This is a genomic window from Streptomyces sp. NPDC054786 (assembly GCF_053611685.1).
Map to the genome: position 1 here is coordinate 38,603 of NZ_JBSHAW010000034.1, position 55,534 is coordinate 94,136.

51 protein-coding genes, 1 other RNA gene and 2 pseudogenes are annotated in these 55,534 nt (G+C 70.7%); 27 read left to right on the plus strand and 27 right to left on the minus strand.

The annotated features are described in order from the left end of the window. Positions 1–155: 155 nt before the first annotated feature. Positions 156–323 carry a hypothetical protein gene (locus ACWGI6_RS26725; RefSeq protein ID WP_393908092.1) on the minus strand — a complete coding sequence of 56 codons (168 nt, stop codon included), beginning with the start codon at positions 321–323 and terminating at the stop codon, positions 156–158. Positions 324–484: 161 nt separating this feature from the next. After that, the gene (locus ACWGI6_RS26730) at positions 485–1,909 is read right to left on the minus strand and encodes a hypothetical protein (protein WP_453269861.1); all 1,425 of its coding nucleotides are present in this window, start codon (positions 1,907–1,909) and stop codon (positions 485–487) included. A gap of 229 nt (positions 1,910–2,138) precedes the next feature. Here ACWGI6_RS26730 and ACWGI6_RS26735 point away from each other — a divergent pair, with 229 nt between their 5' ends. Genes ACWGI6_RS26735 through ACWGI6_RS26745 form a run of 3 tightly spaced genes read left to right on the plus strand, consistent with a single transcriptional unit; the run spans position 2,139 to position 4,939 of the window. Continuing rightward, a complete protein-coding gene (locus ACWGI6_RS26735) occupies positions 2,139–3,005 on the plus strand; it encodes a Nif3-like dinuclear metal center hexameric protein (RefSeq protein WP_453269862.1) in 867 nt (288 codons plus the stop codon). Continuing rightward, complete coding sequence (locus tag ACWGI6_RS26740; protein ID WP_453269905.1) at positions 3,002–3,745, plus strand: zinc ribbon domain-containing protein; 744 nt, start codon at positions 3,002–3,004, stop codon at positions 3,743–3,745. The genes ACWGI6_RS26735 and ACWGI6_RS26740 overlap by 4 nt, the downstream gene beginning before the upstream one ends. A gap of 3 nt (positions 3,746–3,748) precedes the next feature. Continuing rightward, positions 3,749–4,939, plus strand: a complete 1,191-nt coding sequence (locus tag ACWGI6_RS26745; protein ID WP_453269863.1) for a bifunctional RNase H/acid phosphatase — start codon at positions 3,749–3,751, stop codon at positions 4,937–4,939. 129 nt (positions 4,940–5,068) lie between these two features. Here the strand turns inward: ACWGI6_RS26745 and eda are convergent, their stop codons facing one another. Next, on the minus strand, positions 5,069–5,767 hold the full coding sequence (gene eda / locus ACWGI6_RS26750; protein WP_453269906.1) for a bifunctional 4-hydroxy-2-oxoglutarate aldolase/2-dehydro-3-deoxy-phosphogluconate aldolase: 699 nt from the start codon (positions 5,765–5,767) through the stop codon (positions 5,069–5,071). 70 nt (positions 5,768–5,837) lie between these two features. Next, positions 5,838–6,635, minus strand: coding sequence for a peroxide stress protein YaaA (gene yaaA, locus ACWGI6_RS26755; protein ID WP_453269864.1), 798 nt, complete (start codon positions 6,633–6,635; stop codon positions 5,838–5,840). Positions 6,636–6,790: 155 nt separating this feature from the next. On the opposite strand from yaaA, the gene ACWGI6_RS26760 reads away from it, so the two are divergent. Then, positions 6,791–8,275: an RNB domain-containing ribonuclease gene (locus ACWGI6_RS26760; protein ID WP_453269865.1), complete on the plus strand. Its 1,485-nt coding sequence runs from the start codon at positions 6,791–6,793 to the stop codon at positions 8,273–8,275. On the opposite strand, the gene ACWGI6_RS26765 is transcribed toward ACWGI6_RS26760, so the two are convergent. Beyond that, a complete protein-coding gene (locus ACWGI6_RS26765) occupies positions 8,262–8,909 on the minus strand; it encodes a hypothetical protein (RefSeq protein ID WP_453269866.1) in 648 nt (215 codons plus the stop codon). The two genes, ACWGI6_RS26760 and ACWGI6_RS26765, sit on opposite strands and share 14 nt — an antisense overlap. Beyond that, positions 8,906–9,712: a MerR family transcriptional regulator gene (locus tag ACWGI6_RS26770; RefSeq protein ID WP_453269867.1), complete on the minus strand. Its 807-nt coding sequence runs from the start codon at positions 9,710–9,712 to the stop codon at positions 8,906–8,908. Before ACWGI6_RS26770 ends, ACWGI6_RS26765 begins: the two co-directional genes overlap by 4 nt. Positions 9,713–9,829: 117 nt before the next feature. Here ACWGI6_RS26770 and rnpB point away from each other — a divergent pair. From rnpB to ACWGI6_RS26785, 3 genes and pseudogenes are all read left to right on the plus strand, one after another. Then, positions 9,830–10,230, plus strand: an RNA gene (rnpB, locus tag ACWGI6_RS26775) — RNase P RNA component class A. Between the two features lie 598 nt (positions 10,231–10,828). Continuing rightward, positions 10,829–11,984, plus strand: a pseudogene (locus ACWGI6_RS26780) (RHS repeat-associated core domain-containing protein); the annotation flags it as partial. A gap of 387 nt (positions 11,985–12,371) precedes the next feature. Beyond that, on the plus strand, positions 12,372–12,896 hold the full coding sequence (locus ACWGI6_RS26785; RefSeq protein WP_453269868.1) for a S1 RNA-binding domain-containing protein: 525 nt from the start codon (positions 12,372–12,374) through the stop codon (positions 12,894–12,896). Between the two features lie 109 nt (positions 12,897–13,005). On the opposite strand, the gene ACWGI6_RS26790 is transcribed toward ACWGI6_RS26785, so the two are convergent. Beyond that, complete coding sequence (locus tag ACWGI6_RS26790; protein ID WP_453269869.1) at positions 13,006–13,464, minus strand: VOC family protein; 459 nt, start codon at positions 13,462–13,464, stop codon at positions 13,006–13,008. Between the two features lie 123 nt (positions 13,465–13,587). Here ACWGI6_RS26790 and ACWGI6_RS26795 point away from each other — a divergent pair, with 123 nt between their 5' ends. Continuing rightward, positions 13,588–15,240, plus strand: a complete 1,653-nt coding sequence (locus ACWGI6_RS26795) for a glycine/sarcosine N-methyltransferase (protein ID WP_453269870.1) — start codon at positions 13,588–13,590, stop codon at positions 15,238–15,240. 384 nt (positions 15,241–15,624) lie between these two features. Here the strand turns inward: ACWGI6_RS26795 and ACWGI6_RS26800 are convergent. Further along, positions 15,625–15,876: pseudogene (locus ACWGI6_RS26800) on the minus strand (IS701 family transposase); the annotation flags it as partial. 350 nt (positions 15,877–16,226) lie between these two features. On the opposite strand from ACWGI6_RS26800, the gene ACWGI6_RS26805 reads away from it, so the two are divergent. Then, entirely contained in the window at positions 16,227–16,445 is a 219-nt protein-coding gene (locus ACWGI6_RS26805) for a DivIVA domain-containing protein (RefSeq protein ID WP_453269871.1), read from the plus strand. A 308-nt stretch (positions 16,446–16,753) separates the two neighbouring features. On the opposite strand, the gene ACWGI6_RS26810 is transcribed toward ACWGI6_RS26805, so the two are convergent. Beyond that, positions 16,754–16,927, minus strand: a complete 174-nt coding sequence (locus ACWGI6_RS26810) for a hypothetical protein (RefSeq protein WP_453269872.1) — start codon at positions 16,925–16,927, stop codon at positions 16,754–16,756. Positions 16,928–16,990: 63 nt separating this feature from the next. On the opposite strand from ACWGI6_RS26810, the gene ACWGI6_RS26815 reads away from it, so the two are divergent. After that, entirely contained in the window at positions 16,991–17,653 is a 663-nt protein-coding gene (locus ACWGI6_RS26815; protein WP_453269873.1) for a TetR/AcrR family transcriptional regulator, read from the plus strand. Positions 17,654–17,657: 4 nt separating this feature from the next. On the opposite strand, the gene ACWGI6_RS26820 is transcribed toward ACWGI6_RS26815, so the two are convergent. Further along, on the minus strand, positions 17,658–18,575 hold the full coding sequence (locus tag ACWGI6_RS26820) for a PE-PPE domain-containing protein (RefSeq protein ID WP_453269874.1): 918 nt from the start codon (positions 18,573–18,575) through the stop codon (positions 17,658–17,660). Between the two features lie 463 nt (positions 18,576–19,038). Between ACWGI6_RS26820 and ACWGI6_RS26825 the strand changes: the two genes are divergently transcribed. Beyond that, the gene (locus ACWGI6_RS26825) at positions 19,039–19,770 is read left to right on the plus strand and encodes a DUF7873 family protein (RefSeq protein ID WP_453269875.1); all 732 of its coding nucleotides are present in this window, start codon (positions 19,039–19,041) and stop codon (positions 19,768–19,770) included. 877 nt (positions 19,771–20,647) lie between these two features. Beyond that, a complete protein-coding gene (locus ACWGI6_RS26830) occupies positions 20,648–21,379 on the plus strand; it encodes a helix-turn-helix domain-containing protein (RefSeq protein WP_453269876.1) in 732 nt (243 codons plus the stop codon). A 150-nt stretch (positions 21,380–21,529) separates the two neighbouring features. Here the strand turns inward: ACWGI6_RS26830 and ACWGI6_RS26835 are convergent, their stop codons facing one another. The 4 genes from ACWGI6_RS26835 to ACWGI6_RS26850 all read right to left on the minus strand — a co-directional run bounded on the left by ACWGI6_RS26835 (position 21,530) and on the right by ACWGI6_RS26850 (position 26,121). After that, entirely contained in the window at positions 21,530–22,510 is a 981-nt protein-coding gene (locus tag ACWGI6_RS26835; protein WP_453269877.1) for a phytoene/squalene synthase family protein, read from the minus strand. Between the two features lie 229 nt (positions 22,511–22,739). Beyond that, the gene (locus ACWGI6_RS26840) at positions 22,740–24,068 is read right to left on the minus strand and encodes an FAD-dependent oxidoreductase (RefSeq protein WP_453269878.1); all 1,329 of its coding nucleotides are present in this window, start codon (positions 24,066–24,068) and stop codon (positions 22,740–22,742) included. Positions 24,069–24,221: 153 nt separating this feature from the next. After that, entirely contained in the window at positions 24,222–25,511 is a 1,290-nt protein-coding gene (locus ACWGI6_RS26845) for an MAB_1171c family putative transporter (RefSeq protein WP_453269879.1), read from the minus strand. After that, on the minus strand, positions 25,504–26,121 hold the full coding sequence (locus ACWGI6_RS26850; RefSeq protein WP_453269880.1) for an ImmA/IrrE family metallo-endopeptidase: 618 nt from the start codon (positions 26,119–26,121) through the stop codon (positions 25,504–25,506). The genes ACWGI6_RS26845 and ACWGI6_RS26850 overlap by 8 nt, the downstream gene beginning before the upstream one ends. A 655-nt stretch (positions 26,122–26,776) precedes the next feature. Here ACWGI6_RS26850 and ACWGI6_RS26855 point away from each other — a divergent pair. Further along, on the plus strand, positions 26,777–28,507 hold the full coding sequence (locus ACWGI6_RS26855; protein WP_453269881.1) for a CocE/NonD family hydrolase: 1,731 nt from the start codon (positions 26,777–26,779) through the stop codon (positions 28,505–28,507). Positions 28,508–28,559: 52 nt separating this feature from the next. Here ACWGI6_RS26855 and ACWGI6_RS26860 read toward each other — a convergent pair whose 3' ends face one another. The 3 genes from ACWGI6_RS26860 to ACWGI6_RS26870 all read right to left on the minus strand — a co-directional run bounded on the left by ACWGI6_RS26860 (position 28,560) and on the right by ACWGI6_RS26870 (position 31,764). Continuing rightward, on the minus strand, positions 28,560–29,600 hold the full coding sequence (locus tag ACWGI6_RS26860) for a trypsin-like serine peptidase (RefSeq protein ID WP_453269882.1): 1,041 nt from the start codon (positions 29,598–29,600) through the stop codon (positions 28,560–28,562). Positions 29,601–29,843: 243 nt separating this feature from the next. Further along, positions 29,844–30,734 carry an SDR family oxidoreductase gene (locus ACWGI6_RS26865; RefSeq protein ID WP_453269907.1) on the minus strand — a complete coding sequence of 297 codons (891 nt, stop codon included), beginning with the start codon at positions 30,732–30,734 and terminating at the stop codon, positions 29,844–29,846. Positions 30,735–30,834: 100 nt separating this feature from the next. Further along, positions 30,835–31,764, minus strand: coding sequence for a DUF4429 domain-containing protein (locus ACWGI6_RS26870; protein ID WP_453269883.1), 930 nt, complete (start codon positions 31,762–31,764; stop codon positions 30,835–30,837). A gap of 165 nt (positions 31,765–31,929) precedes the next feature. Here ACWGI6_RS26870 and ACWGI6_RS26875 point away from each other — a divergent pair, with 165 nt between their 5' ends. From ACWGI6_RS26875 to ACWGI6_RS26890, 4 genes are all read left to right on the plus strand, one after another. Further along, positions 31,930–33,564, plus strand: a complete 1,635-nt coding sequence (locus tag ACWGI6_RS26875) for an alkaline phosphatase D family protein (RefSeq protein WP_453269884.1) — start codon at positions 31,930–31,932, stop codon at positions 33,562–33,564. A 125-nt stretch (positions 33,565–33,689) separates the two neighbouring features. Further along, a complete protein-coding gene (locus ACWGI6_RS26880) occupies positions 33,690–35,024 on the plus strand; it encodes a multidrug effflux MFS transporter (protein ID WP_453269908.1) in 1,335 nt (444 codons plus the stop codon). Between the two features lie 56 nt (positions 35,025–35,080). Further along, complete coding sequence (locus tag ACWGI6_RS26885; RefSeq protein WP_453269885.1) at positions 35,081–36,157, plus strand: serine hydrolase domain-containing protein; 1,077 nt, start codon at positions 35,081–35,083, stop codon at positions 36,155–36,157. Between the two features lie 40 nt (positions 36,158–36,197). Next, entirely contained in the window at positions 36,198–37,187 is a 990-nt protein-coding gene (locus tag ACWGI6_RS26890) for a small ribosomal subunit Rsm22 family protein (RefSeq protein ID WP_453269886.1), read from the plus strand. A 65-nt stretch (positions 37,188–37,252) separates the two neighbouring features. Here the strand turns inward: ACWGI6_RS26890 and ACWGI6_RS26895 are convergent, their stop codons facing one another. Next, positions 37,253–37,426 (minus strand): DUF6243 family protein, encoded by a 174-nt coding sequence (locus tag ACWGI6_RS26895; RefSeq protein WP_453269887.1) that lies wholly within the window; start codon positions 37,424–37,426, stop codon positions 37,253–37,255. A gap of 119 nt (positions 37,427–37,545) precedes the next feature. Here ACWGI6_RS26895 and ACWGI6_RS26900 point away from each other — a divergent pair, with 119 nt between their 5' ends. After that, the gene (locus tag ACWGI6_RS26900; protein ID WP_453269888.1) at positions 37,546–38,145 is read left to right on the plus strand and encodes a TetR/AcrR family transcriptional regulator; all 600 of its coding nucleotides are present in this window, start codon (positions 37,546–37,548) and stop codon (positions 38,143–38,145) included. A 163-nt stretch (positions 38,146–38,308) separates the two neighbouring features. After that, entirely contained in the window at positions 38,309–39,052 is a 744-nt protein-coding gene (locus ACWGI6_RS26905; RefSeq protein ID WP_393908141.1) for a bifunctional DNA primase/polymerase, read from the plus strand. Positions 39,053–39,161: 109 nt separating this feature from the next. Here ACWGI6_RS26905 and ACWGI6_RS26910 read toward each other — a convergent pair whose 3' ends face one another. From ACWGI6_RS26910 to efeO, 4 genes are read right to left on the minus strand one after another with little or no spacing between them, the layout of a single operon-like run. Further along, a complete protein-coding gene (locus tag ACWGI6_RS26910) occupies positions 39,162–40,070 on the minus strand; it encodes a hypothetical protein (protein WP_453269889.1) in 909 nt (302 codons plus the stop codon). Then, a complete protein-coding gene (gene efeU / locus ACWGI6_RS26915) occupies positions 40,021–41,013 on the minus strand; it encodes an iron uptake transporter permease EfeU (RefSeq protein WP_453269890.1) in 993 nt (330 codons plus the stop codon). The genes ACWGI6_RS26910 and efeU overlap by 50 nt, the downstream gene beginning before the upstream one ends. A 57-nt stretch (positions 41,014–41,070) precedes the next feature. Beyond that, positions 41,071–42,384 (minus strand): iron uptake transporter deferrochelatase/peroxidase subunit, encoded by a 1,314-nt coding sequence (gene efeB / locus ACWGI6_RS26920; RefSeq protein ID WP_453269891.1) that lies wholly within the window; start codon positions 42,382–42,384, stop codon positions 41,071–41,073. A 24-nt stretch (positions 42,385–42,408) separates the two neighbouring features. Further along, a complete protein-coding gene (efeO, locus tag ACWGI6_RS26925) occupies positions 42,409–43,563 on the minus strand; it encodes an iron uptake system protein EfeO (protein WP_453269892.1) in 1,155 nt (384 codons plus the stop codon). A gap of 363 nt (positions 43,564–43,926) precedes the next feature. Between efeO and ACWGI6_RS26930 the strand changes: the two genes are divergently transcribed. Continuing rightward, on the plus strand, positions 43,927–44,589 hold the full coding sequence (locus ACWGI6_RS26930) for a PhzF family phenazine biosynthesis protein (RefSeq protein ID WP_453269893.1): 663 nt from the start codon (positions 43,927–43,929) through the stop codon (positions 44,587–44,589). A gap of 93 nt (positions 44,590–44,682) precedes the next feature. Here the strand turns inward: ACWGI6_RS26930 and ACWGI6_RS26935 are convergent, their stop codons facing one another. Beyond that, on the minus strand, positions 44,683–45,363 hold the full coding sequence (locus ACWGI6_RS26935) for a biliverdin-producing heme oxygenase (protein WP_453269894.1): 681 nt from the start codon (positions 45,361–45,363) through the stop codon (positions 44,683–44,685). Between the two features lie 176 nt (positions 45,364–45,539). Next, positions 45,540–46,397: a type I methionyl aminopeptidase gene (gene map, locus ACWGI6_RS26940; RefSeq protein WP_453269895.1), complete on the minus strand. Its 858-nt coding sequence runs from the start codon at positions 46,395–46,397 to the stop codon at positions 45,540–45,542. A 65-nt stretch (positions 46,398–46,462) separates the two neighbouring features. Between map and ACWGI6_RS26945 the strand changes: the two genes are divergently transcribed. Next, complete coding sequence (locus ACWGI6_RS26945; RefSeq protein ID WP_453269896.1) at positions 46,463–46,699, plus strand: hypothetical protein; 237 nt, start codon at positions 46,463–46,465, stop codon at positions 46,697–46,699. 82 nt (positions 46,700–46,781) lie between these two features. Here the strand turns inward: ACWGI6_RS26945 and ACWGI6_RS26950 are convergent, their stop codons facing one another. The 3 genes from ACWGI6_RS26950 to ACWGI6_RS26960 form a co-directional block, all read right to left on the minus strand. Next, on the minus strand, positions 46,782–48,071 hold the full coding sequence (locus ACWGI6_RS26950) for an MFS transporter (protein WP_453269909.1): 1,290 nt from the start codon (positions 48,069–48,071) through the stop codon (positions 46,782–46,784). Positions 48,072–48,291: 220 nt separating this feature from the next. Continuing rightward, positions 48,292–48,921, minus strand: a complete 630-nt coding sequence (locus tag ACWGI6_RS26955; RefSeq protein ID WP_453269897.1) for a hypothetical protein — start codon at positions 48,919–48,921, stop codon at positions 48,292–48,294. A 143-nt stretch (positions 48,922–49,064) separates the two neighbouring features. Further along, a complete protein-coding gene (locus ACWGI6_RS26960) occupies positions 49,065–50,024 on the minus strand; it encodes a dihydrodipicolinate synthase family protein (RefSeq protein WP_453269910.1) in 960 nt (319 codons plus the stop codon). Between the two features lie 162 nt (positions 50,025–50,186). Here ACWGI6_RS26960 and ACWGI6_RS26965 point away from each other — a divergent pair, with 162 nt between their 5' ends. The 6 genes from ACWGI6_RS26965 to npdG all read left to right on the plus strand — a co-directional run bounded on the left by ACWGI6_RS26965 (position 50,187) and on the right by npdG (position 55,434). Continuing rightward, positions 50,187–50,870, plus strand: a complete 684-nt coding sequence (locus tag ACWGI6_RS26965; protein WP_393908151.1) for a FadR/GntR family transcriptional regulator — start codon at positions 50,187–50,189, stop codon at positions 50,868–50,870. A gap of 292 nt (positions 50,871–51,162) precedes the next feature. Beyond that, positions 51,163–51,441, plus strand: a complete 279-nt coding sequence (locus ACWGI6_RS26970) for a hypothetical protein (RefSeq protein WP_453269898.1) — start codon at positions 51,163–51,165, stop codon at positions 51,439–51,441. Next, positions 51,438–52,772, plus strand: coding sequence for an ABC transporter substrate-binding protein (locus ACWGI6_RS26975; RefSeq protein ID WP_453269899.1), 1,335 nt, complete (start codon positions 51,438–51,440; stop codon positions 52,770–52,772). The genes ACWGI6_RS26970 and ACWGI6_RS26975 overlap by 4 nt, the downstream gene beginning before the upstream one ends. Positions 52,773–52,783: 11 nt before the next feature. Continuing rightward, positions 52,784–53,755 carry a carbohydrate ABC transporter permease gene (locus tag ACWGI6_RS26980; RefSeq protein WP_453269911.1) on the plus strand — a complete coding sequence of 324 codons (972 nt, stop codon included), beginning with the start codon at positions 52,784–52,786 and terminating at the stop codon, positions 53,753–53,755. After that, complete coding sequence (locus ACWGI6_RS26985) at positions 53,752–54,597, plus strand: carbohydrate ABC transporter permease (protein ID WP_393908155.1); 846 nt, start codon at positions 53,752–53,754, stop codon at positions 54,595–54,597. Before ACWGI6_RS26980 ends, ACWGI6_RS26985 begins: the two co-directional genes overlap by 4 nt. A gap of 102 nt (positions 54,598–54,699) precedes the next feature. Next, complete coding sequence (gene npdG / locus ACWGI6_RS26990) at positions 54,700–55,434, plus strand: NADPH-dependent F420 reductase (protein WP_453269900.1); 735 nt, start codon at positions 54,700–54,702, stop codon at positions 55,432–55,434. The last annotated feature ends 100 nt before the right edge of the window (positions 55,435–55,534 follow it).

The following is a 55,534-nucleotide window of genomic DNA, read 5'->3' on the forward strand; positions in this document are numbered from 1 at the left end:
ACGCCCCCGGGGGGGCGCCGGTGGTGCGGGCCCACACGCCGGGGTCCCGGTCTCGGGCCCCCCCACCCACCCCGGGCGTGGCCGCCCCCCGCTAACGCGGGGGGGGGGCCCCACGGCCGTTCGTACGGTCGGCGGTCAGGACTTCCCGACCGGCCCTACGCGTCCTGCGTCTGCTTGTCCCGGCGGTGCCGGCCATGGGCGGCGGAGTCGGACTCCTCGGCGGCGGCCGGGCCACGGTGCTTGCCGGAGCTTGCGGCCTCGGCGGCCTGGGCGGATGCCTCCTGGGGGCGCGCCTGGGTCGTGTCGGTTCGGGCTTCGGACATGAAAAGAGTCACTCCGTCAGATCGCTTACAGCTGTGCGCGTCGGGACCTCGCCCGACGACCGCCAAGGCTGACCCCGAGCGGCACTGCCGGTGGCCGGTCAACCGGCCGCGTAGCCCCCGCCCGAAATTCTAACGGGGCCGGAAATCGCGTTCCACCGGGTCTACCGGGCCGCCAGAGGCGCCTGCTGCAAGGGCACTGGCCTGCACATTCCAGGATGAGCGGGAACGCGCCGCGGTTCCCTGTCCACGGCCAGCGGTTGTGCAGATGCTGTGGAGCGGTTGTCGGTATCTCCTGCATCCAGGACAATCTCCCCGCCGCTCCCGGCGTCCACCCCGGAAGGCGGGCCCTGCACCGGCCGTACCGACGGATCCACCGGCATCATCCGGCCCACCGGCTTCACCTGCTCCGCCGGCATCAGCGGCTGCTCCGGTTCCACCGGTCGAGGCGCCTCCGCAGCCCCCAGCGGCTCCACAGCCCCCGGCACCTCCGCAGTCCCCGACGCCCCCGCAGCCCCCGGCGTCCCCGCAGACCGCACCCGCCGCACCGACCGCACCGCCTCCCCCTCCTCCGCCGGCCCCAGCGGCACGGCCATCCGCGCCACCCCGCAAGGCTCCGCCCCCGTCGCGTACGGCAGCAGCAGTTCGCCGCCCGCCGTCCACAGCCCGGTCCCCGCCAGCCACCCCTCCGGCGCCGGGAAGTGCCGCAACTGCCGGTCCGAGGGCCGCCAGACACCCAGCCACGTACCGTTCGCCGCAGCCATCCGGAACGCCACCGCACAGCTCTCCGGCGCCAGCATCTGTCCCGGCTGCATCGCGAACGGGGTGGGAGTCCCTTCCGCGGGCCGCAGGCACTCCGGGAAGCGCACCGGCCGGCTGCCGCCCAGTACGCCCCAGCCCAGCCGGTCGTGCCCCGGGGCGTCGGACCGTACGAGCAGCAGCCCGCTGTCCGGATCGGCGAGCAGCAGCCGGTCGTTGCTCTCCTCGGTGATCTGCAGCAGCAGGCCGGTCTCGCCGTCCCGCTCCAGATCGACCACCACGGTCTTCGTCCGGCCGTCCAGCTCCCGGTCCAGCGCCAGCAGCCGGCCGCCGCGGTCCAGCCAGACGCCCCCCGTACAGCGCCCCGGGATCCGGGCGATCCGCTCGGGGCCGTCCGCGCCGCCGTGCAGCAGCCACAGCGTGGTCGCGTGCTCCTCGGGCGCCAGGGCGTAGCCGAGCCGTCCGCCGGGGGCGGGCGGCAGCAGGGCCAGTTCGGGGGCCGGCACGGCGCCCAGCAGGAGTTCGCCGGTGCCGGGGCCCGCCGGGTAGAGCAGGGAGACGGCGAAGCGGCCGGCGACCCGGCGCAGGATCAGCACCCGTCCGTCCGTGAGCGGCAGCAGTGTGCTGTCCGGCTCCTCGGGCTGGGTGCCCTGCAGCGGCACGGCGTACGGTTCGGGGCCGCTCAGCGTCCAGCGCTCCGGAAACCAGCTCCCGGCGGCGTCGTCGTGACGGGCGAGCCGGGCGGCGTACGAGCCGTCGGCGGCGATCGTCAGCGCCGCGCGGTGCGGGCCGGCCGGCGCCGTGGTGTCCTCAGTGGCACAGATCGTCATCGAGTGGTCACCTCCAGTCGGCAACCGAAGGTAGTTTTCGCACGTCCGGCCGATCGCCGGGAGTTGCCACACTTCACGCATAAGGGTGGCGGTTGTCCGGTTCGCCGGTGCCCGACGGGGTGGTTGTGCTTCAGATTTCAAGCATGGGCCGGGCGGCGGAGGGGGAGGGGGCGAGGGAGACCACCCGAGGGCCCGCGCCATGTCACAGCTGGGAGGTAACCTTCCACCCGTGCCCGTACTGTCTGAAGTCCTCACCGCGCTCGACGCCCTCTGGCCTCCCGAGCGGGCCGAAGGGTGGGACGCCGTCGGCACGGTCTGCGGGGATCCCGGCGCCGAGGTCCGTCGTGTGCTGTTCGCCGTCGACCCGGTCCAGGAGATCGTCGACGAGGCGGTGAAGCTCGGTGCCGACCTCCTCGTCACCCACCATCCGCTCTATCTGCGCGGTACGACGACGGTCGCGGCCTCGACCTTCAAGGGCAAGGTCGTGCACACCCTCATCAAGCACGACATCGCCCTGCATGTCGCGCACACCAATGCCGACACCGCGGACCCCGGTGTCTCCGACGCCCTGGCCGGCGCCCTGGACCTGCGCATCGTCGGCCCGCTGGTCCCGGATCCGGGCGACCCGGCCGGCCGCCGGGGCCTGGGCCGGATCTGCGAGCTGCCGCATCCGATGACGCTGGCCGACCTCGCGGCGTACGCCGCGGGCCGGCTGCCCGCCACCGCGCAGGGCATCCGGGCGGCCGGCGACCCGGACCGCGAGATCCGGACCCTCGCCGTCTCCGGCGGCTCCGGCGACAGCCTCTTCGACGACGTACGGGCGGCCGGTGTGGATGCGTTCCTCACCGCCGACCTGCGTCACCACCCGGCCTCCGAGGCCACCCAGAAGAGCCCGGTGGCGCTGCTCGACGCCGCCCACTGGGCCACCGAATGGCCGTGGTGCGAGCAGGCCGCGGCACAGCTCGACGCGGTCTCCGACCGGCACGACTGGGGACTGCGTACGCATGTCTCCCGTACGGTCACCGACCCCTGGACCGCCCACGCGGCGTCCACCCCCTTCTTCGCCCCGACCCACACCACAGGAGCCCCACGCTGAACGCCGCGCCCGCCGACCAGATCCGCCTCCTCGACGTCCAGGCACTGGACGTGAGGCTCACCCAGCTCAACCACCGGCGCAACAACCTGCCCGAGCTGGCCGAGCTGCAGACCCTGGAGGCCGACCTCATCCAGCAGCGCGACCTGCTCGTCGCCGCGCAGACCGAGGAGAGCGACACCAGCCGCGAGCAGACCAAGGCCGAGCAGGACGTGGACCAGGTGCGCCAGCGCGCCGCCCGCGACCAGAAGCGCCTGGACTCCGGCGCCGTCACCTCCCCCAAGGACCTGGAGAACCTCCAGCGCGAACTGACCTCGCTGGCCAAGCGCCAGGGCGACCTGGAGGACATCGTCCTGGAGGTCATGGAGCGCCGCGAGACCGCCCAGGAGCGGGTCACCGAGCTCACCGGCCGGGTCGAGGCCATCCAGGCCAAGGTCGACGACGCCGCCGCCCGCCGGGACGCCGCCTACACCGAGATCGACGCCGAGCACGCCACGGTCACCAAGGAGCGCGAGCTGACCGTCGCCGACATCCCTGCCGACCTGCTGAAGCTCTACGACAAGATCCGCACGAAGGAGGGTGGCGTCGGCGCGGCCCGCCTCTTCCAGCGCCGCTGCGAGGGCTGCCGGCTGGAGCTGAACATCACCGAGGTCAACGATGTGCGCGCGGCCGCCGCCGACGCGGTCCTGCGCTGTGAGAACTGCACCCGCATCCTGGTCCGTACGCCCGACTCGGGTCTGTAGGCCATGGCGCGCACGCTGATCGTCGAGGCGGACGGCGGCTCCCGGGGCAACCCGGGGCCGGCCGGCTACGGCGCGGTCGTCCTCGACCCGGAGACGGGCGAGGCGCTGGCCGAGGCCGCCGAGTTCATCGGCACCGCGACCAACAATGTCGCCGAGTACAAGGGCCTGGTGGCCGGTCTGCGGGCGGCGCGGGCGATCGACCCGCAGGCCCGCGTCCGGGTGCGGATGGACTCCAAGCTCGTCGTCGAGCAGATGTCGGGACGCTGGAAGATCAAGCACCCGGACATGAAGCCGCTGGCCGCCGAGGCCGCGTCGGTCTTCCCGTCCGACCAGGTCACCTACGAGTGGATCCCACGCGCGCAGAACAAGCACGCGGACCGGCTCGCCAACGAGGCGATGGACGCCGGCAAGATCGGCAGGCAGTGGGAGCCGGGCAACTCCACGGCGGCGCCGGCCACCGCGGCCGTGCCCGCCCGCAGCGCCGCCGCCCGGGCTGCCGACGAGGCGGTGGCGACGGCGGAGGCCGCCTCGTCGAGTGCCCCGTCGGTCGGCTGGGGCTCTCCCGACCTCGGCCCGCCCGCGACCTTCGTCCTGCTGCGGCACGGCGAGACCCCGCTGACGCCCGAGAAGCGGTTCTCCGGCAGCGGCGGCACCGACCCCGAACTCTCCGCCGCCGGGCGCCGCCAGGCCGAGGCGACCGCCGCCGCGCTCGCCGCCCGCGGCACGATCCAGGCCGTCGTCAGCTCACCGCTGCGGCGCTGCCGGGAGACCGCCGGGGCGGTCGCCGACCGGCTCGGTCTGGAGGTCCGGATCGAGGAGGGCCTGCGCGAGACCGACTTCGGGGCGTGGGAGGGGCTGACGTTCGCCGAGGTGCGCGAGCGCTACCCCGAGGACCTCGACGCCTGGCTCGGCTCCGCCAAGGTGGCGCCCACCGGCGGCGGAGAGTCCTTCGCGACGGTCTCCCGCCGGGTCGCCGTCGCCCGCGACAAGCTCCTCGCCCGGTACGCGGGCCGGACCGTCCTGCTGGTCACCCATGTCACCCCCGTCAAGACGCTGGTCCGGCTGGCGCTGGGCGCCCCGCCGGAGTCGCTGTTCCGGATGGAGCTGTCCGCGGCCTCGATCTCGGTCGTCGCGTACTACACCGACGGCAACGCCTCACTGCGGCTGCTGAACGACACCTCGCATCTGCGCTGACGCGACCTCGCCGCTCCAGGGGCGGGCGCCCCGGGGCGCGCTGTGCGCCCGGTCCGGCGTCCCCGTCGTACGCGCAAGGGCCCGGCACCTCGGACCTCCGAGGTGCCGGGCCCTTCGTGCGAGAAGCCCTCAGACCGCCAACGCCGCCGCCTCCTGGGCGAGTCGGCGCACCCGGTCCCAGTCCTTCGCGGCCAGCGCCTCGGCCGGAAGCATCCAAGTGCCGCCGACGCAGCCGACGTTCGGCAGCGCCAGGTAGGACGGCGCCGACGCCAGGCCGATGCCCCCGGTCGGGCAGAAGCGGGCCTGCGGCAGCGGTGCGGCCAGCGAGCGGAGATAGGCGGTGCCGCCCGCCGCCTCGGCCGGGAAGAACTTCATCTCGGTGATGCCCTCGTCCAGCAGGGTCACCACCTCCGAGGCCGTCGAGACCCCCGGCAGGAAGGGCACCCCGGAGTCCTTCATCGCGCCCAGCAGCCGCGGCGACCAGCCGGGGCTCACCAGGAAACGGGAGCCGGCCGTGAGAGCCGCCTCGACCTGGCCGGGGGTGAGCAGGGTGCCCGCGCCGATCACCGCCTCCGGGACCTCGGCGGCGACCGCCCGGATCGCGTCCAGTGCGGCGGGCGTCCGCAGGGTCACCTCGATCGCGGGCAGCCCGCCCGCGACGAGCGCACGGGCGAGCGGCACGGCGTCGGCCGCGTCGTCCAGCACGACGACCGGGACGACGGGGGCGAGACCGAGGACCGAGGAAGAGGGGCGCCCCTGCTCGAACGAAGCGGAGAACTCGGGGGCGGCGGGCACGGGGGAGGAGGCGGCGCGAGTCACGCCGCCCATACTGCGCCCGCCCACCCACTCTCCGCAACGAACGTTGCGCATGCTGCAACGGCAGCCCGCTGGGTCCGCGCTACAGCTCCGTCACGATCACATCGACGGCCCATGCCTTGCCGCCCTTCGCCGGAGGCTCCGCCTCCACCGCGTAACCCAGCCCCCGCAGCGCCTCGACCAACTCCGCCGGACCCGCAGGCTCCAGCCCCGCCGACAACAGGTCCCGCACCAGCCGTCCCTTGGTCGCCTTGTTGAAGTGACTGACCACCGTCCGCTTCTCCACCCCGGCCACGACCTTCGACTGCAGCACTCGCACCGTCGCGGTACGACCGGCCACCTCGCCCTTGGGCTTCCAGGCCGTCGCATACGCCGCCGAGCGCAGATCGAGCACCAGCCCCTTCCCGGCGACCGCGGGCATCACCTCGGCCATCGGCGCCCGCCAGTACGCGCCCAGCGCGCCGAGCCCCGGCAGCTTCACGCCCATCGAGCAGCGGTAGGACGGAATCCGGTCACCGATCCGTACGGCGCCCCACAGCCCCGAGAACACCAGCAGTGACCGCGCGGCCCGCTTCCGCGCCGCCGCGTCCAGGGACGCCAGGCCGAGCGCGTCATAGAGCACACCGGTATAGATCTCCCCGGCCGGCCGGGTCCCTGCCGTACGCAGCCCCGCGTTCTTGGCGATCTCGCCCTTGAGGCCCTCGCTGAGCCCGAGCACCTCCTGGGCCTTGGTCTCGTCCGCCGCGCACAGCTCGACCAGCTCCTCCAGCACCGCCTCGCGCGCGGCGGTCAGCCCCGGCAGCGACAGCGCACCGGCGTCCAGCGGCGCCCCGGCCGCTCCCGCGGCCTTCCCTTCGGACGGCGGCAACAGCACGAGCACGGTGTTTCTCCTTCACGGCGGTACGGGCGGGGTGCGGCCCCGGGAAAGCGTATGGCCTGCGGCGGGCGGGCGGAGAACCCGTGAGGTGCCGGGCGCCCCGGGGCCGGCGCCCGCACACCGCGCCGGGAGCGGCCGCCCGCCATACGCTCGATTTCATGCCCCGTCTCCATATGCATGTGACCGACGCAGCCGAGGCCCCGCTGCGGGTCGCGCTGCGTGAGCTGCGCGGAAAGCTGGAGATCCCGGACCACTTCCCGCCCACGGCACAGGCCGAGGCGGAGAGCGCCGCCCGCGCCCCGCGGATCCCGGCCGCCGATGGCGCGGTGGCGACCGAGCACACCCTGGCGGACGCCACCGACCTCCCCCTCTTCACCATCGACCCGCCCGGCTCCCTCGACCTCGACCAGGCCATGTTCCTGTCCCGGCGCCCCGGCGGGGGCTATCGCGTCCACTACGCCATCGCCGATGTCGCCTCCTTCGTGACCCCCGGCGGCGCCCTGGACGCCGAGGCGCACCACCGTGTGACGACCCTCTACTTCCCCGACGAGCGGGTCCCGCTGCATCCGCAGGTGCTGAGCGAGGGCGCCGCCAGCCTGCTGCCCGACCGGGACCGCCCGGCGGTCCTGTGGCAGCTCGACCTCGACGCGGACGGCGCCCTGACCGCCACGTCCGTACGCCGCGCCCTGGTCCGCTCCCGCGCCAAGCTGGACTACGCGGGCGTCCAGCGGGTCCTCGACGACCGGACGGCCGAGGAGCCGCTGGCCCTGCTCCGCGAGATCGGACTGCTGCGGGAGGAGCTGGAGACCGCCCGGGGCGCGATCTCCCTGAACGTCCCCGAGCAGGAGATCGTCGAGCAGGACGGCTGCTACACCCTCGAATACCGTGCCCCGCGCCCGGCCTACGGCTGGAACGCGCAGATCTCCCTGCTGACCGGCATGGCCGCGGCCGAGCTGATGCTGGCCTCCGGCACCGGCATCCTGCGTACGCTGCCCACCGCCCCGGACGGCTCGGTCGCCCGGCTCCGGCTGACCGCCCGCGCGCTCGGCGTCGACTGGCCGCACCACACCTCGTACGCGGCGCTGATCCGTACCCTCGACCCGCGCCGCCCCGCCCACGCCGCCTTCCTGCAGGAGTGCACCGCCCTGCTGCGCGGCGCCGGCTACACCGTCTTCGACGGCACCGCGCCCCGGGCCTCCGAGGCGCTGCACGCCGCGGTCGCCGCCCCGTACGCGCATGCCACCGCGCCCCTGCGGCGGCTGGCCGACCGCTACACCTCCGAGCTGTGCCTGGCCGCCTCGGCCGGCGTCGAACCGCCCGACTGGGTCCGCAGCGCGCTGCCCGCCCTGCCCCGCGAGATGGAGACCGGCACCCAGCGCGCCAACCAGGTGGAGCGGTCCTGCGTCGACCTCGTGGAGGCGGCGCTGCTGCGGGACCGGGTCGGCGAGATCTTCGAGGCGCTGGTCGTCGACATCCAGGAGAAGGACCCCACCCACGGCACCGTCCACCTCTACGACCCGGCCGTCATCGGCACCGTCGAAACCGCCCCGGAAGGCCCCGCGCTGCCCCTCGGCCACCGCATCCCGGTGCGCCTCGCCGAGGCCGAACCGGGCCACCGCCCGGTCCGGTTCACCCCTGCCTGACCGCGGCCCCGCCCGTCCCCGGCGCCGCACCCCCGCCCGGCGCCGCCGGCCGCGCCCGCAGGGCAGCCACCGCCGCCCGCGCGTCATCGGCATGGAAGCGCACCGTACGCACCGTCTCCCGCCGCCCCAACAGCCGGACGGCCACGACCGGTTCGGACAGCTCGACGGTGACCGACGTCTGACCGCCGACCATCAGCTCCAGCACCTCGCTGCCGTCCCTCTCCGGCTCTCTGACGAACCGGAGGTCGTGGCGTACGGCGGTGATCCGCTCCAGCGGTATCCGGATGTCCCGGCGCGCACCGTCCCGCAGCCACAACGTGTCCGCCCCCAGCACATGCGGCCGGGTGACCGCCGCCGCCTGGAACCCCAGCATCATCAGCACCGTGTAGAGGTCGAGGACCAGCATCACCGCATGCGCCGCCGGACGGTCCGTGAGCAGCACCCCGACCACGACCGTCTCCACCACACTCACGAACGTCAGCCCGTACACGAACGCGGCCTGCGCCCCCGCATACCCCAGGGCCCGTTCGCCCGGCGCCACCCCGATCCGCCGCCGCGCCACCCACCAGCCCAGGCTGATCAGCCACCGTGTCTCGTAGGCGGCCAGCCGGCCCAGCGCGGCCCCCCGGCTCACCGCGCACGCTCCACGACCAGCTCGATCGCCCGGCGCACGGCCCGGGCCTGCGCGGGCGCGAAGTGCGCGTAGTACGCCGCCGTGAAGCCACCGTCGGCCTCCGCGCCGATCGCCTGCTCCCAGTGCTCCGCACCGACCTCGGCGATCACCTCCTCCGGAATGCAGTCCGCGAGCGCCCGTGCGGCCTGTTCCACGCGCGGATCGTCCGCCGCGGACTCCACCAGCGCGTCGAGCAGGCCGTACACCTCGTACATCTGCTCCATCGCCCCCGGTGCCGCCGCCATCTCCCCGAGCAGCTGCACGATCCGCTTGCTCCCTTCCGCCCCGCCCATCGATTCGAGCAGCGCCAGCACCTCCCGTTCCTTCGCCGCCATCGCGGGCTCCGGACCAGGACGCCCGGCCGACATGCGGGTCATCTCCGCGAAGAGCGCCGCCAGTTCGTCCGAAACGGGCCCCTCCGCGGGCAGCCCGCCGTGCTCCTCCGCCTGCCGCCGCACCGCGGCCAGCCGGGCCCGCCGCGACCGGATCGCCTCCTCCTGGCGGGCCAGATCCGCGTCCAGCCCGGCCAGCACCTCGTGCAGCTCATGCCCGGCGTCATCGGCGAGGACGTCCCGCACCTCGTCCAGCCCGAGCCCCAACTCCGTCAGCCGGCGCACCCGCGCCAGCACGACCGCGTCCCGCAGCCCGTACTCCCGGTAGCCGTTGGCGCGGCGTTCCGGCTCGGGCAGCAGCCCGAGGTGGTGGTAGTGGCGCACGGCACGGGTGCTGACGCCGATCAGACCTGCGAGCTCACCGATTCTCATGCGCCCAGTACAAACGTTGCCGCTGCGACAAGGTCAAGGGCCGCCGGGCCAGGGAGGGCGCGGGGAAGCCCGGCGAGGGCCGGCGCCCCTTACGGGTACCATGGTCACCACGGCGGACGAGCCGGCCGGACGGCCGCGTGGGGATCATCGATCCCCCCGAGGAACGTCCGGGCTCCACAGGGCAAGGTGGTGGGTAACGCCCACCCGGGGTGACCCGCGGGACAGTGCCACAGAAAACAGACCGCCCGGACCGCAAGGTCCGGGTAAGGGTGAAACGGTGGTGTAAGAGACCACCAGCCTCCGAGGTGACTCGGAGGGCTAGGTAAACCCCACCTGGAGCAAGGTCAAGAGGAGGCATCGGCTGATGCCTCTGCGCGGACGACCGAGGGCTGCCCGCCCGAGTCCGCGGGTAGACCGCACGAGGCTGCCGGCAACGGCAGCCCTAGATGGATGGCCGTCTCCCCCCGGCCCGCAAGGACCGGGGGCGACAGAACCCGGCGTACAGGCCGACTCGTCCGCCATTACGGCCCTGAGCAGGGAAAACGCCCTGGGTGGGGCCACCGGGTCGTCGCGTCCACGGACCAACTCGGACGCACGACACGCCTCACCTACGACGAGGCCGGCAACGTCACGTTGACCGTCCGCCCCGACGGGCTCGCCTCCGCCGCCGTGTACAACGAGCTGAACCTCCCGGTCGAGATCATCGGCCCAGACGGGGCTACCTGGCGCCAGGAGTACGACGAGCGGGGCAACCGCACGTCGGTGACTGATCCCAGTGGTGCGACCACCCGTTACCGCTACGACAGCCGCGGACACCCGGCTTCGGTGACGGACGGCCTCGGTCACACCCGACACATCGAGTGCAACCGGGCCGGCCTGCCCCTCACGGCGACCGACCCACTCGGGGCTGTCACCCGCTACGAGCGGGACCCCTTCGGGCGCATCACGTCCATTACCGACCCACTCGGTCAGACCACCCGCCTGGCATGGACGATCGAGGGCAAGCTCGCATCCCGCGTTGCACCCGACGGCACTGTCGAGTCCTGGGCATACGACGGTGAAGGCAACTGCATCACCCACACCGATGCCTCTGGCGGCACAACGACCTACGAGTACACGCACTTCGATCTTCTGAGCGCACAGAGGGGCCCGGACGGAGCACGCTACGAGTTCACCCACGACACCGCCCTCCGTTTGACACAGGTCACCAGCACACAGGGCATGACCTGGGATTACGAGTACGACCCAGCCGGCCGTCTCATATCTGAGACTGACTTCGACAACCGGATGCTCAACTACACCCACGACCCGGCTGGCCAACTCACGGCCCGCATCAACGCTCTCGGCCAAACGATCGCCTACGCCCACGATGTCCTCGGCCGCGTGGTGGAGAAGAACGCCGACGGGAAGGTCACCACGTACGAGCACGACGCGGCAGGCAGCCTCCTTCAGGCCACAGGACCTCATGTGAGGTCCACCTATCGGCGCGATCCCATGGGACGCGTATCAGCCGAGACTGTGAACGGCCGGACGGTGACGTACGCCTACGACGCCCTCGGCCGTCGCACGGGCCGCACTACTCCCACCGGTGTGACGAGCGCGTGGACGTATTCGCGCGCCTGTCCCGTAAGCCCGACACCTGGCGTTACACGTGGGACCCCGAGGACCGGCTCATCGCCGTCACCACCCCCGACGGGCAGTCTTGGCGCTACCTCTACGATCCCTTCGGCCGCCGGATCGCCAAGCAGCGCCTCGCCGATGACGAATCGGTCCTCGAACAAGTCGACTTCACCTGGGACGGCACCACTCTCGCTGAACAAACCACCAGCTCGTCCGCTACTTCCCCCATCACCCTCACCTGGGACCACAACGGCCTGCGGCCAATTGTCCAGACCGAGCGAAAGGCGCTGGCAGGTGTTCCTCAACAAGAAATCGATCAGCGTTTCTTCGCCATCATCACAGACCTTGTCGGCACCCCCACGGAGCTTGTTGACGAATCCGGGAGCGTAGCCTGGCGCACCCGCACCACCCTCTGGGGCACGACGACTTGGGCCCGCAGCAGCACCGCCTACACACCCCTCCGCTTCCCTGGCCAATACTTCGATGCCGAAAGCGGTCTCCACTACAACTTTCACCGCTACTACGATCCTGAGACCGCCGCTACACCACGCCTGACCCCTTAGGCCTCGACCCAGCCCCGAACCCTTCCACTTACGTCCACAACCCCCACACTTGGACCGACCCACTCGGCCTCTCACCGTATCCAGATGATCCCGTCAAGCTCTATCGGGCCCCACACAACGGGAACAGGGCTCGGGAGGAAAATGGCCTCGATCCGGCCCTCCACCCCGACACCGAGCACGGCGCAGGCACCGCATACCTGGGTGAGAGCGAAAAGGTGGCCCAAAAGTACGCAGCCCAGGGAACTCATGAAGACGGCTACCATGAGTTCGTGATGAAGCCAGGATTCAGGGATGCGTTTCCAGAGAGCGTCACCCCTCCGTACCGGCGTACACACGACAACAAGCCAGACGAATGGCAGTGGTTGATCCCCAGGGAAAAGATCCCAAAGTTCAATTCATACATTCAAGAGGTGAACTGGATCAACTACTACCAGGGTCACACCTGGCGCGACTAATGGTGCAACGGGAGAAACCGAATGAAGAAATTTGAACATGGCTCTCCCCGTGAGTTGCTGGAAACGCTGCAGCCGGGGCAGGTGTGTAAGGGAGTCGTAAGCTCCGTCGCAGACTTCGGAGTATTCGTGGACCTGGGCGGCGCTGTTGGGATTGTGACCGTGCCCAACCTGTCATGGAGACGTTTCGACCATCCATCGCACGTAGCCCACACGGGACAAGAGGTTCTCGTCACTGTGTTGAGCGTCGACCTGGAACGCGAGCAGGCGTCGCTCTCCATCAAAGAGCTGCAGCAGGACCCGTTCATTGACTTCGTGCGCGCACGGTTCGGCTCCACGATGTCCGGCCCTGTAACCAAGGTCGCTCCCATTGGAGCCTTCGTCCAGTTGGAGGACGAATGGGCGGGGCTCCTGCCGATCTCCGAATTGGGAGGGAGCGGACACGCGGCGGAGGTCGGCGACGTGCTGAGCGTAAGGATCACCTATATCAACATGGCAAATCGCCAGGTGGCGTTGTCGCTCAGTTCGGCGTCCGCGGATTCTGGCTGAGCGTAGCCGTTCCGGAACTTTTACCGCCTTCGCCACTCCAGATAGAACGACCTGGCGCTAGAGCTTCGACCCGCTCGGCCGGCCGGCCGACCAGCATGCCGTAGATCATTCACGGGACAACCCTTGGACGGCATCTCCTTTGGATGGCTCGAGAGGCTCTCGGTCGTGTCGTGGCCGGCGTCGCCCAGTCCTCACCGAGCGCCCACCGCCGGTCCTGCTGATCAACGGCCCCGCCGAGCAGCGACCGGTGGAACTCGGCAAGTTGCCCTGGATCAGGGCAGTCCAGCACCACGCACTGCAGATCAGCGATCGTGGCCAGATCCTGAGCGGCCACCAGTGCACGGACCGGCCGGACCTGGCCGCCCGCACTCCGAAGATCGCGGCGACAGGACCTGGAGCGGGTTTCGGTCGTGGCTGGCTGTCGTCGACGTGATGATTCACCCGCGACTGCCCGATATACGAGGTGTCTGTGGCCTCTGCCGTCCCAGAGAATCTTGAGACAGGAAAGGCGCTGGCCACGGCCGCTATTCGCCTCAATTCCGTCTCTGTATACGAACTTTGGGGGCATGAGACCTCGCGATCTTGGATAGCGATGCGCTCAGACCGCCCGGCTCCCAAGGTCTGGAGCCTGTGCCGTCCTGGGCTGCCGCGCCGGGCATGATTCCCCATAGCTGAAGGGATCCCCAATATCGTGCAACCGACCCAAGAGTTCGGCGACAACCCTGTCGAAGTACGCGAAACCGGGCACTACACGGAGGAATACGTCCCCAGCTTTGTCGAGAAATGGGACTCGCTCATAGATTGGGAGAAGAGGGCGGAAAGCGAAGGCAATTTCTTCATCGACCTGCTGCGCAAATGGGGGGTGAGGAGTGTGCTCGACGTCGCGGCAGGCACAGGATTTCACTCCGTACGGCTACTGGCTGCCGGATTCGAAACCGTAAGCGCGGACGGCAGTGCGGACATGCTGGCGAGGGCCTTCGAAAACGGCACAAAGCAGGGAGGGCACATCCTGCGGGTCGTGCAGGCGGACTGGCGGTGGCTCAACAGAGACGTCCACGGGGAGTACGACGCCATCGTCTGCCTCGGCAACTCCTTCACGCATCTCTTCTCGGAGCGTGACCGGCGCAAGGCGCTGGCCGAGTTCTACGCGATGCTCAAGCACGACGGAATTCTCGTACTGGACCAGCGGAATTACGATGCGATCCTGGACGACGGGTACACGAGCAAGCACACGTACTACTACTGCGGTGAGGATGTCATCGTGGAGCCGGAGTATGTCGACGAGGGCCTGTGCCGTATGCGGTACAGCTTCCCGGACAACTCCACGTACCACCTCAACATGTTCCCGCTGCGACAGGACTACACCCGGCGGCTGATGTCCGACGTGGGTTTCCAGCGCGTCGAGACCTATGGCGACTTCCAGCACACCTACCGGGGCGAGCAGCCGGACTTCTTCGTGCATGTGGCGGAGAAGGAGTACCGGATGGAGGGCGAGGGACAGTACGAGGGCGCGGTCAGCACCGCCCGCAGCTACTACAACTCGCCGGACGCCGACACCTTCTATGCCACGGTGTGGGGCGGCGAGGATATTCATATCGGCCTCTACGAAAGCCCCGTGGAGCCCATCGCGGGCGCCAGCCGGCGCACCGTCGAGCGGATGGCGTCGAAGCTGGAGCTGTCCCGGGATTCCGTCGTGCTCGATCTCGGTTCCGGGTTCGGTGGCTCGGCGCGGTACCTGGCTGAGACGTACGGCTGCCGGGTCCTCGCACTCAATCTCAGCGAGGTGGAGAACCAGCGCCACAAGGAGCTGAACTCGGCCCGCGCGCTCACCGACCGGATAGAGGTCGTGGACGGGTCCTTCGAGGACATCCCGTACCCGGACGACCAGGTCGATGTCATCTGGTCCCAGGATGCCTTCTTGCACAGCGGAAACCGGGTCCAGGTCCTTGAGGAGATCGCGCGGGTGCTGCGGCCCGGCGGCCATCTCATCTTCACCGACCCGATGGCGGCGGCGGACGGCAGCTCCACCGACGTGCTGCAGCCGATTCTCGACCGGATCCATCTGGACGACATGGGCTCGCCCGGCTTCTACACACGCGAGCTGAACCGGCTCGGATTCACCGCCGTCGACGGTGGCTTCGAAGAGCACCGTGACCAGTTGGTGAACCACTACACGCGGGTCCTTGAGGAGACCAAGTACCAAGAGGCCGAAGGGCTGGCCAGAAAGATCAGTCACGACTACCTCGCCCAGATGAAGAAGGGGCTCGGCCACTGGATCGACGGTGGCCGCGAGAAACACCTCACCTGGGGAATCTTTCACTTCAGGCTCGATGCTCACGACTGAGCGACCTTTCACCGGCTACCAGGCCGTCGCTGATGCCGGGAACGGTGTCGGCGACGGGCCGCCGGCGAGGTCGCGCGGGGCGCGGCCGGCGGGCCACGAGGGGCTACTGACCCACTCGACTGCTGGTGATCCGCCCAAGCCGCCCAAGCCATCGGCTGCATCGACTTCCGCCGACCGTCTCGCAGCAGACCCCGGACACACCCGCCCTTCACCCGCTGAGCAGCCCGCGCCAGCGGCACAAGCACCTCCCCGGCGGACTCCGTCAACCGACCACGGCACGAAGCGAATGCATCCGCCCTCATAGCAGCAGCGAGCCACCGGACCCACGACCTGACCGGACAGCTGACAAAGCCCTGCCAGTACTCCAGCCGTAGATAGTGATCTTCATGTCTGATGCGTGGCTTGGCGACGGTGATGGCCGGCCTGGGCTCGGGCCTGGGCTCGGGCCTGGTGGCAGCGTCGCCAGGCGGACGAGCGGAGCCGGTGGGCCACGTCGTGCACGGGCCGGGAGACAAGCGTCGCGAACAGGCGCTGGATTCCGTTGCAGTTGAGCGGGATAAGCCCCTCCGGGGCGGGATGGCGGGCGTGTTCGTCGCCGCGGGCGACGGCGAGGAAGGCATGGGTGAGCATGGCCAGGGCGTCCGCGTGGAACTCCCGTGCACCGATGGTCACTTCGGCGGCCGTCGCCATTCCACTTGGCCCGGCTGAGCGGTGCTGCATGCCGCCCGGACCCGCATACCTGGCCCACTCGGGGATACTCCAGCAGTGCTTGCGTGGCAGGTCGACCAGCGGACCGAGCACCAAATCCCTCACCCGGCGCCGGGGTTGGACCCGGACGAAGCGGCCCACTGTCCTGCTCATCAGGATCTCGAACGCCTCCTGCCGGCGGGCAGGGCCTACGCTGTGATCCGCGGCCACCGCATGATCTACAGTCCTCACACACCGATGATCGACGATGGCCGCACCCGTCTTTCTACCGGGTTGGGGTGGTCATCGCAGTGTCGAAACCGTCTGAGTTCCGTGGCTTCAAAGTGGTGTGGCGGGGCTACGACCGCCAGCAGGTCGACCGCTACCTTGAGGCCCTGTCGGAAGCCGACACGCCGGTCGGTCCGCCTCCGTTCCAGATCGTGGGGCGGGGCTACGACCGTCAGCAGGTTGACGCACGTATCAGGGACCTCCTGGCGGACAAAGGCATCAGCGGCTGACGCAGCCATACGAGTCAGCATCGGTCCCGCGCGCAAGTCACCAGAAGAGTCTGCTCGTTCCCGCCGTGCCGGAGACGCCGGAAGCCGAGACGCCACGCAGCGTCCACGGCAGAAAAGTGAGCGCCGACCTCGAGGCCCGGCATCCGATCGGCCCTGAAGAGAGCCGGCGGGACCGGAGATGGCCGTAAGCGACACACGGCGATGTGGGGTGCGCTTCCGTCAGCGTTGTGGCGTTCGGCGCAGCTCACCGCGGCGGCGGTGCGTCGCCCGCCGGGTGCGATGACGAGGCCACGGACCACGGGAGGTTCTCACAGCTTCGCGGAGGCAGTGGTGCGCGCCCTCGCGGGTTTGGTCTTCGGGTTCGCGAGGGCCTTCACCGTGTGCACGAGGGGCGGGACCTCGGCGCCGCCGCGTGAGGTCGACTGTTCGCGCACCGGGACGAGGCCACGGATGTCGGGTTCCCGCTGCTCATCGGGCACCATCAGAGGCCGGCCACGGCGAGCAGCACCCTCGCCTTGAGCCCGATCCGATACGTGGAGGCAGGAATGGCTGAGTCCCCGCGCGATGCTGCGCGGTCCGGGCCGTTGCCCAGCGGCCGACACCACCTCAGCCGTGAACAGGTGGTCGCGTCGCAGCGGATGCGCATGCTGACCGCCACCGCCGAGGCGATGAAGGACAAGGGGTACGCGGGGACCGCGGTCGCCGAGATCATCCGGCGCGCCGGGGTGTCGCGGGAGACGTTCTACCAGCAGTTCCGTTCCAAGGAGGACTGCTTCATCCAGGCCCTGGATGCCGCCACGAAGCAGCTGGCGGGCCTGCTGGAGGCCGCCTGGCAGCCGGCGGCCGAGTCCCCGGAGGCATCCCGGTCGGCGTCCCCGGAGGAAACCTTCCGCCGGCTGCTGCGTCTCTATCTGCTGACCCTCACCGAACAGTCCGCCTTTGCCCGGCTGTTCCTCGTCGAGGTGTACGCCGCCGGGCCCGAGGCGATGGCCATCCGCATGGAGTGGCAGCGGTGGTTCGCGGACGCCATCGCCGAGATCTTCCAGGTGGGGGACGAGGGCGGTGCGGACGAGCGGAACTTCGGCTGCGAGGCCCTGGTCGCGGCCGCCGCGCATCTGGTGACGGCGCGCCTGGTCGCGGACGACCTGAAGGGCCTGCGCGGGCTGGAGGATCCGCTCGTCCGCCTCGCGGTACGGCTCCTGGGCTGAGCGGCTAGCCGGTCACGGGGAGCCAGGGGAAGTGCGCCAGTTGGCCCCGTAGGCCGGCGGGCAGCAGCGGCGTGACCATCGTCCGGTATCCGGCCGCCTGATGCCGGGCCCTGGTTCGGTCGCCGTTGAACAGTGCGTGGGGCGTCTTGCTCGGGATCGGCAGCCCGGGTCCGCAGAGCGGGATCTTCGGCGTCTGACGGTTGAGCTGGTCGCCGCCTCCCGTGACGGCGTGCGGGTCGATGTCGTAGCCGTGGTCGCCGGTGAAGTAGCCGACCACGCCGTTGGCGAAGCACACCAGGTTCGTGATCAGGTTCTCGGAGTGGCAGATGCCGTCGTTCGTGTTGCAGATCTCTTTGACCGTCAGGTCGCCGAAGCCGCGCGGCCCCTTCATCGTCATGCCCGGCAGGATCGTCGGCAGGTTCGTTTCGATGCCGCCCGGGCCGCCGTCCACACCGGGCCGCCGGGGATCGCCGTAGAGCACGCCGTTGATCTGGTCGTGCGGGACGGCGTCGCTTCCGGAGAGGGCGGCCAGCTCATCGCCGGCGACGATCGCGCCCTGCGAGTAGCCGGCGATGGTCACATGACCGGCGGAGCACTCGCCGTGGAAGCTCTTCACCGCCGCGTCCAGCTTGGTGATGCCCTCGGCCACGGAGTCGTCCAGCGTCATGGTGTCGCCGGGGTAGGGCGCGATGGACGCCGAGTAGTGGATCTTTGTGAACGACACGCCTTCGGGGAGCGAGGCGTTGCTGCGGTCGTAGACCGTGGCGTCGCCATCGAGGTGACCCCCGACCTCGAAGATCATCGTGTTCGGGCAGTCGGCCCGGGTCTGTGCCTGTGGGGAGGCGGCGACGGCTTGCGGTGCGCTCAGCCCCAGTACGGGCAGCGCGACAAGTATCGCGAGTAACGATCGTGTCCTTCGCATGTGCACCTCGTCTCGAATCGGCGTGGGAGGAACGGGAGTTCCGGCCCAGTGCGACGCCAAAGGTAGCGCCGGGAGAGGTTCTGCGAACAGAGGTGTTCGTGAAAGTGCGGTGTGCATGATGGCGAGGAAGCATCGAGGGAGTGGGCGCGGAGGGCGTGTTGGCGGCGGGTCTTGGGGATGGCCGGCAGCCCTGGGCGCATTGCTGCTCGGTGCGGCGATGAATGTGCTGGACTCGACGATCATGCAGGTGGCCGCGCCGGCCATCCATGCGGATCTGGGCGGGCCCGTGTCCGACATCCAATGGTTCGCTACGGCCTACACGCTCCCGTTCGCGGTATTGCTTCGCCGGTCCGCCCGACGAGGCCCCCGAGCGGGCGCGGTGCGAAAGGCAGTGGGCCGAGGGCGGTCGCCGTGTTCGGAAAACCGTTCGGTCGGCGGCGGCGGTCGCTGTTACCTTGCAGTTGTGGCGAAACTCAACCAGATCATTGCCGTGGAGAAGGGCATCAAGTCCAAATCCCACCAGGACCTGACGACTGCTCATCATGGGCTGCAGAAGCCGGCGCTGCTGGCCGGGATCTCCCGTACGTATCAGCCCAAGGACGAAGAGGGCGAGCAACTGCCGCCCGAGGCAACGCGGGTGCAGGTGCAGGCCGAGGATGTGCTCAGGGAGACGGCAGCCACGCTGACGCGGCTGTTTGATGTGACCGCCACCAAGGACTGGGCGAACTGTACGGCGCGGGCCGATGTGAAGGTGGAGGGGCGGACACTGCTCAGCCAGGTGCCCGTGTCGTATCTGCTCTTCCTTGAGAAGCAACTCACCGATGTGAACACGTTCATACGGAAGCTCCCGGTGCTCGACGCATCCGAGTCCTGGGCGCAGGACCCCTCGACGGATGCCTGGAAGACCGAGCCGGTCAGGACCGTGCGGACCAAGAAGGTGCCCCGTAACCATGTGAAGGCGGAGGCCACCGAAAAGCACCCGGCGCAGGTCGATGTGTATTACGAGGACGTTCCGGTCGGCTACTGGACGACCGTGAAGTTCTCCGGCGCCTTGCCCGCGCGCCGGGTGAACGAGCTGCTGGACAGGCTGGAGAAGTTGCAGCAGGCGGTGAAATTCGCCCGTGAAGAGGCGAACGGGATCGAGGTCACCGATGAGCGGGTGGGGGAGGTCGTTTTCGGCTACCTGTTCGGGTAGCGTCTACAACTCCCCGGGCGCCTCAGGGCGGCCGGGGTGCGCGAGGAGCGCAAGCTGAAACTGAAGCTTGTCGTGACGAACGCGGTTTCCAGTGGAGGTTCAAGCCCTCCCCGCGGCACTCACGGGCCGCGGTAGCCCAACTCGGCAGAGGCGGACCGCAATCAATCTCAGACTCTTGCTCCAGTCTCAGTATTCGCCACCGATCGCCGGATCGACCGGGCCGGGCCCGGGTCGTCGGATGCCGGTTCAAGTCCGGCCCGTGCAGCTTTTTCGATGCGCGGTAGTTCAAAGGCAGAACACGACGACATGATGACTGACCCGCGCTCTTCACCGTGCCGGCGTGCGCAATGGGGTGGCATCACAGGGCTCGGGGGCAGGCTACGCCCCCGGGCCCGCTCCTTTGTTCCGGTCTCCGGGGCGCCGCCCGCGCCGAACAGAAGGTTGTGGTGCCGGGCTCTCCCCTGTGGAGCCCGGCACCACCGCTGAGAGGGACGGCCGCTGGAGGCCGTCGACCGGGCGCGGGTGACATGTGCGAGGTCAGCGTGCCATGGCGGGCCACGACATGAAGGCGCTCCTTGACTCATGAACTTACTCGTGCTCGGGTCCGGTGCGAGACCGGTGCGAGAGGTCCCACGCGAAGGTGAGCGCCCGTCGCACGGCGCCACCGTCCTGGCGAGGATCCTTCAACCAAACCATCGTTGTCAACAATCGTTTAATCCACGAGCGTTGACGGCGCCATCCCGGTGCACCAACAGGCGGCACCGACACAATTGTGGTGACGCTCATGGCGTACGGTGCTTGCGACCGTTAATCTCAGAGCGGCGGCGAGCGCGCGGCCGCCCCGCCTGTCCTACCGACCAGGAGACCACCCATCGCCATGGATGCCCCGGACGCGCACCCGGCGGATGCTCTCCAGGCCGTCGTCGCGTCGATCGACGAGCTTCTCCGGGACCTGGACCTCGGACGTGACGTCATCGACGTGGACCACATCTCGCACCGGACGGGCATCACGGTCCCCCGCGTACAAGCGTTGCTCGACCACCAGGGCAACGCGTCCGAGAACGTGCAGGACTCCTTCCAGGAGCGCCTCGTCTTCCTGCGGGAGACCCGCCGCAAGCCCGACGGGAAGAGGTACACCCTCGACGAGATCGGCGCGGGGGCCGGTATCTCCCACGGCCAGGTCGGCTACCTCCTGAACGGAAAGCGGAAGAGTCCCGGGCTGGACATCACCCGGAAGCTGGAGAAGTTCTTCCAGGTGGAGCCCGGCTTCTTCACCGCCACCGAGCGTCAGGCGCTCTACCGGGCACTGCAGTCGACTCACGAGCAGCTGACCCATCTTGCGCTGCTCAAAGGCAAGGGCATCAACCGGCTGGCGATGCGCAGCGGCACCAGCGGCGACAGCAGGATCGACCGGGAACTCCGGGACGCACTTTCCGAGGCTCTGAGCCGGCCGGAGCGCGAGGACCCCGAAGTACGGGAGCTCACGGACAGAATGCGCTCCCTGCCGTCCAAGAGCAGAATGCGGGTCTTCCCCCTGATCCAGGGGCTACTGGGTCTGGCTCGGCCCGAGCACGAAGACCGTCCGCCCCCCGGACGTCGCGGCAACTGAACGGGCCGGAAGGCTTCTGATGGCCCGGTCTAGTCAGGTGGTCCCGGGGGCTCGCCTCCGGGCAACCCGACCACTCAACCCCTGACTTCGACCTGTCTCGCCGCCGGGGCAGGCACCGTGGCCCGTGCCGTTGGCGAGAGTCGTTCTGCCTCAGGACTCAGTCCTTGCCGCCCGGTCCTTGCCGCCCACTCCCGGCGAGGTGTCTCCTGCTGCCGGCCTCGCGCCACCCCCGCGACGCGCTGCCACGTACTCCCGGGCAAGAATCCGGAGAGCCGCACCCACACTTGGCCGAGCGGACCCGTCGAGCAGCGCAGTTCCCTTCCGTGCCGCTGCCCGCAGCGTGAGGCCCTGGATGGCGACAAGGGCGCGGACGAACGGGCGGCTGTGAGCGGGCACCAGATCCACGAGCCCGTACGACGCTGCCAACCCGGAACGGACCTGCTGGGCCTGGTCACGGATCAGTGCCCGGAACCCGTCGGGGGTGCCGTCCTTGTTGATCAAGTCGGTGCGCGTCAGGCCATGTCGGGCGAGGAGCTCTTCCGGGATGCCGAGGCGTCCGTCGGTCAGGTCTTCGGCGACATCGTTCAGGAAGTCGAGACGCTGGCTCGCCTCGATGAAGGTCCGGCAGCCTGCAACGTACTGCTCCGCGGGTGCTCCGCCGAGCAGGCAGGCGATGAGCATGAAGGCAGGCAGCGAATAGCCATCGACGTAGTGCTGGAAGTCGCTCTCCGCGGCAAAGCCTTCCGTCTGCACCTCCAAGGGCGCGCCGGCGAGGAAGTCTTCGACGTACCGGCGGAGTTGAGGCTGCCTGGTGATGGTGTCAAGAAGCGTCCGCACAACGGGCTGGTCGGCTTCGCCGCTCTCCAGGGCGGTGTGCACCTGGCGCTCCCAGTCGGTGAGCGCGGCGATACGCGCACCGGCCGGTCCTTGGTCGATGAGGTTGTCGCTGTGGTGCATGAACGCGGTCGCGGCGATGATGTCGGGCACGAGCGGTGCGGGGAGCAGCAGGCGCACGGCTGTGTACTCGGGGCGGGCGTACCGTGCCACCAGCCGACGCTGCTCGCTGTAGTCGCGACGCAGTGCGGGGTCCGTGATCTCTGCCTGGTCGAGAGCCTTCGGCCATGTGGCCATCGTGATGCTCCCCTCCTTCCGGACGGTCCAGCCTTACCTTAGGTGATCGCGGCCGAGGGGCCTGATCCGTCCCGGCATCACGGCACCGGACCGCGTGGTGCACCGGCCTCCGGGCGTCACGGCAAGGCACCCAGGGCCTGCAGGGAATCGGCAAGGCGCCAGGTCCTGAACGGAAGGCCGGCTTCCGGCCGGGACGTCACGCGCCGGAGGGCCGGTGCGGTGCGGGGCTTCAGCGCGTGGACAGCACCCGTGCCGCTCGGGCCAGCACACGAGGACGGGTCAGCGTTTTCGGATGCCGGCGCATGTGCACGACGTCCATGAATGCCTGGTTGACACGGGTGTCGATGACGGAAGCCGCCATGATCTTGTCACCGGCCCAGCGGGCGAGCCGGTAGCCACGGGGGTACGGCCCCTTCACATGCGGCTGGGCAAGGTCTGCGGTCGCCGACACCTGCCAGGCCGCATCGACCACCACACCGGCCCGGCGGAAGTACTCCCGGGCCGGATCGTGCGGAGAAGACCCGGCGCGCAGATATCCGGACAGGCACGAGGCGTGCAGGGCCGCAAGTGTCAGGCCCTGTCCGTAGATCGGGTTCACCGAGGCGACGGAGTCTCCTACCGCCACCAGACCCCCCGGGAACCGGCTCAGCCGGGTGAAGTCGCGTCGTCGGCTCTCCCGGAAGTGGAAGGTCCGGACGTCGCCCTCAAAGGCGCAGTGGTCCGCGATCTCGCGCAACGGGCTGACGCAGCGCCGCATCCGGGCCAGGAACTCGCCCGGATCGTGCCCCGGGCGGTGGCCGGTGTAGCCGGCCAGTACCACCATCCAGCGGTTGCCCTCGACCGCGACCATCGCCCCGGGTTCGCTGAGCGTGGGCTGATATCCACTGGCAGGCCCTGGAGACGCGTGCGCGATGACCGTATCGGGGAGTTCGTCACCGCGCCGGAAGACGGCGGTGGCGTAGCCGAGGTCGATCCTCATCCGGTCCAGCGGAGCTGGGTCCCACCCGCTGCGGAGCAGCCAGGTGCCGAGGCGGCTGGACCGCCCCATGGCGTCGACCACCAGGTCCGCATCCAGTACGGTCTCGTGGCCGGCAGCGGCCGAGAGTTCCTCAGCGGTCGCGTAACGCACACCGCGGACCCGGCCGGCGTGGAAGAGGAGATCACGGGCCTGCCCCTGCAGGACGTGGACATTCGACAGGGCCGCCACCCGCCGGCGGACCCGGCCTTCGATGAACGGCCGCGTTGCGCCCAGCATCCGGATGTCAGGAACGGGAGCCTTGAGCACTCCGTCCACGTAGAACTGCACCGCGGGGCCGGCTCCCAAGCGGGCCCCGCCGGCGACGAGTTCGCCGGTGATGCCAGGGAACCAGCGTTCGAGTTGGGTGTGCCCCATGGACAGCAGCGCATGCAGTTGTTGTCGCTGCGGAGCGCCGCGGCCCGTGCCGTCCTCCCCCATGTCATCCGCTTCGAGAATGACGACCTCGTCGGCATGGTCGCTCAGAACGCGCGCGGCGTACAGCCCCGCAATGCTCCCGCCCAGGACAACAGCGCGTCTCACAAGAACCCCCATATGACTCGATGACTCCCCGCGCTCAAGGGCGCTGGGCCTGGTCAAGGCACCAAGGCCGGCACGGGGCGGGCCAATTCTGCCGTAGCCGTCCGGCGGGAACGGCGGGCACCGGGTTCCCTCGGCATCCCGAACACCCGTCGGCTACTGCCGCTCGGACACCTCGGTCCGGGAGCGCTGTTCCTGCACGCCCTGCAATGCCGTGGCGACCAGCGGGGCGGTGAGGGCTTGGGCGACGCGCAGCAGCCGTTGACGTTCGCCGGAGGCCGGGGTGTCCTCGCCCGGCAGGGCCACCTGCGGGCCCGCGGGCGCCTGAGGATGACCGGAACCTCCCTGCAGCGCCGCTTCCCGCCGAGCGGCCTGCAGGCGCTGTGCCGCGTCCCGCAGGGCAGCGGCGGTGGCGGCCGCCTGCAGTTCCTGATCCGGGAGGCGGCGGGCGTCATCGGTGCCTTGGGACGTCTCGTGCTCGTGCACGGCGTGGACGGCGGCTGCGGGCAGCGGCGACAGCCAGGGCCGCAGCGCTCGCATCCCGTCAAGAATCTCGATCACGCGGCGATGCAGATTGAATCCCACGTTCCATGCCAGGCGATGGCTCCGTGCGCTGTCCACGCTGAACGCGAGGTCCTCATCGACTCCTTCGACGACGAGATCCCACAAGGGCTGCAAGGCCTTGATGTCACGACGTTCGCGCAGCCATGCGCCCACCGCGGCTCCGGAGAGGCCGTAGCTGGTGATCAGGGCGCCGATCGAGCCGAAGGTGGAGCCGAGTACCCCCACGGTGTCCAGGGTGTGGTTGCCCAGGACGGCCAGGATGATTGCCGGGACCGAGCACACCACATAGCCGAAGACGAACAGCATGGCGGTGCCGAAGGAGCGCAGCGCACGCTGGAATCGGGGGTCCGCCAGCTTCAACTTGCGGCACTGCCGGTAGGTGCTCAGGGTTCCGCAGGTCAGAGTGACGAGGAAGACCCCCAGGAACACCTGGATCAGCGGGTCACCCGCGAAGTTCGTATTGAATTCGAGGGGCTCCGCCGGACCTGACAGGTCGGCGGAACAGAACGTGACGACCATGACGGCCGGGGCCGCCAGGTACGCCGCGGTCCATCCCGTGACCCTGCGGCGCAGCACCGCCGGGCGCTGCCGCAGCCGGGGATCCCACAGCATCGTGAGCAGGTGGAGAAGGGAGAAGCAGCTCAGGATGCCGATGTATACGGGAAGGGTGGCGAAGCTGGGGCTGCCGGTGAGTTCCCCCAGCATCCGGTACCCCGCCGGAGCGGCCATCGCGAACACCAGGCCGGACGCCACGAAGTTCACAGTGATCAAGGACAGTGTGGGGGTGGGATCGCGAAGAAGTGCCAGGCACTTCCAGCCGGCAATCACGAAGTCGATGACCGCGATGGCCAGGTAGACGAAGTTGGAGGTGTTCTCAGACACCAGACCTCCGGTGGGAGAGAGCCGATGAGAGAAACCCGTTGATGCTCTGGTCGCGTCGCAGCTCGAGGTGGCGTTGAAGCATCACGGTGGCGAACGCCTCCGCCCGCCGCTCATGAGCGCTGTCGTAGTGCGACCGGTTGAGAATCTGCAGCACCGGTCCCGCCTTGAGCCCGGGAAGGAGCTGTCGCACGGTTTCCTCGGTCATGGGCTGGTCGGAGGAGCCGCTGTCGGTCGGGTGCTCCTCCCACAGATGGAACAGCTCGTGGAGGCTGGCGTGCAGGCGGGTCAGCTCGTTCGCAGTGGAATCCACCACGATGAAGTCACGGTCCTTGCCCCGGGCGCAGAAACCGGACACCTGTTGAGGGAGCGGCACCTCGGTGATCGTGATCGGCTTGTTGCGCCGCACGGCCACCGCGTCGACGAGGCCCTGCATGTCCCGTACGCCGGAGAGCCCGAGATCGTGATGGACGAGACGGGTGACGGACCAGGTGGCGAAGAGGACCGCCAACTGCTCTCGGAGCGAGGTCCACGGGGAGCTGGGAGCCCGGCGACGAGTGGGCTGCGGCAGCTCTGCTTGCTGCGATGAACCATTACGGCGGAGCCACCACATGAACGGATACTCCTACGGCTGTTGCTGCGCGTGGGGCGAGGGAAAAACGGTACCGGCGCCTCCTCCGATCGGGCGTCGTGCGGGTGCGTACCCACTGAACCGGAGTGACTGTAAGGCTACAGAGGGGTACCGGGCGGGAAGTTTCTCGCGGGACGGGAGAGAGGAAGCCCCTCGCAGGCCACATGATGCTGGCTCGTACACGGCCCGTCCTCCCCATCGGGGGCTTTGAGGGCGTCCGTTGCCTGCCGAAACGCCCGGATCGCCCCGCAATCCGCTGCATGTCAATCGCATTTCGCCTCGCGAGAGTGTAGTGCAGCCCTCGCGTTTCTTCGTGATCCAAAAGTTACCCGGCGCTCCTGGGCCGGCTTGCGGAAGCCGGTGCCTCTGCAGCCCGTCCTGGCAGGTCACGGCCGCTTCTACGTCGGCAGGGCCTGGTCACAGGGGTGCGTCGGAAGAGCGGCGTACCGGCCGGCCCCGTCCGCCGTCCCCGCCGTTCCCGTTCCCTGCCGTCCCCGCCGTTTCCGCTCCCCGCCGTCACGCCGTGGCGCCTCCACCGATACCCGCGGACAATGGAAGGAGGGAACCGCGGCCGGCCGTCGGTGGGGGCGGGCAGGGTCGCGGCAGTGCTTCGGGGGTTCGCTCCGAGGGCGGTGTGATGCTCGTCGACTGGGATGCACCGATCACCATGGACGACGGGGTGCAGCTCCGCGCCGATGTGTTCCTGCCCGACGACGGCCGGACCCATCCCGTGATCATGAGTCATGGTCCGTACGCCAAGGGGCTTGCCTTCCAAGAGGGGTTCGCGCCCATGTGGCGCACCCTGGAGGCCGAACACCCGGATGCGGTCGCCGGGTCCTCGAACCGGTACCAGAACTGGGAGACCGTCGATCCGGAGAAGTGGGTGCCCGAGGGTTACGTGGTGATCCGGGTGGATTCGCGTGGCGCCGGGCGGTCACCGGGCTACCTCGACATCTTTTCGCCGCGGGAGACGCAGGATTACTACGACTGCATCGAGTGGGCGGGCGTCCAGCCCTGGAGCAACGGCAAAGTGGGGCTGCTCGGCATCTCCTACTATGCCGTCAACCAGTGGCAGGTCGCGGCGCTGCGGCCGCCGCACCTCGCCGCCATCTGCCCCTGGGAGGGGGCCACCGACTTCTACCGTGAACTCACCCATCACGGCGGGATCCTGCACGACTTCCTGCAGCAGTGGTATCCGGTCCAGGTCGCGTCGGTGCAGCACGGCGCGCCCCACAGCCCGTGGCACCGGATCACGGGCGTTCCGGTCACCGGCCCCGGGGTCCTGAGCGACGAGGAGCGGGCCAAGAACGCCGCCGACACGGTCGCCGCGCTGCACGACCATGCGCTGCTCGACGCGTACTACCGGGAGCGGACCGCGGACCTGTCGCGGATCACCGTCCCCGTGCTGTCCGCGGTCAACTGGGCGCACCACCTGCACACCCGGGGCGGGTTCGAGGGCTATGCGGGCGTCGCGAGCGAGCGGAAGTGGCTGGAAGTGCATGGGCTGCAGCACTGGGTGGAGTTCTACACGGACTACGGGGTCGGCCTGCAGAAGCGCTTCTTCGGGCACTTCCTCCAGGGGCAGGACACCGGCTGGGAGGACCAGCCGCCGGTCCTGCTCAATGTGCGGCGGGCCGACGGCAGCTTTGAGCAACGACCGGAAGAGGAATGGCCGTTGGCGCGGACGGAGTGGACGCGGTTCCACCTGGATCTGGCGCGCCGGGCTCTGGCGCCGGCGCCGGACCCCGCCGAGCGGAGCGCCGAGTTCGATGCGCCGGGGGACGGTCTGACGTTCTGGACCGAGCCGCTGACGGAGGATCTGGAGCTGACCGGGCCGGCGTCGGCATCGCTGCGGGTGGCCTCGTCGACGGCGGACGCCGATCTCTTCCTCACCCTCCGGGTGCAGGACCCCGGGGGCCGTGACGTCACCTTCACCAGCGCGATGGACCCGCACGGGGCGATCGGACTGGGCTGGCTGCGGGCCTCGCTCCGCAAGCTCGACCCCGCGCGCAGCGAGCCGTACCGGCCCTGGCACACCTTCGACGAGCGACAGCCGCTCACCCCCGGCGAACCGGTCGATCTGCGGATCGAGATCTGGCCGACGTCGGTGCTCATCCCGGCCGGCTACCGCCTCGGCGTATCGGTGCAGGGCCGGGACTTCGAGTTTCCGGGCGCGGGGCCGTGGCCGTCGGCGTTCGGGGTGGCGATGCGGGGCAACGGCACCTTCGTCCACACCGATGCCGAGGACCGGGGTTCGGACGTCTATGCGGGCCGCACGACGCTGGTCAGCGGCGGGCGGCATCCGTCGTTTCTGCTGCTGCCGGTCGTTCCTGAGGGGGCGGGGGCGGGGGCGGCAGGGGCCGGGTAAGGGGGCCGCACGGAGTCCGTCCGTACGGCCCCCGGGGAGCGGGGTCAGGAGGTCAGGACGACTGGGCCGTGGTGTAGAGGTTCTTGGCGTCGTCGCCGAAGTACGGGCCGAACATGGTGTCGGGCAGGAACTGGTAGCCGAAGCTGTTCACCGAGGTCTGCAGGCCGGTGCCGGTCTTCTCGTCGAACGAGGTGAACCAGGGGCCGCCGCTGGAACCGCCGGTCATGTTGCAGGACAGACCGTGGTCGGTGGAGAACAGCGGGTCCTTGAAGGTGGTGCCGCTGCAGTAGATGAGCTTGCTGCCGTCGTACGGGGCGGCCGCGGGGAAGCCGAAGGCGTACATCGCCTTGCTGTAGCCGGAGTTGAAGGACAGGCCCTGGCCGCCGACGACATCGGTGAGCTTCTTGCCGTCGAGCGGGGCGACGACCGCGGCACCGACGTCGTAGTTGATGTCCTCACTCGCCGTCCACTGAGGGGTGGAGAGCGTCTTGGCCGCCGGCCACTTGCCGTACGGGGCCTCGCCGTCGTGATAGCCGGGGACGAAGACCCAGTTGGTGTGCCAGGCGCCGCCCAGCTTCACACAGTGCCCCGCGGTGAGCACGGTGCTCTTGTTGCTGCTGGTCACCGCGTCGCCGGAGCAGGAGGCGGTGCGGCCCTGGTAGGTGAAGAACACCCGGCCGGTGGTCTTGGTGACCGCGCCGCCGCCGGTCCAGGGCCCGCCGGCCTGGGGGAGGGTTCCGGGGAGCAGCGAGGCGGGTGAGGGCACCTTCGGGAGCTGCGGGAGCGTGGGGGAGACCTTGAGCGGGGCGCTGCGCGGGACCGCGGTCGCGGGGGAGTGCTGCGCGGGTGCGGCGAGATCCAGGGGAGCGGCGGCGCGCATCCGGTCCGCGGTCCAGAAGGAGCCGGGGGCGGTCTGCGGGGTGGGGGAGCGGTGGGAGTCCTGCGGGGCGGCGGCGGCCGAGCCGGTGGGGAGCAGCAGGGCGAGGAGCGTACCGGCGGCCGTCAGGGTGCCGAGGGCGGCCCGGGACCTGCGCGCGGGGTGCGGCGCCGGTATGCCGTGAACTGCCGGTATGCCACGAACGGTTCGTCTCACGCGTAACTCCTTCTGCGGGTGCCGCACGCGACAGGGCGCGCGCGGACGCGGGGGAACGGGGCCGCGCGAGGGCGGCCCCGGCAGATGAGTGGTGCGGATCCGAGGTAAGGGTGCCATCGGAAGCGACCGGACGGCAGGGGTCGTACGAGGATTCGGCGCCCCGGGCCGGTGCGGTGGCTCAACCTCGCCCGGCGAGCGCCGCAATCCGGCCCGGCAGCCGTTTCCCTCCGCCGGGCAGCGGCCTCAACCGCGCCCGATATAGGGCATGTTGGTCGCCATCACCGTCGCGAACTGCACATTGGCCGCCAGGGGCAGCGCCGCCATGTGCACCACCGTGCGGGCCACATCCGCGGCGTCCATCACCGGCTCGACCGTCAGCTCGCCGTTCGCCTGCAGAATGCCGGTCTGCATCCGGCCGGTCATCTCGGTCGCCGCATTGCCGATGTCGATCTGGCCGCAGGCGATGCCGTACGGACGGCCGTCCAGCGAGAGCGACTTGGTCAGTCCGGTCATCGCGTGCTTGGTGGCGGTGTACGCGACGGAGTGCGGGCGCGGCGTGTGCGCGGAGACCGAGCCGTTGTTGATGATGCGTCCGCCCTGCGGCTCCTGGCTCTTCATGGCGCGGAACGCGGCCTGGGCGCAGAGGAAGGAGCCGGTGAGGTTGACGTCGACGACCGCGCGCCAGTCGTCGTAGGCCAGCTCCTCCAGCGGCGCCGCCCGGCCGAACGTGCCCGCGTTGTTGAAGAGCAGATCGACCCGGCCGAAGCGTTCGCGGACGGTGGCGAAGAGGGCGTCCACCTCGTCGGGGCGGGTGACATCGGTCGGCACCGTCATGATCGCGGGGCCGTCGGCGCCCAGCGGGCCCGCCAGGCGGGAGGTCTCGGCCAGGGCTTCGGCGCGCCGCCCGGCCAGTACCACCGTCCAGTGGGCGGCGACCAGCGCATGGGCCACCGCCCGCCCGATGCCGGAGCCGGCGCCGGTGACCACGGCGACCTTCCGGGGCGCCGCTCCGCCCTGCCGTACCTCCTGCGGCGCCGGTGCCGTCTGTGTGCTCTGCCCGCCCCGTGAGGTGGGGGCCGGCAGCGTGGGCCGGTTCGCGGTCGCCGTGCCGCCCACCTGCCCGGCCCGTGCCATCGGCGTCGTCGTCCGCGCGGCCGGTGCCGGCTCTGTGTTCTCTGCCATGGCGGCAGCGTAAACGGCGTACGGGGGGCGGACGGGCCGCAGCCGCCGCGACTCAGCCCGCGGTGTGGAAGCGCTGCAGGACCGCGGCCTTCGTGGCGGCGAACTCCTCCTCGGTGAGGATGCCGTCGCGGCGCAGTTCGCCCAGTTCGCGCAGCCGGCGCAGCAGGGCGTCATGGTCGTCGGCGCGGGCGGCGCCGGGGGCCGTCGGGGCGGCCGGGGCGGGCGTCGCGGCCGGAAGCCGGGCCGGGGCGCTCACCGGCAGGGCCTTGTCCGGGCCGGCCGACGGATGCGGCATCCGGGCCGCGACCGCGGCCGCCAGCAGCGCCGTCGTGCCGCTCTCCTTCTTGAAGCCCCACAGCTCGATGGCGTTGGGGTCGTGCTCCGGCGCGATCCGCTCGCCCGCCCCGCGCGTCCGGAAGCGGAGGTAGCCGGACTCCAGCCCGGCGGCGGCCCGCCACTCCACCGCTTCCAGGCCGGCCAGCACAAAGTCCCTTGGGCCCCAGTGACGCTTGGTCTCACTGGTGTTCCAGCGCCATTCGAGATGCACCCGCTCCCCGTCGAAGGAGGCGATGCCGTCCACCCCGGCGGCCGACAGCGGTACGGCCGGGCCGGGCAGCAGATAGCGGTCGGTGGGACCGTCCGGTATCTGCTCCAGCATCAGGGCCTGCCGCACCGCGTCCACGAAGTACTCGGCGACATCGGCCCGCGTGGCGTCCACGGCCACCTGATACGGGTTCGCCTCGTCCGGCAGGCTGCCGCCGGTGACCTGGAGCAGCGGATCCGCGCCGTCCCGCAGCCGCAGTCGCAGCCGGCCGCCCTTGCGGGCCGGTTCGTAGGCGATCCCGGCCATCGCCACCAGCGGCACGGTGAACTCACCGAGATCCTGGCGGAGTTTGTGGACCCCGCGCTCGTGCCCCGGCACGATGCGCACGGCCTCGCCGTCGAAGGTCCAGGTGCCGTCGCGCACCATCAGTTCAGCCATGCCCCGAATCTTACGGAGGCACGTCGGGTGCCGTGATTGTCCGGCGGCGTCCGTTGCGGGCCCAGTCATCATCCGACGGCCATGCATGAGTCGTACACGGGACAGCGTCGCGCCGTCCCGCGGCCCTCCAATCACTGGGGACAACCGCCGTCAGGGGAGGGCCAGATGACTCACCACGCACCGCACGAGCAGGAGATCCGGGCCGCTGCCGCGCACTTCGGCCGCCGCCGCTTTCTCACCGCCACCGGGGCCGCCGCCGCCCTCGCCTTCACGACGAACCTCCCGGGCACGGGCGCCGCTCACGCCGCCGAGGCCGATGCGCGCAAGATCACCGAGAACCCCTTCACCCTCGGCGTCGCCTCCGGAGACCCGCAGCCCGGCTCCGTCGTGCTGTGGACCCGGCTCGCACCGCGCCCGTACGAGCCGAGTGGGGGAGGCATGCCGAACGCCAGAGTCACCGTCCGCTGGGAAGTCGCCTACGACGAGCACTTCAAGCGGCTGGCCGGCCAGGGCCGTGCCGACGCGCACCCGGAGTTCAACCACTCCGTGCACATCGAGCCCACCGGTCTCGCACCCGACCGCGTCTACTACTACCGCTTCCGCGCCGGCAGCTGGGTCAGCCCGGTCGGCCGCACCCGCACCGCGCCCGCCCGCGCTGCCCGGATCTCCGCCCTGAAGCTCGCCGCGGTCTCCTGCCAGGCGTACCACGACGGCTACTTCACGGCCTACCGGCACCTGGCCGAGGAGGACCTCGACGTCGTCTTCCACCTCGGCGACTACCTCTACGAGTACCCGGTCAGCGCGGTCGGCGGCGTCCGCAACTACACCGACCGCAAGCTGCCCGCGCACTTCAACCACGAGACGGTCACGCTGGAGGACTACCGGCTGCGCTACGCCCTCTACAAGTCCGACCCTGACCTGCAGGCCGCCCACGCCGCGCACCCCTTCATCGTCACCTGGGACGACCACGAGGTGGAGAACAACTACGCCTCCGACATCAGCGAGGACAACCTCCCGCCCGCCGAATTCCTCGTCCGCCGGGCCGCCGCCTACCGCGCGTACTGGGAGAACCAGCCGCTGCGCCGCCCGCAGCGCCCCAACGGCGCCGACGCCCGGCTCTACCGCCGCGTCCAGTACGGGCAGCTCGCCCAGTTCGACATCCTCGACATCCGCCAGTACCGCTCCGACCAGGCCTACGGCGACGGCTGGCACGCCCCGGGCCCGGAGTCTCTCGACCCCGGGCGCACCCTGACCGGCGCCGCCCAGGAGCGCTGGCTGATCGACGGCTGGCGGCAGTCCGCCGCGCGCTGGAACGTCCTGCCGCAGCAGGTCACCTTCTCCGAGCGGCGCGACGCCACCGGCGCCGGCCACCGGCTGAGCATGGACGCCTGGGACGGCTATGCGGCCTCCCGTGACCGGGTCCTGGCCGGCGCGGAGTCGGCGGGCGTGGACAACCTCGTCGTCCTCACCGGCGATGTGCACGTCCACTACGCCATGGACGTCAAGAAGGACTTCAAGGACCCCGGTTCGCGCACCGCGGGGGTGGAGTTCGTCACCACCTCGATCGCCAGCGGCAAGGACGGCGCGGACAAGCCCGCCAACTGGGCCACGTTCATGGCCGCCAACCCGCACATGAAGTTCTACAACGGCCGGCGCGGCTATGTCACCGTCACCCTCGACCACGACACCGCCCGCGGCGACTACCGCACGGTGTCCGCCGTCACCACCCCCGGGGCGCCGGTCCACACCGCCGCCTCCTTCGTCTCCGAGGCGGGCGATCCGGGGCTCAAGCCCGCCTGACCCGGGACGTCCGTCCTAGGACCTCAGTACCTCCGTCCTCCGCCCAAGGGACCGGTCCGGAAGCGGCCGGGAGCCGTCCCGTGCATGACACCATGGTGCAGCCCTCGATGACCCATGGAGACACGATGACGGAGTCCGGCGCGGCCGATCCCCAGGACCTTCCCGCAATAGCCGAGCGGGACGCGGCAGCAGCACCGGTTGCACCGGCTGCACGGACTGCGTCCCGCCGCACCAGCCTCCTGGTCACCCTCGTCCTCGGCGGCCTCACGGCGGTCCCGCCGCTCTCCATGGACATGTATCTGCCGGCCCTGCCGCAGGTCACCGCCGCCCTGCACAGCCCGGCCGCCACCGTCCAGCTCACCCTCACCACCTGCCTGGCGGGCATGGCGCTGGGCCAGATGATCGTCGGCCCGATGAGCGACAAGTGGGGGCGCCGCCGCCCGCTGCTGGCCGGCATGGTGATCTACGTCCTGGCGACCGCCCTGTGCGCGCTCGCCCCCACCGCCGAACTCCTCATCGCCTGCCGCCTGTTGCAGGGCCTGGCGGGGGCGTCCGGCATCGTCATCGCGCGGGCGGTGGTCCGCGATCTGTACGACGGCGTGGCGATGGCCCGGTTCTTCTCCACCCTGATGCTGATCTCCGGAGTGGCACCGGTCGTCGCCCCGCTCATCGGCGGCCAGATCCTCCAGATCACCGACTGGCGCGGCGTGTTCGTCGTCCTCACCGTCGTCGGGGTGGCGCTCACCCTCCTGGTGTGGCGCAGGCTCGACGAGACCCTGGCGCCCGGGCGCCGGCACTCCGGCGGCCTCGGCCAGACCCTGCGCACCATGCGGGATCTGCTCGCCGACCGGGCCTTCTCCGGCTACCTCCTCGTCGGCGCCTTCGCCTTCGCCGCCCTCTTCGCCTACATCTCCGCCTCGCCGTTCGTGGTCCAGGAGATCTACGGCGCCTCCCCGCAGACCTTCAGCCTGCTCTTCGGCATCAACTCCGTCGGCCTGGTGCTCGTCGGCCAGTTCAACGGCAAGGTCCTGGTCGGCCGGGTCGGGCTCGACAAGGTGCTGGGCACCGGGCTGGCCGTGGTCGCGCTCGCCGGGGCCGGTCTGCTCGTGATGTCCTCGGGCGTCTTCGGCCGCGTCGGGCTGGTCCCGGTGGCCGCCGGTCTCTTCGTCCTCATGGCGGCGATGGGCCTGGTCATGCCGAGCACCAACACCCTGGCGCTGCTGCGCACCCCGCATGCGGCCGGCTCCGCCTCCGCGCTGCTGGGCACCTCCACCTTCCTGCTCGGCTCGGTGGCCTCCCCGCTGGTCGGCATCGCGGGCGAGCGGACGGCCCTGCCGATGGCCCTCGTACAGCTCTCCTGCGCCATATTGGCGCTCGTGAGCTTCCTGGGAATGTGCCGCCCGTGGCAGCGTAGGGGGGAGAGCAACGGGAGCACGGCCGGCGAGAGGACCAGGCTCTGAACGCACCGAGACTCACCTATGGCACGCCGGCCCGGGCGGGACTGGACCCCGCCTGTATGGAGCGGCTGGTCCGCGGCGTGCGGGCGCTGCCCGAGGGCCGTCCGCCCTGGGCACCCGGAGCCGTCGTGCTGGCCGGCCGCGGCCCCGTCGTCGCCGCCGAGGCCGCCGCGGGCTGGGCGCTGCGCTACCGGTCCTACGACCCCGAGCGGGACCGCGGCGTCGATCTGCCCCGCGATCAGTGGGAGCCGATGCGGGTCGGCACGGTCTTCGACCTCGCCTCGCTCAGCAAGCTCTTCACCGCCATCGCCGCGGTCCAGCAGATCGAACGCGGCCGTCTGGCCCTCGACGACGAGGTCCGCGCCGATCTGTCGGCCTTCGCCCCCGGCATCACCGTACGGCAGCTCCTCACCCACACCTCCGGGCTCGCCCCCGAGCTGCCGTTCCACGACCACCGGGACCGCGGCGACCAACTGGCACTCCTGTGGGCGGAGGCGGCGGCCCCGAGCGGCCGCCCCGGCGCCGGGCACCGCTACTCCGACCTCAACCTCATCGCCCTCCAGCTGATCCTGGAGCGGCGCACCGGGCAGCGGCTGGACGCCCTGATCCGCGAGGGCATCACCGGCCCGCTGGGCATGTCCAGCACCTCCTACGGCCCGCTGGCGCCGCAGGGCGTGGCGGCGACCGAGGACGAGCGGCGGCCCTGGGCCAAGGCGGACCGCGGCATGGTCCGCGGCGAGGTGCACGACGAGAACGCCTGGGCGCTGGGCGGGGTGGCCGGCCATGCGGGTCTCTTCTCCACCGCCCAGGACCTGGCCGTGCTGTGCCGGATGCTGCTCAACGGCGGCGCATACGGCTCCGTGCGGGTCCTCGGTGCCGGCGCGGTCGCCGCGCTGCTCGATCCGCCCGGCCTCGGCTTCGGCGTCGACCAGCCGTACTTCATGGGGGAGTTGGCGGGCCGCGGCGCGGCCGGGCACACCGGCTTCACCGGCACCAGCCTGGTCCTCGACCGTGCCACCGACACCTTCCTCGTCCTGCTCGCCAACACCGTCCACCCCCGGCGCCGCAACGGCGGCAGCGCCCCGCGCGCGGCGGCCGCCACCCGGCTGGCCCGCGCGGTGTCCCGTGCCACCTGAGCAGGCAGGGCACCCCGTGGGGCCCCGTAGAATTTCTCCCATGCACGAGGAACTGCGCGCCGCGCTGGCGGGCCTGCTCGACGGTCTGCCGCCCAAACAGGCCGCGCAGGCCGTCGAGCGGCTGATCGCCAACTACCGGGGCCGTACGCCCACCGACGCGCCGGTGCTGCGGGACCGCGCCGATGTCGCGGCGTACGCCGCCTACCGGATGCCCGCGACCTTCGAGGCGGTACGGGCCGCGCTGGCGGCGTTCGCCGCGCGGGTCCCGGACTGGTCCCCGGCCACCCATGTGGACATCGGCGGCGGCACCGGCGCCGCCATCTGGGCCACCGCGGCCACCTGGGAAGGCCACCGCAGCACGGTCCTGGACTGGGCACAGCCCGCCCTCGATCTCGGCCGGGAACTGGCCGCCAAGACCCTGCCCGACACGGAATGGCGGCGGCAGACCATCGGCGAGGGCTTGTCGGTCCCGGCCGGCACGGACCTGGTCACCGTCTCCTACGTCCTGGGCGAACTCCGCCCCGAGGACCGCCGCGCCGTCGTCGCCGCAGCGGCCGCAGCGGCGACGGCCGTCGTCCTGGTCGAACCCGGCACCCCCGAGGGCTACCTCCGCATCCGCGAGGCCCGCACCCAGCTCACCGAAGCCGGTCTGCGCATCGTCGCACCCTGTCCGCACAGCGACACCTGCCCCATCGTCCCGCTTGTCCAGAGGCTGGGTGCGCCCCCATCGGTAGCTGGGGGAGACTGGTGCCACTTCGCCGCCCGGGTCAACCGCTCCTCCCTCCACCGTCAGGTCAAGGGGGGCTCCCTCCCGTACGAGGACGAAAAGTTCAGCTACGTCGCCGCGACCACCCTCGACGCCGCCCCGGCCCCCGCCCGCATCATCCGTAAGCCCCAACTCCGCAAGGGCCAGGTCCTCCTGGACCTGTGCACGGCACAGGACGGCCTGCAGCGCACCACGGTGACCAAGCGGCACGGCACCCACTACCGCGCGGCCCGCGACGCCACCTGGGGCGACGACTGGTCCTGACCTCGCCCCCGCGCTGGTCCTGACTTCAGCCCCGCCGCCCCGGACCGTGCGCCGTTCGAGGGGGCTCACTCCTCCCGCGCCCGCTCCTGGAACTTGCGCAGCAGCTCACGGCGTCGGTCCTGGTCGGACCGTCCCCGGCCGCCGCGGTCCGCGCCACCGCCGCCGCGCAGCGCGCCGCGCGAGAGCTTGGCGCGGGTGCCGCCGACTCCGAGCATCCCGCCCGCATTGCCCTTGCTCATGGGAATCCCCTTTCTCCTCAACAGGCGAGACGAAGCGTCTCGCTGGGGGTTCACTATGCGTGAGACGCCCCGTCTCGTCAAGACGATACGTCTCGCCTCCCTCTCGCTAGACTCCGCGTATGGCCGACAAAGCAGCCCCCGACTCCTCCCGTCGCAGCGAACGCTCCCGCCGGGCGATCTTCGATGCCGCCCTCTCCCTCGTCGGCGAGGTCGGCTACGACAAGCTCACGATCGAAGGCATCGCCTCCCGGGCCGGGGTCGGCAAGCAGACGATCTACCGCTGGTGGCCCTCCAAGGCCGCCGTTCTGCTGGACGCGTTCACCGCCGACACGGACGAGGACTACGCGGCGGGCCTCCCGGACACCGGAGACCTGGCCGCGGACCTGAAGTTCGTGCTGCGGGCCACCGCCGATGAATTCAACGACCAGGTCTTCCAGGCGCCCTACCGCGCCCTCGCGGCGGCCGGCGCGAACGACGAGGAGCTCTCCCGCACCTTCGTCGCCCGGCTGCTGGAGCCCGGCATCCGCGTCTACGTCGAGCGGTTGCGGGCGGCCCAGGAGGCGGGCGAGGTGGCCGACGACATCGATGTGCGGATCGCCGCCGAGATGGTGCTGAGTCCCTTCTCACAGCGCTGGCTGATGCGTACCGGCGAATTGACCTACGACTATGTCGACACCCTTGTCGACCAGGCGCTGCGCGGTCTGCGGCCACGCGGCTGAGCGCACCGGGCGGCCGGGCGCCGACGGCGGCATCCTGTCGTCGATGACCTGAATTGCCGGTATTGGTCTGCCCTTCGTTCACCCCGGATCTCCACACCGGTCACCCGAGGCGCAGGATGGTGGCAGCATTGATCCCAGACCACCGCTCGAAGTGAGGGGATAGATGGAACGCAAGAGCAGGTTCTCCCAGTGGCTGCGCCGGCCGAAGAGCGGATCGGACGGCGGCGATACGGACACGGGATCAGCGGCTGCGCGCAGCCGCGAGGACCTGCTGCTGGCGGCGGTCGACGCGGGCTTCCCCGTGGCGCCTGCGGCGCACCCTTCCGGCTACGGCTGTTCCTGTGAGCGCATCGGCTGTCCCACCCCCGGCCGGCATCCCGTCTCCTTCGGCTGGCAGACCGTCGCCACCACCGACCGCGACAAGGTCGCCGCCTGGGTCCGCACCCTCCCGCAGGCCAACTTCATCACTGCCACCGGCATCACCCACGACGTGCTGGACGTCCCCGTCGAGGCGGGCCGCAGCGCCCTGGGGCGGCTGGACGCGGCGGGCATCGACGTCGGACCGATCACCCTCAGCGGCGCCGGCTTCGACGGCCGGATGCTCTTCTTCACCGCCACCCGCGGCACCCCGGACGACGAGGACGAGTGGTGGCCCTGCGAGCTGGACTGCCACCCCGAGACCCTGGACGAGCACCCGGGGCTGCGCTGGCACTGCCGCGGCAGCTATGCGCTGCTGCCGCCCTCGCGGCTGCCCGGCGAGCAGCCCGCGGTGACCTGGCTGCGCGGGCCCGAGCTGCCCCTGCCCGACCCGCTGACGCTGCTGGAGTCGCTCACCGACGCCTGCGCGGAGTTCAACGACCGCGAGCCGCACCACCACGAGGCCGCGGCCTGGCCGATCGGCCGCTGAGCGGGCCCGGACACCCTGCCCGGACACCCTCCGCTCACCCCCCGCGCACGCCGAAAGGCCGCCGGGTTCACCCCGACGGCCCTTGTGCGTACGAGCGGTTTCCGGCCGGCTACATCGGCTTCACCGCGGTCTTCGCCTCGATCCGGTCGAGGACCGTGACCTTCCCCCCGGAACTCTTGGCGGGCACCTTGACCGTCTGGCCAGAGACGGTGGTGAAGAGCATCCGGTTGGTCTTCTTCGGCGGCCCCTCCAGGAGGCCCTTCAGCCTCCCGACCGAGATCGACGCCCCGGCGAACAGCGTCTGCTGCTGGTGGTAGACGGTCGAGAAGAACACCAGCGCACCGCCGTCCTTCGTCCGCAGCGCCACCGGCGGGTAGTCCGCTGCCGAGTCCTCCCACATGATGCGCTGGCCGGGCCGGCTGGCGTCCTTGGCCCGCCGGGCCCGCCAGCCGTCGGTCTGCGGCCCCGGGGCGAAGGCGCTGCCCTTGCCGGTGTTGAGGTAGTCCGCGTAGGTACGGCTGAGCTTGCCCGGATCGACCGTGACACCGGACTGCGCGTCGGCGGGCACCGCCTCCGCGTAGCCGTTCCCGTCCGTCTTCAGCTCCGGCGCCTTGTTGTTCGCGAACGTCGCCAGATACACCGCACGCCACTGCTCATCGATGCCGTTGCGGCTGAACACCAGGAACCAGCGGGTGTTCCGGCCACGGGCGTTCTTCCGGTTGCTGGCCGCGTCCGCGATGAAGTACTTCGGCCAGCCCGCCTGCTTGGGCACGGTGAAGTGCGGATCGGTGAGGGCCAGGGCGTCGAAGCCCGGATTGCCCTGCGGCCGGAGGGCGTGTGCCGCCTTTATCCCGGCCTGGTCGATGGCGAGCAGCGCGCCCCCCTCGAAGGAGGGGTTCAGCGCCGGATCGAGCCGGCGGTTGGCCTTGTTGAAGCTCTCGGTGAAGTGCGTGAGAGCCTTGCCGCCCTCAGCCTTCGAGACCGCCGGCAGTATCTCCCTCTCGCCGTGCACCGTCATGCACCCGCTCAGTATCACCAGCGCCGCTGTCGTCGACGTCAGTGTTGCGGGCACCCGGAACGGCGACCTGCGTGTCATGGGGCTCGGGCTCCTTCGGGGCGACCGGGGCGGACTGGGCGGCCGCCGGGGTGGCACGATTCGGCGCAACCCTACCGGGGGCGACGAAGAACGTGAGCGTGGGGATGAGATACAGAGCCCACACCGTGACCTGAAGGACGGTCGGGTCCGGCTGGAAGTTGAAAATGCCCTTCAGCAGCGTGCCGTACCAGCTGTCGACCGGGATCTGTGCACTGATGTCGAACGCCTGCGTGCTCAGCCCCGGCAGGAGGGCCGCCTCCTGCAGATCGTGGAAGCCGTACGCCAGCACGCCCGCCGCGACCACCACCAGCATGCCGCCGGTCCAGGTGAAGAACTTCGCCAGGTTGATGCGCACCGCACCGCGGTAGAACAGCCAGCCCAGCAGCACGGCCGTCAGCAGGCCCAGCAGCGCCCCGACCAGCGGTCGTACACCGTCGTCGGCGGACTGCGCGGCGGTCCAGATGAACAGCGCGGTCTCCAGGCCCTCGCGGCCCACCGACAGGAACGCGGTGACCACCAGCGCCACGGTGCCCATCTGCAGCGCCGCGTCCAGCTTGCCGTGCAGCTCCTTCTTCAGATGCCGTGCGGTGCGCCGCATCCAGAAGACCATCCATGTCACCAGGCCGACCGCAATGATCGACAGCGACCCGCCCAGCGCCTCCTGGGCCTTGAACGTCAGGGTCTGCGACCCGAATTGCAGCGCCGCACCGAACGCGAACGACAGCACCACGGCGAAGGTGATCCCGAGCCAGACCGGGCGCAGCGCCTCCCGCCGTCCGGTCTTGACCAGATAGGCGATGAGAATGCAGACGACGAGGCTGGCTTCCAGACCCTCGCGCAGACCGATCAGGTAGTTGCCGAACACGTCGGTTTTGTCCCTTCCTTCATGAAGTCGACGCTCTTCTTTCCGGCGTCGACGGTGTCAGGCGAACAGCGCACGGCCCCACCAGTCGTCCGCGTTCCGGACGCCCGGCGGCACCGCGAAGACCGCTGAACCCACGTGCTGGATGTACTCGTTGAGCGCGTCGTCGGCCGCCAGCCGCTTCTGGAGCGGGACGAAGCCCTGGCGTACGTCCCGCTGGTAGGCGAGGAAGAACAGCCCCGCGTCCAGCCGCCCCAGGCCGTCCGTACCGTCGGTGAAGGAGTAGCCGCGGCGCAGGATGCGTATCCCGCCGTTGGAGTCCGGGTGGGCGAGGCGGACATGGGCGGTCGGCAGCATCGACTTCAGATGCGGGGTGTCCCGCTCGTGCTTCCTGCCGACCGGCGCGCCCTCGCCCTTGTCCCGGCCGAAGATGTCCTCCTGCTCCGTGAGCGAGGTGCGGTCCCAGGGCTCGATGTGCATCCGGATCCGGCGCGCGACGAGATAGGAGCCGCCGGCCATCCAGCTCTCCTTGCCCTTCGCCGCGCCGTCCGCGACCCAGACGTGCCGGTCGAGCGCGGCGGTGTCGGTGCCGGCCAGGTTGTGGGTGCCGTCCTTGAAGCCGAACATGTTGCGCGGGGTCTGCGCGTCCGGTGTCGTCGAGGACGTCTTGCCGAAGCCCAGCTGCGACCAGCGGATCGCGACCTTGCCGAAGCCGATCCGGGCCAGGTTGCGGATCGCGTGCACCGCCACCTGCGGGTCGTCCGCACAGGCCTGGACACACAGATCGCCGCCGCTGCGCGCCTTGTCGAGGTTGTCGCCGGGGAACTGCGGCAGATCGATCAGCGCTTCGGGCCGCCTGTCCTTGATGCCGAACCGGTCCTTGCCGTCCTTCTCGAACAGCGACGGCCCGATGCCGAAGGTGAGGCTGAGACGGGACGGCGGCAGGCCGAGCGCCTCGCCGGTGTCGTCCGGCGGCGCCTCCGCCGGCCCGCCGACCGCGCCGTCGCCGACCGCGTCCCCGGCCGTCATCCGCGCCGCGGCCTTCGTCCACTCCTTGAGCAGCGCGATCAGCTCGTCGCGGTCGCCGGTGGTGACATCGAAGGAGGCGAAGTGCAGCCGGTCCTGGACGGCGGTGGCGATGCCCGCCTGGTGCTTGCCGTGGAAGGTGACCGCGGAGCGCGAGGTCGCGTCCGCGCCGGCCGGCTGGGCGTCGCCGCCGGTGCGCAGCGCCGCCGCCGTACCGCCGGCCGCGACCGCGCCCAGCGCCAGGCCCGCACCTCCCCAGCCGAGCAGCGAACGGCGGGACGGGGCGCGTCCGTCGGCGGTCTGTGCGGCCCGGTTTTCCTCGGTGGTCGTGCCGTCGTCCTGCGTCATTGTGATCCTTTGCCTGGCGGCGGACTACTTGGTCGTGGCCACGGCGGCGGCCAGCTTGGACAGCGGCTCCGCCAGCGCGTTGACGCCGTCGGAGAGCTTCTTGCGCTCGCTCTTGCCGACCGTGTCGTAGGAGGCGAAGCCGTCGGCGGACTTGCTGTCGCGGTGCTTGTCGAGCAGCGTGCCGATCGCCTTGAACTGCTTGTCCAGCTCCTTGGCGAGCGTCGCGTCGTGCTGGGCGACGACCGGCTTCAGCAGCTCGTACGCCTTCTCGGCACCCTCGACATTGGCCTGGAAGTCGACCAGGTCGGTGTGGCTGTAGCGCTCTTCCTCACCGGTGACCTTGCCGGTGGCCACCTCGTCGAGCAGTTCCTTGGCGCCGTTGGCCATGCTGGTCGGGGTGATCTCGGCCTTGCCGACCCGCTTCTGCCAGTCCTTCAGATCGGTGATGAGCCGGTCGGCGAGCTTCTTGTCGTCCCCGGAGATCTTCTTCTCCTCCCACAGGGACTTCTCCAGCTTGTGCCAGCCGGTCCACTTCTGGTCCTTCTCCAGGCCGTCGGCGCGCACATCGACCTTGGGGTCGATGTCACCGAACGACTCGGCGACCGGCTCGGTGCGCTCCCAGCCCACCCGGGAGAGGGCGTAGATCTTCTTGGCGGCCCCGACATCGCCGCTCTTGACGGCGTCGGCGAACTTCTGTGCCTCGGGGAGCGTCCGGTCGGCCTGCTCCTGGACGTACTTGCGGTACGCGGCGACCGCGGCATCCAGCTTGGGGTCGCGCTGGGCGCTCGCGCCCTTGCCGCCGGCGGTCACCTTCTGGCGGATGCCGTTGCCCTTCATGCCGGGCTTGCAGGCCACCTCGTACGAACCGGCCTTGATCTCCGCGGTGATCTCCGCGTGGGTGCCGGGGCCGATGTTCTCCCGTTCGGTCACGATCCGGTCGCCGGGCGCGTAGACGTACACCTCGGTGACCTTGGAGCCCTTGTTCTGCACCGCGAACCGGACATGTCCGGCAGGGAATTCCTTGGCGGAGAGCTCACAGCTGGAGTCGGTCGCGGTCACCTCGATGGCACCCTTGCCGCCGTCTCCTTTGCCGTCGTTCTTCGCGGCGCAGCCGGCGACGGCGGTGACGGCCGTGGCCGCCGCGAGGGCGACGACGACGGAGGAGCGATGGGCTCGCATACGGGGCTCCAGGCGGGCTCGGTTGTACGGAATCGACGTACAGGAACGATAGACAGTCACTGCGGTCGCCACTAAGGCGGGCCTAACTTATCTGAGGCTTACCTAGTTTTGCCCGCCCCGTCCAGTGATCCCGCTCTCATGAACAACGGCTCGATCACGGATTGACGCGTGCCCGGTCACGGAAGCGTCATGTATCGGTCAAAGTAAGGGTCGTGTGGTGCGACGGCTCATGACCAGCGGAAAGGTGGTCTGCGGGTGGCAAGTCACCTTTACCGGCCACCGGGGGGTCCACGGCGGCCCGGCCCGGCCCGGCCGCACCCCGTATCCGTCGTCCGTCGCCCGGTCCTGCGATTCACTGTCCGGATGACCGAACTTGATGTGCTCCGGGTGTTCTGCGGACCGGACGGGGCCGGCGGCAATGTGCTGGGCGTCATCCGCGACGGGGCAGCCGTCCCCGATGCCGAGCGGACCGCGCTCGCGGCCGAACTCGGCTTCAGCGAAACCGTGTTCCTCGACGACGCCACCCGCGGCACCGCCGACATCCACACCCCGAGCGTCCGGCTCCCGTTCGCCGGTTACCCGTTGGTCGGTCTGGCCTGGCTGCTGCGGAGCCTGGGGCGGCCGCCGCGCACCCTGCGCCCGCCGGCCGGTGAGGTCGCGGTCCGCTTCGAGGGGGACATGGTCTGGGTGCACGGCCGCCCGGAGTGGGTGACCGCCCGTACGACCCGGCGGTACGCCTCGGCGGCCGAGGTCGACGCGCTGCCCGCGCCCCCGCCGGGGGAGGGCTGGCTCTACGCCTGGGCCTGGCAGGACGAGGCCGCGGGCACGGTCCGGGCGCGGGCCTTCCCGCGGCGCGGCGACGCCGTCGTGGAGGACGAGGCGACCGGCGCCGCCGCCCTGCTGCTGTCCCACGAGCTGGGACGCCCGCTCGACATCCGGCAGGGTGCCGGCTCCCGGATCCTCACCCGTACGTATCCGGACGGCACCGTCGCCATCGGCGGACGGGTGTGCCCCGACGCGCCGTAGCGCCCCGATGCGCCGTAGCGCTCCGACGGGCGGGAGGCGGGGCGTGCGGAGCCGGGTGCGGGGCGGTCAACGGCAGGGCGGGGGCACCGCCTCCTACGCGCTCAGCGGGAACTGCTCGCCCAGCTCCTGGAAGACCGCGCTGTTCAGCCGGAACGCGCGCTTGCACTCGTCGACCACCCGCTGCTTTTCCAGGTCGTCCACCGGCAGGGCGTCCAGGAGTGCCCGGTATTCACGCTTGAAGGCGGCCGGGTTGGCGATGTCCTCGAAGACGTAGAACCGCACCCCGTCGCCCTTGCGGGCGAAGCCCCAGGTCTTCTCGGCGGTGCCGCGGATGATCTGGCCGCCCGAGAGGTCGCCGAGGTAGCGGGTGTAGTGGTGGGCGACGAAGCCGGCCGGCCAGTCGCGGGCGCAGGCCGCCACCCGGTCGGCATAGGCGGCGGTGGCCGTGAGCGGTTCCAGGCCGGTGCGCCAGGACGGGCCGCCGAGGTGGGCGAGGTCGCGCTCCAGCGCGGGGGTGCGGGCCAGCTCGGGGCGGATGAAGGGGCCCGCGACCGGGTCGGTGGACAGTGGCGCGGAGGCGTCCTCCAGCGCGCGGTAGACGAACCACAGCTGCTCGGTGTAGCGCCGGTAGGCCGGGACGCCGAGCCTGCCCCCGAGGAGGTCGCTCATGAAGGAGGAGTTCTCGGCCTCCGTGTGCTGCTCGTGGGACGCGGTGCGGATGACCGCGGAAAAGGGAGCGGACGCAGTGGACGGGGTCGGGCTGGACGCTTCCAAGGCGGACCTCCGGGGACCGAGGGGAGCGGACGGGAACAGGCCGGCTCCGCCGAGCCGCCGACGCTGGGTTCACCTAACTACTTAGGCTTACCTAAGTCAACCCGTTCCCGACGTCCTGTCGGTAACGAGCCTACGCCTGTTCCCGACGCCCTGTCGGTAAAAGTGCCCCGCTTCCGTCAGGGCAGCGTGAGGATCTCGGCCCCGGTCTCCGTGACCACCAGCGTGTGCTCGAACTGCGCGGTCCGCTTACGGTCCTTGGTCACCACCGTCCAGCCGTCGTCCCACATGTCGTAGTCGTGCGACCCCAGCGTCAGCATCGGCTCGATCGTGAAGGTCATGCCGGGCTTGATGTCGGTGGTGTGGTGAGGGCTGTCGTAGTGCGGGACGATCAGGCCGGAGTGGAAGGAGGAGTTGATGCCGTGACCGGTGAAGTCACGGACCACTCCGTAGCCGAAGCGCTTGGCGTACGACTCGATGACCCGGCCGATGATGTTGATCTGCCGGCCCGGCTTGACGGCCTTGATGGCGCGGTGGAGCGCCTCACGGGTGCGCTCGACGAGCAGCGTGGACTCCTCGTCCACCTCGCCGCACAGATAGGTGGCGTTGTTGTCGCCGTGCACACCGTTGATGTACGCGGTGACGTCCAGGTTCACGATGTCGCCGTCCTTGAGGACGGTCGAGTCCGGGATGCCGTGACAGATGACCTCGTTGAGCGAGGAGCACAGGGACTTGGGGAAGCTGCGGTAGCCGAGCGTGGACGGGTAGGCGCCGTGGTCGCACATGAACTCATGGGCGACCCGGTCCAGTTCGTCCGTCGTCACACCGGGCGCGATCAGCTTGGCGGCCTCCTCCATCGCCTGCGCGGCGATCCGGCCGGCGATCCGCATCCGCTCGATCGTTTCGGCGTCCTGCACCTCGGGCCCCGTATACGGGGTGGGTGCGTCCTTCCCGACGTACTCGGGGCGCGCGATCGAAGCGGGGACGGGGCGGGTGGGGGAGATCTTCCCCGGGACAAGAAGCGACTGGCCAGACATGCCAGCGAGTGTATCCGCGGGCCGTCGGGCAGGATGGTGGCACAGAGTATCCACAGGAGGCGGCAATGGCGCTGTTCAAGAGGCGTACGGTCGGCAAGCCCGGTGAGTGGTTCTACTGCCTCGAACACCAGAAGGTCGAGGAGGGGCCCCAGTGCCGCGCCGCCGACCGCTTGGGTCCGTACGGCACCCGCGAGGAGGCCGCGCACGCCATGGAGATCGCCCGAGAGCGGAATCTGGAGTGGGAGACCGACCCGAAGTGGCACGACGACCCGGAGCAGGGGAAGAGCGCCGGGGAGGACTAGGCCCCTTCTTTCGGCCCGGGGCGCGGCTTTCGGTGCACCCCGGGCCGGGGCGGCCCCCGCGGTGCCGCGCCGCGGCCCCGCCTCAGGCCGGTGCCGGGTCCGCGTCCGGGGTCCGGGAGCCGGGGCCGGCCCCGTCGCCGCCCCGCTCACCGTCCTCGTCATGGGCCCCGGCAGCGGCGGCCCGGCGCTCCCGCAGCCGTCGGCCGTGCTCATCCGTCCTGGCGTCGTACGCCATCAGCTTCGGCAGCCCGAGCGCCAGCAGCCCGACCCCGGCGAAGCACAGCAGGCCGCCCACCGACACCGACGCCCGTACGCTCGTCAGCGCCGCCATGCCGCCGATCCGGACCTGGCCCAGCTGCGGACCCGCCGAGTACGACAGCAGCTCGATGCCGGCCAGCCGCCCGCGCAGCTCGTCGGGAATGGTCTGATTCCACATCGCCGAACGGAAGATGCCGCTGATCATGTCGCACGAGCCGGCCAGGGTCAGCAGGAGCAGCACCAGCCAGACGTGCCGCAGCTGTCCGGCGGCCGCCACCGCCAGCCCCCAGCCGGCGGCGGCCAGCGCGATCGCGCGGCCCTGGCGGTGGATCCGTGCGGTCCAGCCGCTGGTCAGGCTCACCAGGAAGGACCCGGCGGGCAGCGCCGCGTACATCAGCCCCAGCGCCCAGGGGGCGTCGAGGTCATCGGCGAGGAACGGGAAGATCGCCAGCGGGAAAGCGAACAGCATCGCGAGGACATCGACGGCATAGGTGCCGAGCAGTTCCTTACGGCTCCAGGCATAGCGCGCGCCCTCGGCGATCCCGCGCAGTGACGGCCGCTCGGCGTCGTGCGCAGCAGGTGACGGCGCCAGCTTCCGGGCCAGCAGCACCGAGACCGCGTAGGTGACCGCGTCGATGGCGTACGCCCAGCGCAGCCCGGCGAGGGCCAGCAGCCCGCCGGCCAGCGCGGGCCCGGCGATGGCGCCGAGCTGCCAGCGCAGGGAGTTGAGGGCGGCGGCCGCGGCGAGCTGATCGTGCCGGACGATCCGCGGCACCATGGCGTCCAGGGCCGGCCGCTGCAGACCGGTCAGCGCACTGGATGCCGCCGCGGCCGCGTAGAGCGGCCACACCAGCGGGTGCGGCAGCAGGCTGTTGAGCAGCAGCAGTACGGAGACCAGGCCGAGCGCGGCCTCGGTCCACACGATCAGCAGGCGGCGGTCGAGGGAGTCTGCGAGTGCACCGCCGTAGAGACCGAAGACGATCAGCGGGATCAGCTCCACCGCGCCCAGCGCCCCGACCGCGAACGTGGAGCCGGTCAGCAGCTTCAGCTGGAGAGGCAGGGCCACGAAGGTCAGAAAGCTGCCGAAGACCGTGATCGCGCCCGCGCACCACATCAGCCGGAACTCGCGCGAGGAGCGCCAGGGAGCCAGATCCGGCAGCACCGCGGAGAAGCGCCGGCGGGCAGGGCGTTCAGGCGGTGGAGGGGAGGAGGGGGAGGAGGCGGGTGAAGGGGGTGAAAGCGGGGTGCTGTCCGAGGTCACGGTGCACCATCGTGCGCAGGGACGCCGCGTGACGCAAAGGGTTTTGCCCGGCCGGCGGGCCCGGCCCGGAGGGTTACCAGCGAGGCGGCGGCGGGGCGGTCAGCCCGTCCGCGAGGCGGGCCAGCCGGTCACGGAAGCGGCGGTGCCTGTGGGGCGCGGGCAGGCTGTTCTCGCCGGCCGCCGCGCTCACCAGATGCTGGACCGTGTCGAGGTCGAGGTCCGCCGGTGCCCCGTCCGTGCCGTCGGGCGGGGCCGGGGGTGCGGCGAGTGCGTCATGGGCCAGGGCGTGCAGATCGCGGTCGCCGCCGTCGAGGGCGAGCACCGTCGCGCCGTTGCGGCGGGCGTCGTGCACCCGCTCCAGCAACCCGGCGCCCGGCTGCCCCGGCGTCACGACCAGCAGCGTCTCGCCGCGCCCCGACGCCGCCAACCGGCCGAGCCCCACCGCCAGATGGGCCGGCGCCCCACCGGGGACGCGATGGCGCACCAGAGTCGGCGACAGCTCGGGCAGGCCCGACCAGGCGGCCTCGTCGTCGAGATGGGCGGCCAGATGCCAGGGCTCGTAGGCGGCGCTGCCCACCAGCAGCAGCCCGCCGCCGTGCGGGGCGACGGCACTGCGCAGCGACCCCGCGAAACGGCGGGTGGCCTGAATCCACTCGGTCCCGGCAAGAACCTCGCGCAGCAGGGCGACCCGTACGGCATCCATGGCCCGGGATCCTGCCGCAGTACGGTGCCGTTCGGTTGCTCTTTCAACGGGTGTCACCCGTACGGGATTTGGGGCGGAGGAGGCGGGAGGGGCCAGGGCGTGTCCGCACAGTCCCGCCCGGCCCGTCGCCGCGCCGTGGGGTCTCAGCGGACGGGCTTCAGGCCGGCGGCGGTGAGCCGACGTCCTACCTCTGCCACGGCCTCTTCGCTCAGCGGGCGCTGCGGAAAGGCGGTGGCACCCCGGTCGATCACGCCGAGCAGATGGAGCGCCGCCTTGAACGCGCCCAGTGCGGAGGAGCTGCGGCCCATCTCGGGCTCGGGGCCGACGTCGACCATGGAGAACAGGGTGACCAGACGCTCCTGTTCGGCGGCCGCCCGCTCCCAGTCGCCGGCCCGGGCGGCCTCGTGGAGGCGGACGTAGGCCGCCGGGTCGACATTGCCGATGCCGGGGACGACGCCGTCGGCACCCGCCAACAGGGCCGCATCCACGGTCAGTTCGGAGCCGGTGAGGACCGAGAAGCCGGGGGCGGGACCGGTGCGCCGGGCGGTGCGGCCGCCGAGCTCGACGAGCAGACGGCGCAGCGAGCCCTCGTCGCCGCTGCTGTCCTTGAGCCCGGCGAGCGTGCCGTCCTCGGCCAGCTCCCGCACCAGCGACGGCGGCAGCTTGCTGTGTACGGCGACGGGGATGTCGTAGGCGAACAGCGGGAGGTCCACGGCCGTGCGGAGGTGGCGGAAGTGTGCGGCGATCTCCCGGGGATGGGTGCGGGTGTAGAAGGGCGCGGTGGCGACCAGGGCGTCGGCGCCGAGCGCGGCGGCGGTCCGGGCGTGGTCGAGGACTCGGGGGGTGGTGGTGTCGATGACCCCGGCGAGCACCGGGACCCTGCCGTCCGCGGCCTTGAGGACGGTTTCCAGCGCGGTGCCGCGCTGGGCGTCGGTGAGGTAGGCGACCTCACTGGTGGAGCCGAGGGCGAACAGTCCGTGCACCCCGCCGTCGATGAGGTGGTCCACCAGGCGGGTCAGCGAGGCGGTGTCGATCTCGCCGCGCGGGTCGAGCGGGGTGCAGACCGGCGGGATGACGCCGTGCAGGGGTGCGGGCAGTGCCATGGGGGCTCCGGGGGCTCCGAGTCCGACATAGGACATGGGATGTCCTATGTCGAGCACAATAGACCTGTTCACAGGCGGTCGGTCAAGGATCCGCTGCCCCCGCGGGGCGGGTGGCGAACGGGCCGGCGGCATGGCAGACGCGGAGCGGGAGAGGGAGTTTCGATGGCGCGAGGGACGATGGCCGAGGATGTGCAGGCGCAGATCAAGCAGTTGATCCTGCAGCGCGGACTGACGCCGGGCGATCCGCTGCCCACCGAGGCCGAGCTGGTCGGTCTGCTCGACGTCAGCCGCAACTCGGTGCGCGAGGCGCTCAAGGCGCTGCAGGCGATGCGCATCGTGGAGATCCGGCACGGCTTCGGCACCTACGTCGGCCCGCTCACCCTGGAGCCGTTCGTCGAGGGCGTCGCCTTCCGCGCCGCGGTCCGCCACCATCAGGGCGAGTCGAGCCTGTACGAGCTGATGGAGGTCCGCGAGGCGCTGGAGGCGGGCCTGATCGGCACCGTCGCCCGCAATCTGCCCGCCGAGGACCTCGCCGTCCTCAAGGGGCTGGTGCAGCGGATGGCGGAGGAGGCGCGGGGCGGGCAGGTGCAGAGCGCCACCGACCGGGCCTTCCATCTCGCCCTGTACCGCTCGATGGGCAACCACCTGCTGAGCGAGGTGCTGGACGCGTTCTGGGCGGCGCTGCGCCGGGTGCGTGAGGACCTCTCCGACGACGGTCCGGACCCGGACGTGACGCATCGCCAGCACCAGGAGATCGTCGAGGCGTTGGAGGCGGGCGACGGCGACCGCGCCGTGGAGGCGATACACCGGCACTTCGACGGCATCCGGCGCCGGCTGACCGAGTAGCGACGGAAGAGCGTCAGCTGCCCGTCGGCAACGCGCCCGGCCGTGCGCCCTCGATGCGCCGGGGGTGTCCGCAACGCATCCGACGGTGCGCCGCAGGGCGCCTGATGAGGCAACGTAAGGGCACCGTTGTGGGCGATATCGCCCCCGTACACCGGAATTTCACCCGGTGTCGACGGTGCCTTTGCCGGCCGGGAAAAGCGCCATGTGCAGTGTCTTGACGGTCCGTTGGGCACTCCCTATGGTCACCGCAGGACAAGGGACATCCTACGTCCTTGCCCGTTGGGGGTGACCCATGGCGTACGAGAGCTCCGTGCCGTACCGGGCCGGGACCGAGGGGAACACCGGCCCCGGACCCGCGCGCCCGTCCGCCCGCGCCCCGATACCCCCGCGCACCGCCCGCGACGTCGCCCCGGCCCGGGGGAGTGCGCCCACCGTCCCCGGGCTCCCGGCCCCCTGCTCCGGCCTCCCGCACCCCGAGCACGGGAGCGCCGGACCGCTCCACGCGACGGGCGGCTTCAGCGCGTACTCGACGATCACCTTCCGCCGCATCCCCGTGGAGGAGCCGACATGACCAACAGCCCCATGCACCGCAGAACGGTCCTGGGCGGGGCGGCCGCCTTCGCCGCCGGTTTGGCACTCGCCGGCTGCGGCGACAGCGGGGACGGCGACGGCAACGCGCCCCGGGAGCGCAAGAAGGGGCAGCAGATCCAGCTGACCTTCTGGTCCTGGGTGCCCGGCATCGACAAGCCCGTCGACCTGTGGAACCGCAAGAATCCCGATGTGCAGGTCAAGGTCGAGAAGGTGTCGGCCGTCAACGGCGAGCAGTACGCGAAGATGCACGCGGCCGTCAAGGCCGGCAACCCGCCCGACCTGGGCCAGATCGAGTTCCCCGTCATCCCCAGCTTTCTGCTCGACGACGGGCTGCTCGACCTCGCCCCGCTCGGCGCCGCCCGCCACAAGAACATGTTCTTCGGCTGGCAGTGGCAGCAGTCCGTCTTCGGCAAGGGCATCTACGCCATCCCCCAGGCCTCCGGCCCCATGGGCCTGTTCCTCCGCCAGGACCTCTTCGACAAGTGGGGCGTGCAGACCCCGCGGACCTGGGACGAGTACGAGGCCGCCGCCAAGGCCGTCCGCAAGAAGGGCGCCTGGATCGAGACCTTCGCCCCCACCAACGGCAACCGCTTCTCCGGCCTCGCCTGGCAGGCCGGCGCCAAGTGGTACGGGACGCACGGCGACACCTGGATCGTGCACATCGACGACGAACCCACCCGCAGGGTCGCCGACTACTGGGAATCCCTCGTCCGGCAGAAGCTCGTCAAGACCATCCCGGACCGGCAGAACGCCTGGTACAAGGATCTGCAGACCGGCGCCATCCCGGCCTGGGTGGGCGCCAGTTGGGGCGATGCCCTGCTGGTCGGCAATGCGCCGGGCACCAAGGGGAAGTGGCGGGCCGCGCCGCTGCCGCAGTGGAAGGCGGGCGAGCAGGTCTTCGCCAACTGGGGCGGCTCGACCACCGCCGTCTTCGCCAAGGCGAAGTATCCCAAGGACGCCCTGGATTTCGCCGTCTGGCTGAACACCGCCCCCGAGTCGATCGCGCTGCTGATCGACGGCGGCTATGGCTTCCCCAGCGCCAAGAAGGGCTATGCCACCGCCGATCTCGATGTCGCCAAGGACTTCTTCGGCGGCCAGGCGTACAGCAAGATCTTCGCGGCTGCCGGGGCACACGTGGACACCAGCTGGCAGTGGGGCCCCGGCGTGGACACCCTCTACCAGCGGCTCGGCGACGCCTTCACCGATGCGCTCGCGGACGGCAGCTCCTTCCGCTCCGTCCTGACGAAAGTGCAGGGCCAGACCCTCGCCGACCTCAAGGGCAAGGGCCTGAAGGTGGAGAGCGGCGGGTGAGCCGGGACACGCTGAGCCGTCCGGAGCCGGACACCCGGAAGCGGACACGCAAGGACACCGGCGGCCGCCCGCGCCGAGCCTCCCGTACAGAGGCCCGCAACGCCCGCGCCGCCGCCGGGTTCGTCCTGCCGTTCCTCGCCCTCTTCGGCCTCTGCTTCATCGCCCCGATCGGCTACGCCCTCTACCAGAGCCTGCAGAAGACCGAACGCACCGGCCCGCTCGGCCTCGGCGGCCGGGAACACGAGGCCTTCGCCGGCCTGGCCAACTACGCCCATGCGCTCGCCGACGACCGGTTCCTGACCGGCTTCGGCCGGGTGCTGCTCTTCGGCGCCGTCCAGATCCCGCTGATGATCGTGCTGGCCACCGCCCTCGCGCTGCTGCTGGAGAGCGCGAGCGCCCGCGGGATCACCTTCTTCCGCAGCGCCTTCTTCCTGCCGTACGGCGTGCCCGGAGTGATCGCCTCGATCCTGTGGGGGTTCCTGTACGTGCCCGGCATCAGCCCGCTGGTGAAGATCGCCGACTCCGTGGGCTGGGACGTCGACTTCCTCTCCCGCGGCACCGTCCTGTGGTCCATCGCCAACATCGTCACCTGGCAGTTCACCGGCTACAACATGCTGGTACTGATCGCGCAGCTCAAGGCCGTACCGGGGGAGTTGTACGAGGCGGCACGGATCGACGGGGCGAGCGCCTGGCAGATCGCCCGGCACATCAAGATCCCGCTGATCCGCCCGGCGCTCGTGCTCACCACCGTCTTCAGCATCATCGGCACGCTCCAGCTGTTCGCCGAACCCATGGTGCTGCGCCCGCTGGCGTCCTCCATCGACTCCGGCTTCACCCCCAACCTGCACGCCTACAGCGAGGCGTTCGTCGGCAACAACCAGCATGTGGCGGCGGCCGAGGCGGTACTGCTCGCGCTGGTGGCGTGCGTGCTGTCCTTCGGCTTTCTGCGGCTGGTCGGCGGGCGCGCCGAGGAGCGCGGATGAACCGGCCCCCGGTCCGCTACCGGATCATCACCGCCTCGCTGCTCACCCTCGCCGCGATCTACTTCCTGGTGCCCGTCTACTGGCTGGTGGTCTCCGCCACCAAGAACAGCGCCGACCTCTTCGGCACCTTCGGCTTCTGGTTCTCCGACCCGCATCCGGTCGACTACCTCACCGATGTGCTGACCTACGACCACGGCATCTACGCCCGCTGGTTCGCCAACTCCCTCTGCTACGCCGGGATCGGCGCGCTCTGCGCCACCCTGCTGTCCGCCGCGGCCGGCTATGCGCTGGCCAAATTCCCGTTCCGCGGCCGGGAGGCGGTCTTCAACGTGGTGCTCGCCGGGGTGCTGATCCCCGGCACCGCGCTGGCCCTGCCGCTCTACTTCCTCTTCAGCTCGATGGGACTGTCCAACACCTACTGGGCGGTGCTGATCCCCAGCGTGGTCAGCCCGTTCGGCGTCTATCTGTGCCGGATCTACGCGGCCGCCGCGGTCCCCGACTCGCTCCTGGAGGCGGCCCGGATCGACGGCGCGGGCGAGGCCAGGATCTTCGGCGGGCTCGGGCTGCGGCTGATGACCCCGGCACTGGTGACCGTCTTCCTGTTCCAGTTCGTGCACATCTGGAACAACTACTTCCTGCCGCTGGTGATGCTCTCGGACTCCGACCTCTACCCGATCCAGCTGGGCCTGACCTCCTGGACCGGCTACGCCGACCGCCAACCGGTGCTCTACCAGTACACGGTGGGCGGGGCCTTTCTGTCCGTCGTGCCGCTGATGGTGCTGATGACGGTGCTCCAGCGGTACTGGCGCACGGGCCTGACCGAGGGCAGCGTCAAGGCGTGACGGGCGGCGGTGACGGGATGACCGGTTTGTCCGTGACGGCCTGACCGGTTCGCTGCCGAGGGCCGGCCCGCTCCCCCGTCGACGCGTGACAGGATCGCTGTCATGACTACTCCTGACGATGGCCGGTTCTCCCCGAACGCCGCGACCCGCGCAAAGGCCGCCCTCAAGCGCGACCCCTGGGACCTCCCGGACGTCTCCGGCCTGGTGGTCGGTGTCCTCGGCGGCACCGGCGACCAGGGCCGCGGCCTGGCCTACCGGCTCGCCCGGGTCGGCCAGAAGGTGATCATCGGCTCCCGGGCCGCCGAACGCGCACAGACCGCCGCCGACGAACTCGGCCTGGACATCGAGGGCGTGGAGAACGCCGAATGCGCCCGGCGCAGCGATGTCGTGATCGTCGCCGTGCCGTGGGAGGGCCACGCCAAGACCCTGCAGGCGCTCCGCGAGGAGCTGGCCGGCAAGCTCGTCATCGACTGCGTCAACCCGCTCGGCTTCGACAAGAAGGGCGCCTTCGCGCTCAAGCCGGAGGAGGGCAGCGCCGCCGAGCAGGCCGCGGCCCTGCTGCCCGAGTCCCGGGTCACCGCCGCCTTCCACCATCTGTCCGCGGTGCTGCTGCAGGACCCGGAGACCGAGCAGATCGACACCGATGTGATGGTGCTCGGCGAGTCCCGTGCCGACACCGACCTGGTGCAGGCGCTGGCCGCCCGTATCCCGGGTATGCGCGGCGTCTTCGCCGGCCGGCTGCGCAACGCCCACCAGGTCGAGTCGCTGGTCGCCAATCTGATCTCGGTCAACCGGCGCTACAAGGCGCACGCGGGGCTGCGCCTCACCGACGTCTGAGCCGTACACCGGGGGCGGCGGCCGATGGACCGCCGACCGGTGCACACGGGGCATGGGGGACACTGGGGAGGACCGCACCACTCTCGACAGGAGCCGCTCC

Bases quoted from the DNA above. Each gene is read 5' to 3' on its own strand.
- npdG (WP_453269900.1), top strand. From the start codon at position 54,700: ATGACTACTCCTGACGATGGCCGGTTCTCCCCGAACGCCGCGACCCGC.
- ACWGI6_RS26835 (WP_453269877.1), bottom strand. From the start codon at position 22,510: ATGGCCACATGGCCGAAGGCTCTCGACCAGGCAGAGATCACGGACCCC.
- ACWGI6_RS26790 (WP_453269869.1), bottom strand. From the start codon at position 13,464: ATGCCCCCAAAGTTCGTATACAGAGACGGAATTGAGGCGAATAGCGGC.
- eda (WP_453269906.1), bottom strand. From the start codon at position 5,767: ATGGGCGGCGTGACTCGCGCCGCCTCCTCCCCCGTGCCCGCCGCCCCC.
- ACWGI6_RS26870 (WP_453269883.1), bottom strand. From the start codon at position 31,764: ATGGCTGAACTGATGGTGCGCGACGGCACCTGGACCTTCGACGGCGAG.
- ACWGI6_RS26890 (WP_453269886.1), top strand. From the start codon at position 36,198: ATGCACGAGGAACTGCGCGCCGCGCTGGCGGGCCTGCTCGACGGTCTG.
- ACWGI6_RS26965 (WP_393908151.1), top strand. From the start codon at position 50,187: ATGGCGCGAGGGACGATGGCCGAGGATGTGCAGGCGCAGATCAAGCAG.
- ACWGI6_RS26760 (WP_453269865.1), top strand. From the start codon at position 6,791: ATGCCCCGTCTCCATATGCATGTGACCGACGCAGCCGAGGCCCCGCTG.
- ACWGI6_RS26745 (WP_453269863.1), top strand. From the start codon at position 3,749: ATGGCGCGCACGCTGATCGTCGAGGCGGACGGCGGCTCCCGGGGCAAC.
- ACWGI6_RS26885 (WP_453269885.1), top strand. From the start codon at position 35,081: ATGGAGCGGCTGGTCCGCGGCGTGCGGGCGCTGCCCGAGGGCCGTCCG.
- ACWGI6_RS26900 (WP_453269888.1), top strand. From the start codon at position 37,546: ATGGCCGACAAAGCAGCCCCCGACTCCTCCCGTCGCAGCGAACGCTCC.
- ACWGI6_RS26975 (WP_453269899.1), top strand. From the start codon at position 51,438: ATGACCAACAGCCCCATGCACCGCAGAACGGTCCTGGGCGGGGCGGCC.
- ACWGI6_RS26855 (WP_453269881.1), top strand. From the start codon at position 26,777: ATGCTCGTCGACTGGGATGCACCGATCACCATGGACGACGGGGTGCAG.
- ACWGI6_RS26865 (WP_453269907.1), bottom strand. From the start codon at position 30,734: ATGGCACGGGCCGGGCAGGTGGGCGGCACGGCGACCGCGAACCGGCCC.
- efeO (WP_453269892.1), bottom strand. From the start codon at position 43,563: ATGCGAGCCCATCGCTCCTCCGTCGTCGTCGCCCTCGCGGCGGCCACG.
- ACWGI6_RS26850 (WP_453269880.1), bottom strand. From the start codon at position 26,121: ATGTGGTGGCTCCGCCGTAATGGTTCATCGCAGCAAGCAGAGCTGCCG.
- ACWGI6_RS26960 (WP_453269910.1), bottom strand. From the start codon at position 50,024: ATGGCACTGCCCGCACCCCTGCACGGCGTCATCCCGCCGGTCTGCACC.
- ACWGI6_RS26945 (WP_453269896.1), top strand. From the start codon at position 46,463: ATGGCGCTGTTCAAGAGGCGTACGGTCGGCAAGCCCGGTGAGTGGTTC.
- ACWGI6_RS26725 (WP_393908092.1), bottom strand. From the start codon at position 323: ATGTCCGAAGCCCGAACCGACACGACCCAGGCGCGCCCCCAGGAGGCA.
- ACWGI6_RS26950 (WP_453269909.1), bottom strand. From the start codon at position 48,071: ATGTGGTGCGCGGGCGCGATCACGGTCTTCGGCAGCTTTCTGACCTTC.
- ACWGI6_RS26970 (WP_453269898.1), top strand. From the start codon at position 51,163: ATGGCGTACGAGAGCTCCGTGCCGTACCGGGCCGGGACCGAGGGGAAC.
- ACWGI6_RS26785 (WP_453269868.1), top strand. From the start codon at position 12,372: ATGAAGAAATTTGAACATGGCTCTCCCCGTGAGTTGCTGGAAACGCTG.
- ACWGI6_RS26875 (WP_453269884.1), top strand. From the start codon at position 31,930: ATGACTCACCACGCACCGCACGAGCAGGAGATCCGGGCCGCTGCCGCG.
- ACWGI6_RS26810 (WP_453269872.1), bottom strand. From the start codon at position 16,927: ATGGTGCCCGATGAGCAGCGGGAACCCGACATCCGTGGCCTCGTCCCG.
- ACWGI6_RS26820 (WP_453269874.1), bottom strand. From the start codon at position 18,575: ATGCGAAGGACACGATCGTTACTCGCGATACTTGTCGCGCTGCCCGTA.
- efeB (WP_453269891.1), bottom strand. From the start codon at position 42,384: ATGACGCAGGACGACGGCACGACCACCGAGGAAAACCGGGCCGCACAG.
- ACWGI6_RS26730 (WP_453269861.1), bottom strand. From the start codon at position 1,909: ATGACGATCTGTGCCACTGAGGACACCACGGCGCCGGCCGGCCCGCAC.
- map (WP_453269895.1), bottom strand. From the start codon at position 46,397: ATGTCTGGCCAGTCGCTTCTTGTCCCGGGGAAGATCTCCCCCACCCGC.
- ACWGI6_RS26895 (WP_453269887.1), bottom strand. From the start codon at position 37,426: ATGAGCAAGGGCAATGCGGGCGGGATGCTCGGAGTCGGCGGCACCCGC.
- ACWGI6_RS26770 (WP_453269867.1), bottom strand. From the start codon at position 9,712: ATGAGAATCGGTGAGCTCGCAGGTCTGATCGGCGTCAGCACCCGTGCC.
- ACWGI6_RS26955 (WP_453269897.1), bottom strand. From the start codon at position 48,921: ATGGATGCCGTACGGGTCGCCCTGCTGCGCGAGGTTCTTGCCGGGACC.
- ACWGI6_RS26930 (WP_453269893.1), top strand. From the start codon at position 43,927: ATGACCGAACTTGATGTGCTCCGGGTGTTCTGCGGACCGGACGGGGCC.
- ACWGI6_RS26830 (WP_453269876.1), top strand. From the start codon at position 20,648: ATGGATGCCCCGGACGCGCACCCGGCGGATGCTCTCCAGGCCGTCGTC.
- ACWGI6_RS26910 (WP_453269889.1), bottom strand. From the start codon at position 40,070: ATGACGGTGCACGGCGAGAGGGAGATACTGCCGGCGGTCTCGAAGGCT.
- ACWGI6_RS26905 (WP_393908141.1), top strand. From the start codon at position 38,309: ATGGAACGCAAGAGCAGGTTCTCCCAGTGGCTGCGCCGGCCGAAGAGC.
- ACWGI6_RS26880 (WP_453269908.1), top strand. From the start codon at position 33,690: ATGACGGAGTCCGGCGCGGCCGATCCCCAGGACCTTCCCGCAATAGCC.
- ACWGI6_RS26985 (WP_393908155.1), top strand. From the start codon at position 53,752: ATGAACCGGCCCCCGGTCCGCTACCGGATCATCACCGCCTCGCTGCTC.
- ACWGI6_RS26815 (WP_453269873.1), top strand. From the start codon at position 16,991: ATGGCTGAGTCCCCGCGCGATGCTGCGCGGTCCGGGCCGTTGCCCAGC.